We start from the raw sequence: 56207 nt of genomic DNA, 5'->3' as shown, positions 1-56207 counted from the left end.
CCATCAGTCCGACAATGGCGCAAGCGTTGCCGTCGGCTGGCAGAATAAAACCTGGGCGATGGATATTGGCACCACGCCAATGGGCTTTGACGTCGTCGACGTGGTGGGTGGCATCAGCTACAGCAGCGACCTGGGGCCTGTCGGCTATACCGTTAACGCCCATCGCCGCCCAATCTCCAGCTCTCTGCTGGCCTTTGCCGGACAAAAAGATACCAACACCGGCACCACCTGGGGCGGCGTACGTGCCACCGGTGGCGGCGTAAGCGTGAGCTATGACAAAGGAGAAGCGAACGGCGTCTGGTCCAGCCTGAACGCGGAAACGCTGACGGGTAAAAATGTGGAAGATAACTGGCGCGTCCGCTGGATGACGGGTTACTACTACAAGCTCATTAATAAAAACAATGAGCGCCTGACGGTCGGCGTCTCCAATATGCTCTGGCACTACGACAAAGACCTGAGCGGCTATACCCTGGGTCAGGGCGGCTACTACAGCCCGCAGGAGTATGTCTCCTTCGCACTGCCGGTGACCTGGCGTAAACGCACGGAGAACTGGTCCTGGGAGCTGGGTGGCTCGGTGTCCTGGTCTCACTCCAAAACCAAAGACGAGCTGCGCTACCCGATTCAGAATCTGATCCCGACCGATGAGCCAGACCGCTATACCGACCGGGGCGCGATGGAAACCGGCAGCAGCTCCTCAGGCACGGGTTATACCGCGCGGGCCATTATCGAACGCCGCGTCACGTCCAACTGGTTTGTGGGCATGGGCGTGGATATCCAGCAAGCGAAAGACTATACCCCAAGCCATGCGCTCATTTATGTGCGTTACTCTGCTGCAGGCTGGCAGGGCGATATGGACTTACCGCCGCAGCCGCTCATCCCGTACGCGGACTGGTAATCGGATTTTCCTTAATCCATTTGTAAGTCTCTCTTAATAGCGCGGCAATCGGGTATACTCAGGCGCGCCAGGTTTACACCCTGGCGCGCCCTGCGCTTCGAGTTTTGTGGAGAGTCATTTTGCGTGTCAGCCGTTCCTTAACAATCAAACAGATGGCGATGGTCTCCGCCGTCACCATGCTGTTTGTACTGCTCTTCTGCGTAATTTTGCTGTTTCATTCCGTACAGCAGAATCGCTATAACACGGCTTCGCAGTTAGAAAGTATCGCCCGCTCGGTGCGCGGCCCGCTTTCTGCTTCTATCCTTAAAGGGGATATTCCCGAAGCGGAAACCATTTTAAAACGCATTCAGCCTGCCGGCGTCGTTAGCCGCGCCGACGTCGTCTTGCCCAACCAGTTTCAGGCGCTGCGGATGAGCTTTATTCCGGAGCGTCCCGTCCCGATGATGGTGATGCGCCTGTTTGAACTGCCGGTGCAAATTTCGCTGCCCGTTTATTCACTCGAACGCCCTGCCAACCCGCAGCCGCTGGCCTACCTGGTATTACAGGCGGACTCCTACCGCATGTATAAATTCGTCATGAGCTGGGTGGTTACGTTAGTGACCACTTGCTTACTTATGACGCTGATCCTCAGCGTGGCGCTCACCTGGTGCATTAACCGACTGATCGTTCATCCGCTGCGCCGCATCGCCCGCGAGCTGAATATGCTTGCGCCGCAGGATCAGATGGGGCATCAGCTTGCGCTGCCGCGTCTGCATCATGACGATGAGATAGGTATGCTGGTGCGCAGCTACAACCTCAACCAGCAGCGCATCCAGCGTCAGCAGGATGAGCTAAACAGCAGCGCCACGCGCTTTCCGGTGTCGGAGCTTCCCAATAAAGCCTTCCTGATGGCGATGCTGGAGCAGACCGTTGCCCGTCAGCAAACCACGGCGCTGATGGCAATCGCCTGTGAAACCCTGCAGGACACGGCTGGCGTGCTTCAGGAGAGCCAGCGCGAAATGCTGCTGCTGACCCTGGTGGAAAAAGTGAAGTCTGTCCTTGCCCCGCGCATGGTGCTGACCCAGGTCAGCGGTTACGACCTGGTGGTGATTGCCAATGGCGTAAAAGAGCCCTGGCATGCGATCACATTAGGTCAGCAAGTACTCACTGTCATTAATGAGCGGTTGCCCATTCAGGGTATCCAGCTTCGCCCGAGCGCCAGCATCGGTATCGCCATGTACTATGGTGATTTAACGGCGGAACAGCTTTATCGTCGCGCGTTCTCGGCGGCGTTTACCGCCCGGCGCAAAGGGAAAAACCAGATCCAGTTCTTCGACCCGGAGCAGATGGAAAAGGCGCAGCAGCGCCTGACGGAAGAAAGCGACATCCTGACCGCGCTGGATAACCGCCAGTTTGCCCTCTGGCTACAGCCGCAGGTGAATTTGCTGACGGGAGAAGTGAAAAGCGCCGAGGCGCTGCTGCGCGTGCAGCAGCCGGATGGTTCATGGGAGCTGCCGGAAGGGCTGATTGAGCGCATTGAGTCCTGCGGCCTGATGGTTACCGTCGGCTACTGGGTGCTGGAGGAGTCCTGCCGTCAGCTTGCGGCCTGGCAGGAGCGCGGCGTGACGCTGCCGCTGTCGGTCAATTTGTCTGCCCTGCAGCTTATGCACCCGACCATGGTTTCAGAGATGCTGGAGCTGATCCATCGTTACCGCATCAAGCCAGATACGTTAACCCTGGAAGTGACAGAAAGCCGACGCATAGACGATCCCAACGAGGCGGTCGCAATCCTGAAGCCGCTGCGTAATGCCGGCATTCGCATTGCGCTGGACGATTTTGGCATGGGATACGCCGGGCTGCGCCAGCTTCAGCACATGAAAACCCTTCCGGTGGACGTGCTCAAAATTGACAAAGCCTTTGTCGACGGTCTGCCGGACGACAGCAGCATGGTGCAGGCGATTATCCAGATGGCGCGCAGCCTCAACCTCGATATTATTGCCGAAGGGATTGAAACCGAAGCGCAACGCGCCTGGCTGGCAGAGGCGGGCGTGGAGAGCGGACAGGGCTTCCTTTTTGCCCCTGCTGTTCCTTCGGATGTCTTTGAACAACGATACCTTTCCGGCGCTGACAACCACGCAAAAGTGTAATTTTGTTGCTGGCTTGTGCGAGCCAGCTCAAAGTTCTTAACATTTGTGTTTCAAATTTGAACTGAGTTTATTTCTGTCCTGTTATGTGGGTGTTATTTTAAAGCCGCAGGTTAACCATAACCTTACAAAACCTGTGGTTTTTCTTCCCAAGGACACCTTATGAAAACCTCACTCTTCAAAAGTCTTTATTTCCAGGTCCTGACAGCCATCGCCATCGGTATTCTGCTGGGTCACTATTACCCTGAACTGGGCGCGCAAATGAAACCGCTTGGCGACGCGTTCGTTAAGCTCATCAAAATGGTCATCGCTCCGGTGATCTTCTGTACCGTCGTGACGGGTATCGCTGGCATGGAAAGCATGAAGGCGGTAGGTCGTACCGGTGCAGTGGCGCTTCTCTATTTTGAAGTGGTCAGTACCCTTGCGCTGATTATTGGTCTGATCATCGTCAACGTGGTGCAGCCTGGCGCGGGGATGAACGTCGACCCGTCAACGCTGGATGCCAAAGCGGTCGCGGTGTATGCCGAGCAGGCGAAGGATCAGGGCGTGGTGGCCTTCCTGCTGGACGTGATTCCGGGCAGCGTCATTGGCGCGTTCGCCAGCGGAAACATCCTGCAGGTTCTGCTGTTCGCCGTGTTGTTTGGCTTTGCCCTGCACCGTCTGGGTAGCAAAGGCCAGCTTATCTTTAATGTGATCGAAAGCTTCTCGCAGGTCATCTTCGGCATCATCAATATGATCATGCGCCTGGCGCCGATCGGTGCTTTCGGTGCGATGGCCTTCACCATCGGTAAGTATGGCGTCGGTACGCTGGTGCAGCTGGGTCAGCTGATTATCTGCTTCTATATCACCTGTATCCTTTTCGTGGTCGTGGTGCTGGGGTCCATCGCCCGCGCGACAGGTTTCAACATCTTCAAATTCATCCGTTACATCCGCGAAGAGCTGCTGATTGTTCTGGGGACCTCCTCTTCAGAATCGGCGCTGCCGCGCATGCTCGACAAGATGGAAAAGCTGGGATGCCGTAAATCGGTGGTCGGGCTGGTGATCCCGACGGGCTACTCCTTCAACCTGGACGGCACCTCGATATACCTGACGATGGCGGCCGTGTTTATCGCTCAGGCGACCAACAGCCATATGGATATTTTCCATCAGATTACCCTGCTGGTGGTGCTCCTGCTCTCCTCTAAAGGGGCAGCAGGCGTGACGGGCAGCGGCTTTATCGTGCTGGCTGCCACTATTTCCGCCGTGGGTCACCTGCCGGTGGCGGGTCTGGCGTTGATTCTGGGTATTGACCGCTTCATGTCAGAGGCGCGTGCGTTAACCAACCTGGTGGGTAACGGCGTGGCAACGGTGGTGGTGGCGAAATGGGTGAAAGAGCTGGATCACAAAAAGCTCGACGATACTCTGAATAACCGTTCAACTGACAGCAAAAATCCTGGCTTATCCTCTTAATCTTGTCACAAATGCCCGTATTCCCTTGTCGGGATGCGGGCTCCTGCGCATAATAACTGTTCGTACCTGTCATAATTCGACAAGATTTTTTTTGGGTATATTTCACTTCGGACCGTGACGTTTTGCCGAACGCGCGGTCTAATCGACGTGTTTTCATCGTCATCTTTAAGAGTGAAGCGCGTCGCGAAACACTCTTTTTTAACCAGGAATGTTGATCAGGGGTTCACATGCAGGGCACAAAAATTCGACTCTTAACCGGCGGTTTGCTGATGATGGCAGCAGCCAGTTATGTGCAGGCAGATGCGCTCCAGCCAGACCCGGCCTGGCAACAAGGGACATTAGCGAACGGTTTTCAGTGGCAGGTGTTAGCCACTCCGCAACGTCCCAGCGATCGTATTGAAATCCGTCTGTCAATTAATACCGGTTCCCTCTCGGAAAGCACTCAGCAAACCGGTTTTAGCCATTTCATTCCCCGGCTGGCGCTCACGCAGAGCGGCAGCCTGCAAGCGGTTCAGGTGCGTTCGCTTTGGCAGCAGGCCATCGATCCGAAACGCCCGCTCCCCCCGGCCGTTCTCTCGTATGACTACACCATGTTTAACCTGAGCCTGCCAAACAACCGTAACGACCTGCTTAAAGAAGCGCTTACGTATCTCTCCGATGCCTCTGGCAATCTGGCGATTACGCCGGACACCGTCAACTATGCGCTGAGCAACAGCGACATGGTGGCGACCTGGCCTGGGGATACCAAAGAGGGCTGGTGGCGTTACCGCCTGAAGGGCTCAACGTTACTGGGACACGATCCGGCCGAACCGCTGAAACAGCCGGTGGACGCCGAACAGGTAAAATCGTTCTACCAGAAGTGGTACACCCCGGACGCGATGACGCTGATCGTGGTGGGCAACGTGGACAGCCGCGCGGTGGTGGAGCAGATCAACAAAGCGTTTGGTGATTTGAAAGGCAAGCGTGAAACTCCAGCCCCTGTTCCGACGCTTTCTCCGCTGCGTGCAGAGCCTGTCAGCATTATGACGGACGCCGTGCGTCAGGATCGCCTCTCCATCATGTGGGATAACGCCTGGCAGCCAATCCGCGAGTCCGCGGCGATGTTGCGCTACTGGCGTGCCGATCTGGCGCGTGAAGCGCTGTTCTGGCACGTTCAGCAGACGCTGAGCAAGAACAACGTGAAGAATATTGGTCTTGGCTTTGACTGCCGCGTGCTGTTCCAGCGTGCGCAATGCGCCATCAACGTTGAATCGCCGGGCGATAAGCTGAATGCCAATCTGGGTGTGGTCGCAAAAGAGCTGGCAAAAGTGCGTAAAGAGGGGCTTTCCGAAGAGGAATTCAACGCGCTCGTGGCGCAGAAAAAACTCGAGCTGCAGAAGCTGTTTGCGACCTACGCTCGCGCCGATACCGACATTCTGATCAGCCAGCGTATTCGCTCTTTGCAGAATCAGGTGGTCGACATTGCGCCGGAACAGTACCAGAAGCTTCGTCAGGACTTCCTGAACGGTCTGACCGTCGACATGCTCAATCAGGACCTCCGTCAGCAGCTGTCGCAGGAGATGGCGTTGATACTCCTGCAGCCGAAGGGCGAGCCGGAATATGACATGAAGGAACTGCAGAAGACCTGGGATTCCATTATGGCTACCGCGCCGCAGCCGGCGCAGGCCGCCACGGCTGATGATTTACATCCGGACGCGACGGATATTCCGCAGGGGCAGTAATGCCTGAACATTCCCTCTCCCTGTGGGAGAGGGTTAGGGTGAGGGCATCAGCCCGCACCCTACTTAAACAGGCATCGCCTCACGCGGAATAATCGCCCCGCGATACTGAATCACCGTGCTGGCCGTCAGGTGCCCACGCTGTGCCGCCGCTTCCGGCGTTCCACCCGTCAGACGTATCGCCAGATAGCCCGCGCTGAATGAATCGCCTGCCGCCGTGGTATCAATCACTTTCTCTTTGGCAAGCTTCACCGCCGGAACGTCAACCAGCGATTCACCCGCCACCGCGACCAGGCACGACTCTGCACCGCGCTTAATCACCACTTCGCTCACGCCTGCCGCCTGCGTGCGTGCAATCACGTCCTCTACAGGTTTCTCACCCCACAGGGCGTCTTCATCGTCGAGCGTCAGGAAGGCGATGTCGGTGCACTGCAGCATCTGTTGATAGACCTGCTGCGTCTCTTCGCGGCTGGCCCACAGGCGCGGGCGGTAGTTGTTATCGAAAATAACCTTCCCGCCGTTTGCACGGCATTCGCGCAGCAGCGAGAGCAGCTTTTCTCGGCTGGCGGGGCTTAAAATCGCCAGGCTAATGCCGCTCAGATAGAGGTAGTCAAATGTCGCCAGCTCTTCGCAGATGGCTGCGGCCGCGTCGCTCTCCAGCCAGAATTTGGCCGCGGCTTCGTTACGCCAGTAATAAAACGTGCGTTCGCCTGTACTGTCGGTTTCGATGTAATAAAGCCCCGGGAGGCGGTTTTCCATGCGCTGAATCAGCGACGTTTCAACATGTTCACTCTGCCAGGCCTCCAGCATTTGCTGGCTGAAGCTGTCCGTACCCAGGGCGGTAACGTAGTTCACGGTAAGCGCGTCAGGCGCGACCTGACGGGCAATATAAACGGACGTGTTTAACGTATCGCCACCAAATCCGCGGCTGACTTCCGCGCCTTTTTGTGACAGCTCAATCATGCATTCGCCAATCACGGCAATTTTTTTGGACATAGTCGTGAACCTGAACAGAAGAATTATCAGCAGTGTGCGCTGAGTGAATTAACCGGTCAACTATATTAAAACAACGTTCCATTATTTTATTTGAGCCAGCGCGTGTTCCCGCGCATTTCTGTCATCTTAATTTCATTTTCCCGGTGAATTGAACATAAAGTTCTCAATTGTCGCGCCGATAATCCTGTGACGAGTCCAGAAAGGCTATCCCAACAACAGGACATCTGAAATGAAGTCAGAGCAGGTTATCCAGCGGCTGAGCACTACGCCTGAGGCAAGTATTGAGAACTTGCAGGAGCATCGCTACTGGCTGCAATGTGAGCGTGCGTACACCTATCAGCCGATCTACCGAACAGATGGTCGACTGATGGCAATTGAGATTTTGACCGTCGTTACGCACCCCTCAAACCCTACTCAGCGCATCGCGCCGGATCGCTATTTTGCCGAAGTTGCCGTTCGCCAGCGCCTGGACGTGCTGGAAGAGCAGCTTCGCATGCTGGCGACGAAGCAGTCTTTTTTCGAACGGCACGATATCCTCGCCTCGGTTAACGTCGATGGCCCAACCCTGCTGGCGCTGCGCCAGAACGCGAAATTGCAGGAGCTGATCGCCACTCTGCCGTGGATGCGTTTTGAGCTGGTGGAGCATGTCCGCCTGCCGCAGGATTCCTCGTTTGCTTCGATAAGCGAATACGGCCCGCTGTGGCTGGATGACTTTGGCACCGGCATGGCGAACTTCTCCGCCCTGAGTGAAGTGCGCTACGACTACATTAAAGTGGCCCGCGATCTGTTCATTATGCTGCGTCAGACCCAGGAAGGGCGGAATCTGTTTACGCTGTTATTACAGCTGATGAATCGCTATTGCCAGGGCGTGATTGTTGAAGGTGTGGAAACACTGGAAGAGTGGCGTGATGTGCAAAACTCTCCCGCAGCGGCGGCGCAAGGCTATTATCTCTCTCGCCCGGTACCCATGGATCGCCTCGATAGCGTTATAACGACCCTCTGATAAGCCCGCTTCCCTTTGTCTGGACTATAGTTTTACAGAACAGGTCATCAGGAAAGGGGATAAAAATGACGAGAACAACCAGGGTAATCTCCTGGACAGCAGGGATTTTCTTGTTGTTGATCGTGGTCGTCGCCATCATTATTGCGACGTTTGACTGGAACCGTCTCAAGCCGACCATCAACCAGAAAGTCTCAACCGAACTGAACCGCCCCTTCGCCATACGCGGTGATTTAGGGGTGGTGTGGGAGCGTCAGAAAGAGGAGCCAGGCTGGCGAAGCTGGATCCCCTGGCCACACGTCCATGCCGACGACATCATCCTCGGCAACCCGCCGGATATCCCGGACGTCACAATGATCCACCTGCCGCGCGTTGAAGCCACGCTGGCTCCGCTGGCGCTCCTCACCAAAACGGTCTATCTGCCGTGGATCAAACTTCAGCAGCCCGATGCGCGCCTGATCCGACTCTCAGAAAAAAACAACAACTGGACGTTTAACCTTGCCAGCGACAGCGAAAAAGATCCGAATGCCCAGCCTTCTTCCTGGTCATTCCGTCTCGACAATATTCTTTTCGATCGCGGACGGATCGCCATCGACGATAAGGTCAGCAAGGCGGATGTGGAGATCCTTGTCGATCCGCTGGGCAAACCGCTGCCGTTTAGCGAGGTCACGGGCACGAAAGCAAAAGGCGACGCGGCAAGCGTAGGTGATTATGTCTTCGGCCTGACGGCAAAAGGGCGCTACAACGATCAGCCTCTCAGCGGTAAAGGGAAAATAGGCGGCATGCTGGCGCTGCGGAGCGAAGGCACGCCGTTCCCGGTGCAGGCGGACTTCCGTTCCGGTAACACCCGCGTGGCGTTCGTGGGCACGGTCAACGATCCGATGAATATGGGTGGCGTCGACCTTCAGCTCAAATTTGCCGGTGATTCGCTGGGCGAGCTGTATGAACTGACCGGCGTACTGCTGCCGGATACCCCACCGTTCGAAACGGACGGGCATCTGGTCGCCAAAATCGACACCGAAAAATCGTCCGTTTTTGACTACCGGGATTTCAACGGCCGGATCGGCGACAGCGACATCCACGGCACGCTAACCTACACCACCGGAAAACCGCGCCCGAAACTGGAAGGGGACGTTGAGTCCCGTCAGCTGCGTCTGGCCGACTTAGGCCCGCTGATAGGTATCGACTCCGGTAAAGGCACGAAGTCAAAAGAGGTGAAGAAAGATCCTCAGCCTGCCGGGAAAGTGCTGCCTCATGAGCGCTTTGAGACGGATAAATGGAACGTGATGGATGCGGATGTGCGCTTCAAAGGCGGAAAAATTGAACATGGCAGTACGCTGCCGATCAGCAATCTTTCGACCCATATCCTCCTTAAAAACGCCGACCTGCGCCTGCAGCCGCTGAAGTTCGGCATGGCGGGCGGGACGATCTCCTCGAACATTCACCTGGAAGGCGATAAGAAGCCGATGCAGGGACGGGCGGAGATCCAGGCACGTCGATTGAAGCTGAAAGAGCTGATGCCGAACGTAGAGCTGATGCAGAAAACCCTCGGTGAAATGAACGGTGATGCCGACATTCGCGGCGTGGGGAACTCTGTGGCGGCGCTGCTGGGCAGCGGTAATGGTAACCTGAAGCTGTTGATGAACGACGGGCTGGTGAGCCGCAACCTTATGGAGATCCTGGGGCTGAACGTGGGTAATTTCGTTATCGGGCAGATCTTCGGTGATGACGAGGTGCGGGTGAACTGCGCGGCGGCCAATCTGGATCTGGTTAACGGCGTGGCGCGCCCGCAGATTTTTGCCTTTGACACGGAAAACGCGGTGATTAACGTGACCGGTACCGCGAGCATGGCCTCGGAGCAGCTTGATCTGACGATTGACCCGGAAAGTAAGGGGATCCGTATCATCACCCTGCGCTCGCCGCTTTACGTGCGCGGGACCTTCAAAAATCCGCAGGCGGGCGTGAAGCCCGGACCGTTGATTGCGCGTGGCGCAGTAGCTGCGGCGCTTGCGACGCTGGTCACCCCAGCCGCAGCGCTGCTGGCATTGATTTCGCCGTCAGAAGGCGAAGCGAATCAGTGCCGGAATATTTTGTCGCAGATGAAGAAGTAAGGTGCGGCCTGTTTCGCCGGGTGGCGCTGCGCTTACCTGGCCTACGGGACTTCCTCCCTCTCCCTGTGGGAGAGGGCCGGGGTGAGGGCATCAGGCCGCAGTGAATTACAGAGCCTGGTGCTTTGTCTCATGCGTCATCAGCAGCGCAATCAGCGTCAGCGCCGCCATGGCCGCCAGATAGACACCCACGTAGAACAGACCATAGTTCGCCTGCAGCCAGGTTGCGATATACGGCGCAACGGATGCGCCCAGAATTGAGGCAACGTTGTAGGAGAACGACGCGCCCGTATAACGCACTTCCGTCGGGAACAGCTCCGGCAGCAGCGCGCCCATCGGGCCGAAGGTCAGCCCCATCAGGCTCAAGCCAATCAGCAGATAGGCCATCACCAGCGCCGGGCTTCCTGAACCCAGCAGCGGCGGGAAGACGAAAAGGGCAAACAGAATGATCAGCGTGGTGATCACAATCATGCTTGAGCGGCGACCAAACTTATCCGCCAGCAGGCCCGCAATCGGCACCATCACACCGAAGCCGATCACCGCCATCATCAGCATCCACAGCACTTCGTTACGCGGCAGACCCAGCCCCACCGGCGCGGCAGCGGTGCTGTACGTCATGGAGTAGACGGTCATGATGTAGAACAGCGTATAGGTTGCCAGCATGATAAACGTGCCCAGCACGGTCACGCGGACGTGTTTGGTCAGCAGCGTTCCCAGCGGTACTTTTACCTGTTTTTTCGCTGCCGCGACTTTGGCAAAGACCGGCGTTTCGTGCAGGGAGACGCGCACATACAGACCAATCAGCACCAGTACGGCAGAGAAGACAAACGGAATACGCCAGCCCCAGCTCATGAACTGCTCATCCGTCAGCAGCCAGGAGAGCAACAGGAACGTCCCGTTGGCAAAGAAGAAGCCAATCGGTGCGCCAAGCTGCGGGAATGAGCCATACAGCGCGCGCTTGCGCGCCGGAGCGTTCTCGGTGGCCAGCAGCGCCGCGCCGCCCCATTCACCGCCCAGGCCCAGACCCTGACCAAAACGCGCCAGCGCCAGCAGGACCGGCGCCAGAATGCCGATGGTTTCATAGGTCGGCAGCAGACCGATGGCCACGGTGGAGATGCCCATCGTCAGCAGCGAGGCCACCAGGGTGACTTTGCGGCCAATGCGATCGCCAAAGTGTCCAAACAGCGCAGAGCCAATCGGACGCGCAACAAACGCGATGGCAAAGGTCGCCAGAGACTGCAGCGTGGCCGCCGTCGGATCGCCCTGCGGGAAGAAAATATGCGGGAAGACGATGACCGCGGCGGTGGCATAAATATAAAAGTCGAAGAACTCAATGGCGGTGCCAATCAGCGATGCGACGACAACTTTATTGCGCGAGTTTACCGGAACGTTTTCCGTTCCCGAGTCGAGTGTGGTGGCTGTTGCTTGCATAATATTTTCTTATTTTTGTCGAACGAAAGGCCATATTACGCACAGCAAAAGCGACATTTCAATCTGTAACAAAGCCGCGCGCTGGTGATAAAAGCAACAAAAAGCGGATAATTTTCAGGCCAGCCAAAACACGTCTATGAAATGCTTCACAGATTTTAAATATCAGTCAATTAAACTGGTTTTCAGTTAAATAAAAGTTACGGACTGGATTTATATGCTGAAATGATGAATCGGGCTGAAATTTCAGCCCGAGAGCGGGGTTACCGGTGCGTTTTGCCCGGCATCCGCGGGTCGTCTTTGTACTCGGCGGTGGCAATCCACGCCGCGCAGAACAGGGTTAAACGCGCGAAGAAGTAGAAGAACGCCATCAGCCCCAGCACCGAGCCAAAGGCCGCGCCGGAAGGGGATTTAACCAGTGACGGTAATGTGTAAGTCATCACGATTTTGATGACTTCAAAGCCGATCGCCGCAATCAATGTGCCGCGGATCAGCGCCTTCTTGCGCGGACGATGGCGGGGCAAGCGCCAGAAGATCCAGAAGAACAGCAGGTAGTTGGCGAAGATGGAAATGGCCAGACCAATGCCGCGCCAGGCGGGCTTCAGCCATTCGATGTAATCAAGGTAAAGCGCGGAGATGATCATCTGCTGCGCCGAGCCCGCCACGGAGGTAATGGAAAGCGTCACGATGAGCGCGACAAGCAGGCCAATCAGCGAAACAAAATCGCGGAGATACTTAACCAAAATTTTCTCCTGGTCCTGCGGCTTACGCTCCCAGACATCGCGCGACTGGGCGCGAATGGCCTCGCGCAGGTTGCCCATCCAGTTAACGCCGGAGTAAAGGGCAATCAGCAAACCGACGATGCCGACGGTGGTACGCTGCTGAACGGCGGTATTGATAGTGCTTTTGAGCGTGCTGGCCAGGGTCGGGTCACTGACGTTATTCAGGATCTTATTGAAGATATCCTGCAGCAGCGTCGGGTGCGACGCGAGCACAAAACCTGCCGCCGCAAACGACACCATCAGGATCGGGATCATCGACAGGAAGGAAAAATAGGTGATGGCGGCACCAAACTGGTTTCCCATACGGTCATTAAAGCGCTCGGTCGCGCGTATCAGATGCGCAACCATGGGAAACTGCTGAATTCTCGCGGCAAGGCCGGTGACGGTCCCCAGCGCTTTGCTGGCGGTGCCTGGCGAGGTGGCCTCTTCAGGCCCGGTTTCCATCTTTTTGACGGGCTCATACTCTAAATGTTGGGTGGGTCGTTGCGGATTGTTTTCCGGCGTCACGCGCATTTTCCTTTTCGTTGAGCTGGATGTGTTTTTGAATTATAGCTTGCGACTAGTCCACGTAAGCTTTTGTGAGTTCGGTCAGCCACTCCATGAACAGATGGACCCGTCGGGAGAGGTTGCGGCGGTGGGGATAAATCAGGGAGACGGGCATCGGTTCGGCCCGGTATTGCGGGAGGATCTCAATCAGTTTCTTCGCGCGCAGCAAATCGCGCACCCCAACCCGCGGAACCTGAATAATGCCCAGCCCGGCGAGGCAGGCAGCCTGGTAAGTTTCCGTGCTGTTGACGGTTAACACCCCGCCCGTTTTTATCCACTGCGTCGCACTGCCGTTATAAAACTCAAAGCCCTGCGGGCGGGTTCCCAGCATCGCGGCGTAGTGGATGACGGCGTGCGAGCCTAAATCGTCCAGCGTTTCCGGGTAGCCGAATCGCGCCAGATAATCCGGGCTGGCGCAGTTAATCACCGACAGCTTGCCCAGCGGACGGGCAATCAGCCCTGAATCCTTCAGCGCGCCGACGCGGACGACGCAATCAAACCCTTCACGGATCACATCCACCAGGCGATCGCTGCTGCTGAGTTCCAGTTCAATGCCCGGATAGTGCTGCAGAAAAGCAGGCAGTTTGGGGATGACTAAATTTCGAGCAACGCCGACGGGCATATCCACGCGCAGACGGCCGCTGATGCTGGAGGGATCGTGCTGAAACATGCCGTCGAGTTCATCAAGGTTTGCCAGCAGATCTTTTGCCCGCTCGTAATAGACCATGCCGTCCTGCGTCAGGCTGACGCGGCGCGTGGTGCGGTGCAATAGCTGGGTGCCAAGCCGGTTTTCCAGAGCCTGAATCTGTCGTGAAACGCTGCCTTTCGGCAGGGTTAATGTTTCGGCCGCGCGGGAAAAACTCTCCAGTTCCGCGACGCGGACGAATAGCTGCATTGCGTGAATTTTATCCATAGAGGAAGCTCATTGTTGTTGCTGATGAAACAGTGAAGCGCTTTAACCTATCTTTATTGATTTTCTATCACCTAATAAGCTCTTTCTCAATCTCCTTAACAGCCAAAACGAGGTATATGATGAGTGAACGTATCGCATTAGTGACGGGTGGTAGCCGCGGTCTGGGTAAAAACGCTGCGTTAAAGCTGGCGGCAGACGGCACGGGAATCGTCCTGACATACAACCGTAGCCAGCAGGAAGCGCTGGACGTTGTGCATGAAATTCAGCAAAAAGGCGTCAACGCAGCGGCATTACAGCTTAACGTCGGGGATATCACGGGTTTTGATACTTTTGCCCGACAGCTTCAGGAAATCCTTAGGACCGTCTGGCAGCGTGAAACCTTTGACTATTTATTGAACAATGCCGGAACGGGTTTATATGCGCCCTATACCGACACGACGGAAGCGCAGTTTGATGAGGCGCTGAACATTCATTTCAAAGGGCCTTTCTTCCTGACCCAGCGCCTGCTGCCGCTGCTTAACGACGGGGGCCGGATCCTCAACGTCTCCAGCGGGCTGGCCCGTTTTACCCAACCGGGCTCAGGGACCTACGCGGCCATGAAGGGGGCGATGGAAGTGCTGACGCGCTATCAGGCGAAGGAGCTGGGCGCGCGCGGGATCGCCGTCAATATCATTGCGCCGGGCGCGATTGAAACCGACTTTGGTGGCGGACGCGTGCGCGACAACGCAGAGCTGAATCAGCTGCTGGCCTCGCAGACGGCGCTGGGGCGGGTGGGGCTGCCGGACGATATTGGCGATGCCGTTGCGGCACTGCTGAGCGATAAGCTGGGCTGGATGAATGCGCAACGTATTGAAGTGTCAGGCGGTATGTTCCTGTGATGCACGCGCGTAAGGGGAAGGAATCTCTTAAGGAAATCCTTAACATGAATGTGTCTAAATACGGGCAGATATAAAGAACTCGGGGGGATTTGTAACGTCCCCATTCGTTGAGTTTTTTCTTAAATCACCCCTCTGTAGAATCCCCCTTCGCTATTCTCAGAGGGAGAAAAACGATGCGAGTAATCATGTTTGACAGGCAGTCACTCTTTATTCACGGAGCGATACACAGTCTTCAGGCGCTAATTCCGGAAATAGATATGACAGGGACCTGTCAGGCAGACGATTTATGGGCGCAGGTTTCCGCTGCACCGTCAGCTATCGTCATGATTGACGGGAATTTAATTGATGATGAGGGGAGCGCTTTGCTGGAAGAGATGATGCAACGCTTTCCGGCGATACGCGTGATTCTGGTTCTGGCGAAAAAAGAGGCCAGATGGGTTGAGCAGTTACGGCAGCGAAACATCATGGCCATCATTCCCCGAAATGCCCACCCCGAGCGGTTTTCCGCCGTGCTGGATTCGGTGTCCAGAGGGATGGTCTGTTTTCCCGGAGAGTGGGTCAGACAGCCGTCGTCTCAGGCCTTATCATCCCTGAGCGAGCGCCAGCGCGACGTGCTGAAATTGCTGGCGGCGGGGGAGTCAAATAAAGAGATTGGACGCAATCTCAACATCAGCGCGGCCACGGTAAAAGCGCACCTTGAGGCGCTTTTCCGGCGGCTGGAGGTGAAAAACAGAACGCAGGCTGCCCTGTTCTATACCCGTGCAACGGCCTGAAAAATCGCGTTTGGGAGCGAAGGCATCTCGCCGAAGCTGAATATCATCATAACCAGCGCATCATGCTGCTGTTGGGTTAATGGGCGTGTCACGCTTTCCCGCAGCAGCGCCTCACACCGCTGAATATCGTCATGCAGCAAATCTTCTGCCTCGGCAGGCGTGATGGGACCGTGAAAATGCGCCCGATCGCGGAGCACGTGGCCATAGCCGATAACCCATAATCCGTTTTCGTCACGATATTTTTCCAGAGAAAGACCCTGATATTTTTTTATTAACGCAATGGCGGCAGAAGATATTTTCAGCGCATGACCTTTCATATTCGTTTCCTCTTAATAGCGACACTGTAGAGGAAACGACGTTCGAGAAATATCCGCCAAATGGCTGTTGATCAGGAATTATTATTCAGGTATTCCTGCTGTAATAAACCAAATAACCAGTCATTTTGCCAGCGACCCGCGAGGTAATAACTCTCGCGTAATTCACCTTCCAGGCGAAAGCGCGCTTTTTCCAGCAGGCGTCTTGAAGCAGTATTCCCCGCGGTGACGGTAGCGGTGAGTCGACGTATACCGCCCTGATGAAAAGCGTAATCGCAAAGCGCGTTCAGGGATTCAAAGCCGTAACCTTTCCCCTGCGCCTCGGGGGCGAAAAGGAAGCCCACTTCGGCACAGTCCTCCTCCCGATGAATATACCCGGTAACGCCCAGCGGGGCCTGGGAGGCGGCGTCACGTACGACGAGACAAAGCCAGTGCGCGCTGCCCGGTGCCCAGGGCGTCAGGCGCGAATCAAACGCCTCGCGGATGGCTGCGACGGGGCGGTCCTCCGCCACAAAGCGCATGACGTCGGGATGCTGCTGGAGCGCCAGAAAAAAGGGCCAGTCTTTTTCCTGCAGGGGCGAGCAGGTAAGGCGAGGGGTAATTAAAACCGGCATTCAGATTCTCCTGAAACATTTTAAATGATTTTAGGGTTGTCACTTTATTTCAACAGAAAGTCAGGTATGGTTAACCGCGTATAAATAAAAAGAAAAAGGGCCGTCTCGTGCCCATTCCGGATGTCTTCGTTGTCGCTTAAGGAAAACAATGACTCTCAGCACATCACACCATATTCGCGAACAGTTCGAACACTGTCTGGCGGTCATTCGCCATGCGTCGGTGGAAATTTTGCTTCTTCTGAATGTACATGCTTCTGAGGGCAAAGATCCACGCTGGTTCCTGGAACAACTCGACAGCGCGCGATTAGCTCTGGGCGGCTGGGGAGCCGTTGCGAAAAAACTCAACCTGAATGATGCCGAGATGTCGGAATTTACCCTCCAGCTGCGCCTGCTGCAGCAGCGCGTTCCGCAGTATGAAAGCGGACAGGATGTGAGTGAAAACCAGCTTATTGCGGCGATGCGGTTTGTGACCGCGCTGGAACATCTTCGCCTGCAACAGCCGCTGTTGACCTACAGCACGGACCTGGCGCCGGGAAGCGAACTGCAGCAGCAGCAGGCGCAAAAGCAGGTACGCGCGATTGAGCTGATGATTAAAGGGCTCATCCAGCAGGCCTGGCCCGATCAGGTGCGGCTGAACAATCATCTGAAGACCCTGTTTAACGCCGATCGCGTACGGCGCTGGCTGAAGCTTGGCGAGATCAACGATGTTCTGAGCGGCATGATGTTCAGCGAACTGGCGCAGATGCTGGTGGATAAAAAAGAGTTCAGCCGCTATTACGCTTCGCTGTTCAGCGACCCGTCCATGCTGACGCTGCTGGTTGAACCGCGCAAAACGCTGCAAACCTTCCTCGACGACATTCGGCAAATCCGCAACAGCATCACCGTTCAGAAAACGCTAAGCTCGGCGCAAACTCAGCTGCTGGATAACTATTACGCGCAGATCGCGCGGCCCGTTCAACGCGCGTTTGAAGAGGGGAGAACGCGCGTCAATCCGGCCGGATTTATGGCGGTAGATGCCAGCGAACTGCATACCTTCTGGGAAAAGGCGCAGAAAATGGATCGGGTCACCGGTGGGGATCTGTTTGAAGTCCGTGACACCATTGAAAAGCCGACCCAGCGCGCGCCGCGCAGCCCCGAACAACGCGAGCAGCTTATTTCCGGTGCGCTATGGGGGGCGGTTGGCGTCATGGTGATTGCCATCGTGGCGGGGGGATTCTGGCTGGTGACCAGCAGCAAACCGCAGCCTGCGACCGCCAGCGCGGCTGAAGCAGCCCCTCCGCAGGAAATGCGCGAGACGCCTTCCTCGCGCGAAACGCTCACGCGCATGGGGGTGACCTGGGACGAGAACAATTTCCGCTCGGCCATTAACCGCAACGATACCCGCGTGACCCTGCTATTTTTGCAGGGCGGCATGGACTGGAAGCTCTCCTGGACCGAAGAGGCGATGTCGGCAGGCTATGACGACGTGCTGGAGCTGATGTTACGCTACCGTCAGAACATGGTGGAAGAGAAGCCGTGCCGTCGCTTCATCAGCACGCTCAGCCACGCCATGTCGAACGGCGAGTCTCTGACCTCGGTACGTAAAGAGTATCTCAAAGCGTTCTGCACCGTGCCTGCCGTGGTGAAACGCCAGCAGCACGATCTCGACATGGCCACACGCCGCGCGCAGTCGCAGCCGGATGCCGCTTCGAAAAAATGGCAGTCCATTCAGACTGCCATTTATGAGGTGATTCGCTGATCTCTTCTCCCTCTCCCTGTGGGAGAGGGCCGGGGTGAGGGCACCAGACCGCACCCCACTTAAGGCTCCCCATACAACCCAATCAGCCGCCTCACCACGCCGTTCGTCCAGCCGAAACCATCCTGCAGCGGATACTCACCCCCGCCACCTTCTCGCGGGGTACTGCTGGCGATGTGGTACTTCTCAATCAGCTTATGATGCGTCTGATAAAAATGGTTCACCGTATGCAGCCAGCTCCAGGCGATCTCATCGCCCAGCGAGTCGTTGCCGTACTGCTTGAACCCCTGAATCGCCATCCACTGCAGCGGCGCCCAGCCGTTGGGTTTATCCCACTGCTCGCCGGTTTCGTACTCGGTCGCCAGAATCCCGCCGGGGGTCAGCAGCCGCGCTTTGACCGCATCAGACAGGCGCTCGGCCTGCTCGTGCGTCGCCATGCCCACGTACAGCGGCACAATGCTGGCTGCCGAGAACAGCGCCTGTTCCTCGCGCCGCCAGTCGTAATCGCGGTAACAGCCGCTCTCCTCGTCCCACAGATAGCGGTTCACCGCCGCGCGGCGATCGTTGGCTTTCTGGCGGAACGCCTCTGCCGTTTCTTTATCCCCTTTCGACGCCGAGATGTTGGCGATAGCGCTTTCCAGCTTGAACAGGAAGGCGTTCAGATCGATGGGGATAAACTGCGTCGTGCGGATGCTGGCGAGCCGCGACGGATCGCGCAGCCAGCGGGACGAATAATCCCAGCCGGACGCTGCCCCCGCGCGCAGATCGCGATACACCTCATTGGGCGGACGACCCGAGTGGCGTGCCGTTTCCACGTCCTCAATCCACGATTCGTCGCGCGGGGTATCACGGTCGTCCCAGTAGCGGTTGAGCAGTGAACCGTCCGGCATGCGCACGGCGCTGCGGTAAGCCTGGTTAAGCAGCAGCGACTCCGCGCCGTCCATCCAGAAGGCGTACTCCATTTTGAGGTGGTCCAGATAGCGTTTCGCACCGCGAACGCCGTCCTCCTCGAACAGCTCCACCATCAGGGCAAAGACCGGCGGCTGCGAGCGGCTGAGATAATAGGTGCGGTTGCCGTTGGGGATATGGCCGTAGCGTTCAATCAGCCAGGCGAAGTTGTCCGCCATACATTTGAGCAGATCGTTACGGCCACTCTCCGCCAGCCCCAGCATGGAGAAATAGGAATCCCAGTAGTAGGTCTCGCTGAATCGCCCGCCGGGGACGATATAGGCCTGCGGCAGCGCCAGCAGAGAAGACCAGGGAATATGATCCTGCGGCTCGCGCGTCAGCACCGGCCACAGGTTATCAATGTGCTCTTTCAGGGAAAGGCCCGGGTCGGAGACATATTCTGTGCCGTACGTTTCCGGCATCCAGAAGTGGTTCTCCACAAACTGGCGCAGGTCGAAATCCCGGTGGCGCCTGACCTTGCGGTAGCGGATCAGGATATCCAGCGGATCCATCTTCGGCGCGCAGTCGGGGAAGGTTTTACTGTCCGCAAACAGCCGCGACGACTGCACGTGCTCGAACAGTTCAAGATAGCGGTCTGCGGGCGTCAACGCATCGGAGGCGGGTAGCCCCTCGATCATTTCGGGTTCCGGCTCCGCCTCAATCATTTCATCCAGTTTCAACTCGCAGGGATCGGTCTCGTAGCGCAGCTCTTCTGCAATCTCGAACTCGATGTTCTCGGTAGCCTGTAGTTTCTGGTTGAACATGGTGATAGGGACCTCCGGTTGTGTGTTCAAAAGACAGGTTTATCCGGGCGTCTTATAAGCGTAGACATTCGCTTCGGTAGTTGGGGAGGGATATGTGCGGTAGATCACTATTTTCGGAGCATTCGTTTTGCAACGATTTATGAATGTTAAAAAAAATGCCCCTCCGGGGAGGGGCATCAGGATTAACGCATGGTCACAAACTCTTCCGCGGCCGTCGGGTGGATTGCCACCGTGTTGTCGAAGTCTTTCTTGGTTGCGCCCATCTTCAGCGCCACGGCGAAGCCCTGCAGGATCTCGTCCATGCCGAAGCCGATGCCGTGGATACCGACAATCTTCTCGTCCGGGCCCACGCAGACCAGCTTCATGCGGCACGGCTGACGGTGCGAGGTCACGGCAGTATACATCGCGGTAAACGCCGATTTATACACTTTCACCTGGTCGTCGCCATACTGCTCGCGCGCCTGCGGCTCGGTTAAGCCGACGGTGCCGATTGGCGGGTGGCTGAAGACTACGGTTGGGATAAGGTTGTAATCCAGATGCTCGTCCGGCTTGTTGTTGAACAGGCGCTCAGAGAGACGACGACCTGCCGCAACGGCCACCGGCGTCAGCTCAACCGCTCCGGTATTATCGCCGACCGCATAAATGCCCGGTACGCTGGTGTTCTGGAATTTATCGACGACGATATAGCCTTTTTCGTCGGTTTTCACGCCGGTCACGCCGAGGTTGAAGTTGTCGTTCGCCGGTTCACGGCCAATCGCCCAGATAAGGCAATCGACGGTCTGGCTGCGGCCATCTTCCAGCTCAAGCGTCAGGCTGCCGTCCGCATTTTTCACTACCGCTTTTGGCTCGGCGTTGGTGTGCAGGGTCGGGCCTTCGGCGTTCATCACTTCAACCAGCGTGTCGACGATCAGCGGGTCAAAGCTGCGCAGCGGCGCGTGTTTACGCACGAACAGGTGCGCCTCAGCGCCCAGGCCGTTAATCACGCCGGCCAGTTCAACCGCGATGTAACCCGCGCCAACAACGGCAACGCGCTTAGGCAGGGCAGGCAGCTCGAAGAAACCGTCGGAGTCGATGCCGTATTCCACGCCCGGAATGTTCGGGTGGCTCGGACGGCCGCCGGTGGCGATCAGGATGCGATCGGCGGTGATCGTCTCGCCGTTCACTTCGATCGTTTTCGCGTCCACAAAGCGGGCGAAGCCGTGAATGACGTCAACGTTATTTTTACCCAGCACGTTGTCGTACGAGGTGTGAATACGGTCGATGTAGGCGGTACGGCTGGCGATCAGCTTGTCCCAGTCGAAGTGGTTGATGGTGGTGTCAAAGCCGTAGTCCGGGCCATACATATGGATAGCTTCACGGATCTGCGCCGCATGCCACATCACTTTCTTCGGTACACAACCCACGTTCACGCAGGTGCCGCCCAGCGCTTTGGCTTCAATCAGCGCGCACTTCTGGCCGTACATGGCCGCACGGTTGATGGAGGCGATGCCGCCGCTGCCGCCGCCGATTGCGATGTAGTCATAATGCTTAGTCATAGCTTTTGTCCTTAATCGTGAATTGCCGCGATTGTATACCTGAAATCAATAGTTTCCACCGATGGCTGCGATTACTCCGGCACGATCCAACTGACGGTGGCGTGGCCTGTACCCGCTGGCACCAGCGTTTTATGCAGCCACGGCAGCACGTTGTTCATCTGCGCTTCTAGCTTCCACGGCGGGTTGATCACAATCATCCCGGAGGCGGTCATGCCGCGCTGATCGCTGTCCGGACGTACCGCCAGCTCAATCTGCAGGATTTTGCGGATGCCGGTCGCTTCCAGGTCTTTGATCATGCGTTTGATTTGCGCGCGCAGCACCACCGGGTACCACAGGGCGTATGTCCCGGTGGCGAAGCGTTTGTAGCCTTCGTGGATACCGGTCACCACCGCCTGATAGTCGGTTTTGATTTCGTACGGCGGGTCGATCAGCACCAGGCCGCGACGGGAAACCGGCGGCAGCTTCGCTTTCAGCTGCTGGTAACCGTCGGATTTTTCCACGCGGGCGCGGCTGTCTTTCTGGAATTCAGAACGCAGCAGCGGGAAGTCGCTCGGATGCAGCTCGGTCAGCTGGAGGCTGTCCTGCTCGCGCAGCAGCTGGCGTGCAATCAGCGGCGAGCCCGGGTAGTAGCGCAGCTGGCCGTTGCGGTTGAAGTGATTCACCACGCCGATGTACGGCTCCAGCTCGGCAGGCAGATCGTCCTGCTGCCAGATGCGGGCAATCCCTTCCAGATATTCACCGGTACGCTCGGCATGCTCGCCGCTCAGTTGATAACGGCCCGCGCCCGCGTGCGTGTCCAGATAGAGAAACGGCTTCTCTTTCTCTTTGAGCGATTCGATGATCAGGCTCTGAACGGTGTGTTTAAGGACGTCGGCGTGGTTGCCTGCGTGGAAGCTGTGGCGATAACTGAGCATGGGTAATGATATTCCGCTGAAGTGACGATTTGCCACAGTTTACAGCAGAACGGCGCAGATTACCCGTAGGCCCGGCAAGCGCAGCGCCACCGGGCTCTTTTCCGCCACGTCTGGCATTGAAATCCTCTACACTTAACCCCATTCTAGATCCCATATGCACAGCGCCGGATGCGCGCTTCATTCATCTATTTCAACAGGACAGCGTTTATGACCAATCCATTACTGACGCCTTTTTCGTTGCCGCCGTTTTCTAAAATCCTCCCTGAGCATGTGGTTCCAGCCGTTACGCAATCGCTGGACAACTGCCGCGCGGCGGTAGAAAGCGTGGTAGCGCAGGGCGCGCCGTACACCTGGGAAAATCTGTGTCAGCCGCTGGCCGAAGTGGACGACGTGCTGGGGCGTATCTTCTCCCCGGTGAGCCACCTGAACTCGGTAAAAAACAGCCCGGAACTGCGCGAAGCCTACGAGCAGACCCTGCCGCTGCTCTCTGAGTACAGCACCTGGGTCGGCCAGCACGAAGGGCTCTACAAAGCCTACCGCGACCTGCGCGACGGCGACCACTATGCCGAACTGAACACGGCGCAGAAAAAATCGGTCGATAACGCCCTGCGTGATTTTGAGCTGTCCGGGATTGGCCTGCCAAAAGAGAAGCAGACCCGCTACGGTGAAATTGCCGCGCGCCTGTCCGAGCTGGGCAACCAGTACAGCAACAACGTGCTCGACGCCACCATGGGCTGGACGAAGCTGATTACCGACGAAGCGGAGCTGGCGGGTATGCCGGAAAGCGCGCTGGCGGCGGCAAAAGCCCAGGCCGAGGCGAAAGAGCAGGACGGTTTCCTGTTAACGCTGGATATCCCGAGCTATCTGCCGGTGATGACCTACTGCGACAACCAGGCCCTGCGCGAAGAGATGTACCGCGCGTACAGCACCCGCGCCTCCGATCAGGGGCCGAATGCCGGTAAGTGGGACAATAGCCCGGTCATGGCGGAAATCCTCGCCCTGCGTCACGAGCTGGCACAGCTGCTGGGCTTCGAAAACTACGCCGATAAATCCCTCGCCACCAAAATGGCGGAGAACCCGCAGCAGGTACTCGACTTCCTGACCGATCTGGCGAAACGCGCCCGTCCTCAGGGTGAGAAAGAGCTGGCCCAGCTGCGCGCCTTCGCGAAAGCGGAGTTCGGTGTGGACGAGCTGCAGCCGTGGGACATCGCCTGGTACAGCGAAAAACAGAAGCAGCACCTCTACAGCATCAGCGACGAGCAGCTGCGCCCGTACTTCCCGGAAAACAAAGCCGTTAACGGCCTGTTCGAGGTGGTCAAACGCATCTATGGCATCACCGCCAAAGAGCGTACCGATATCGACGTCTGGCACCCGGACGTGCGCTTCTTCGAGCTGTATGACGAGAAAAACGAACTGCGCGGCAGCTTCTACCTCGATCTCTACGCGCGTGAGAACAAGCGCGGCGGGGCGTGGATGGACGACTGCGTGGGCCAGATGCGTAAAGCCGACGGTTCTCTGCAGAAGCCGGTCGCCTACCTGACCTGTAACTTTAACCGTCCGGTGAACGGCAAACCGGCGCTCTTCACCCACGATGAAGTAATCACCCTGTTCCACGAGTTCGGTCACGGTCTGCACCACATGCTGACCCGCATCGAAACCGCAGGCGTGGCGGGCATCAGCGGCGTGCCGTGGGATGCGGTCGAGCTGCCAAGCCAGTTTATGGAAAACTGGTGCTGGGAGCCGGACGCGCTGGCGTTTATCTCCGGCCACTATGAGACCGGCGAACCGCTGCCGAAAGAGCTGCTGGATAAAATGCTGGCGGCGAAAAACTACCAGGCGGCGATGTTCATCCTGCGTCAGCTGGAGTTCGGCCTGTTCGACTTCCGTCTGCACGCGGAGTTTAATCCGGAGCAGGGTGCGAAAATCCTTGAAACCCTGGGCGAGATTAAAAAGCAGGTTGCCGTTATTCCTGGACCAACCTGGGGCCGCTTCCCGCATGCCTTCAGCCATATCTTCGCTGGCGGCTACGCGGCGGGTTACTACAGCTACCTGTGGGCCGACGTGCTGGCGGCAGATGCCTTTTCTCGCTTCGAAGAAGAGGGGATCTTCAACCGCGAAACCGGCCAGTCGTTCCTTGATAACATCCTGACCCGCGGCGGGTCTGAAGAGCCAATGGTGCTGTTCAAACGCTTCCGCGGCCGCGAGCCGCAGCTGGATGCGATGCTTGAGCATTACGGGATCAAAGGCTGATTGTTACGTGAAGATCTGCTTAGTGGATGAAACAGGCGCCGGAGACGGCGCCTTATCTGTTCTGGCGGCCCGCTGGGGGCTGGAGCACGATGAAGAAAACCTGATGGCGCTGGTGATGACTACCGCGCACCTTGAATTACGCAAGCGCGACGAACCGAAGCTCGGCGGGATTTTTGTCGATTTTGTCGGCGGCGCGATGGCGCACCGGCGCAAGTTCGGGGGCGGTCGCGGCGAGGCGGTGGCTAAAGCGGTCGGCATCAAAGGGAGCTATCTTCCGGACGTGGTCGATGCCACGGCGGGGTTAGGGCGTGATGCCTTTGTGCTGGCGTCTGTCGGCTGTCACGTGCGGATGCTGGAGCGTAATCCGGTGGTCGCTGCGCTGCTCGACGATGGGCTAGCGCGGGGCTATGCGGACCCGGAAATCGGCCCGTGGCTGCAGGAACGACTACAGCTGATCCACGCCTCCAGCCTGACGGCATTGACGGATATCACCCCGCGTCCGCAGGTGGTCTATCTCGACCCCATGTTCCCGCATAAGCAGAAAAGCGCGCTGGTGAAGAAAGAGATGCGGGTGTTTCAGTCGCTGGTGGGGCCGGATTTGGATGCCGATGGCCTGCTGGAGCCGGCTCGTCAGCTTGCAACGAAGCGGGTGGTGGTAAAGCGCCCTGACTACGCGCCGCCGCTGGCGGACGTTGCGACCACTAACGCGGTGACCACCAAAGGACACCGGTTTGATATTTATCCGGGTACGCCGGAATAAAAAAAGCCGGGTGGCGGCTTCGCCTTACCCGGCCTACGTCCTCGATCTATTCCCTCTCCCAGTGGGAGAGGGTTAGGGTGAGGGGAATTTAACGCACTTACTCGTCTTCTTCGTCACGCAGTGGAACAATCAGCATATCCACGTGAACGGTGTTAATCAGCTGGCGCGCTGAAGACATCAGCTTGCTCCAGAAGTCCTGATGGTGACCGCAAACCACCAGGTCCATGTCGTATTTCTTGATCGCATCAACCAGTACCTGACCCAGGTCGCCGCTGCCGCTCAGGGTTTCGGTAATCGGATAGCCCGCGTTGGTGGACAGTTCGCTCAGGGCGTGGTGAGTCTCTTCAGAGATGCGTTTCTGCATATCGCCAAGATTCACGTCGATCAGACCGGTGTAGAGGTCGGAGTAATTCACGTCAACGTGAATCAGCGAAACTTTCGCGTTGTAGGGGCGTGCCATGGATACCGCTTTATCAACCAGCACTTTGCTCTCCGGGGAGAGGTCTACCGCGATGAGAATGTGTTTGTAAGCCATAGTGTTACTCCTTCCTTAAGTTATCGATGACTAAATGGGAAAGCCGTCGTCTGATGCTTTCATTACGGCCCAGTTAAACATATTTTTCAAGCTTTGGTGTTGATAACGATTAACCTTGTGGCAAAAAAATTAACGGATCTCCTACACTATTAAATGAGCCGTTCGGATATTAAAACGCGAACCGGATCGACTTTTGGTCATTCTTTCACTGAACTGTCTGTCAGGGCATTGGGGTGCGGTAGCTCAGGAGCCTTGCTTCGTGGGCGGACGCCGGGGAGGATGTATGATTAGCACCGTCGCATTGTTTTGGGCGTTATGCGTGGTTTGCATAGTGAATATGGCGCGCTACTTCTCATCGTTACGTGCGCTGTTAGTGGTACTTCGTGGTTGCGATCCGTTGCTTTATCAGTATGTGGACGGTGGAGGGTTCTTCACCTCGCATGGACAGCCCAGCAAGCAGATGCGTCTGGTGGGATACATCTACTACCAGCGCTACCGCGATCATCACGATGAAGAGTTTATTCGTCGCTGCGAGCGCCTGCGTCGTCAGTTCATTTTGACCAGCGCCCTGTGCGGGCTGGTCGTAGTCAGTATGATTGCATTGATGATTTGGCACTGAGCACCACAGCAGGCGGGGTCAGCCCCGCCTTCTTTCCTCTGGCTCAGGGCTTAACCGTGAACCGGAGATCGGAAATATCGCTCTCAATCGAAATAACCTTCCCGCTATAGGTGATCTTAACTTCTCCGTTTGTATCAATGCTGGCCGCGGTAATCGTACCTGTACCTTCAATGACAGGATGCTTCATGGCCAATTGATGGGTAATGTCGGTATCTTTTCCTGCTATCTCCCCCGAAAGATAGTAACGGTAGATTGTGGGTACGGTTGCGCCACCCTGGTTGTTAACGGTCATATAGAGCCAGACGCTATCCGATAATTTATAAACGCGCTGAAGTTCATCGTTGTTTCGCTGATTAGGCTGATGGTTTAGCCAAACAAATCCAATGACCAGAATCAGAAGCGAAAGCGTCACAAGGGAGTGAATCCATTTAGTAGCCGTTTTGAAAGGCATACTCTATTCCTTCTCTGATATTGCGTTGGTCCGTTGGATCGTCCCCGTAAGGCGGTTTTTCGTGCCATTTTCCCCATTCAGGTTTTGAAGTGCCAGCACGGCCTTGAGCCCAGCCTGCGCCCATAAGAAGGATGTTTGCAGGAATGCCCGCTGCAGTTCCGGCGGCTCCGAAATTGAAGTTACCAAATGCGGCAAAGTATGGATCGAATTTTTTGTAATCCCAGGGACCACCATTTCGGACTTTTTGATAGAACCAATAATACGTTGAGGGTGTGGCCATATTACGCGACATGCCGTGAAGGCGTGCTTCACGCATATTGTTCGCTATAACCATTGAGCCTGGTCCTGAAATAGGGACAGAAGCCATACATTCTCCTTTGCCTGGTTACTCTTCTGACCGCCATCATAATGTTATCTTCGCAATTGGGTTGAGCAAAAAATGTTCAGAAAATCCTAATGTTATAAACTGTTCGATTACAAATAACAGCCATAAAAAAAGCGGGTCAGTTTCCTGACCCGCTTTTTGTCGCCTTTAACCGATTAAATCAGCTTCAGCGAAATCCAGTACAAACCGCCAGACAGCAGGATAGAGGCCGGAAGGGTGAACACCCAGGCCATCAGAATGTTGGTTACGGTTTTGCGCTGCAGGCCGCCACCGTCAACAATCATGGTACCTGCCACGGACGAAGAGAGTACGTGGGTGGTGGATACCGGCATACCGGTGTAGCTCGCCAGACCGATAGAAACCGCCGCCGTCATCTGCGCGGACATACCCTGCGCATAGGTCATGCCTTTCTTACCGATCTTCTCGCCGATGGTGGTCGCCACACGACGCCAGCCAATCATCGTACCGATACCGAGCGCCAGCGCGACGGCCATGATGATCCAGATTGGCGCGTACTCGATGGTGTTGAGCATATCGCCTTTCAGTTTCTTCAGGAGACGCTGGTCGTCAGCATTCACGTCAGGCAGCTTCGCCACTTTATCCGTCACATCAGAGATGCAAAGCATAATGCGACGCAGCTGACCACGCTGCTCAACGGTCAGTTTGTCATAGCTTTCGATATTGCCCAGCATGCCTTTCGCACGTTCCAGCGCGTTAATCGCGTTTGCCGGATGGCAGTGGAACTGGCCAGGCGCAGTTGCGGCACCGGCTTCCGGAGAAGGGATAATCTGGTCAACGCCGGTCGCCTTCTTCAGCAGATCGGGATGCTGCTGGAAGTAGGTTTCGACGTTGTTGACCGCATCGCGAGTACGGGTGATTTCGTAGCCGGAAGCATTCATGTTAACCACGAATCCCGCCGGTGCGACGCCAATCAGTACCAGCATCACCAGACCAATGCCTTTCTGACCATCGTTCGCGCCGTGTGAGAAAGCCACGCCGATAGCGGAAATGATCAGGGCAATACGCGTCCAGAATGGCGGCTTTTTCTTGCCGTCTTTCTTTTCACGCTCTGCCGGCGTCAGGTGAATACGGGAGCGTTTTTTGGTATTGCTCCAGTAACGACGCAGGATGAAGATCAGCCCGCCAGCCACCACCAGACCCACGATAGGGGAGACGATGAGTGAGGCGAAGATCCCCAGTACTTTCGGGATATTTAACGCATCAACAACCGATGTACCGGTCATGAGGGCGTTCGTTAACCCGATACCGATAATCGCGCCGATGAGTGTGTGAGAACTGGATGCAGGTAGGCCGAAATACCAGGTACCGAGGTTCCAGATAATTGCAGCAAGCAGCATTGAGAACACCATAGCAAGGCCATGGCCAGAACTAACGTTAAGCAGCAGATCCGTTGGCAGCATATGCACAATGGCATACGCAACGCTCAGTCCGCCCAGGAGGACACCAAAAAAGTTAAATACCGCCGCCATAACAACCGCAAGCTGCGATCGCATTGCGCGAGTGTAGATAACCGTCGCTACTGCGTTTGCAGTGTCGTGGAAGCCGTTGATCGCTTCGTAAAACAGTACAAAAACCAGAGCAAGCAATAATAAAAGCCCGGTATGTAAATCCAGGCCGGCAAACAAATGTAGCATAGGACGTTACGCCATTTTGAGGACATGAACGCGGCGCATTATCCAGGACAAATGCACGGCGGGCAAAGTGAAATATAGACTTTTTTTGACATACCACCTGATTTGAGAAAAGTGCCTGAAAGGTTATTCTTTAAATTTCAAGGGAATGGCTTTGTAATATCTTTTTACGCTGGTGTGACCACAGAGGAAACTTTACAATCCGCGGCAGTTAACAAAGAGGGTTTTGACGTGGAAAGGTTTGATGCCGTGGTAATTGGCGCCGGTGCGGCGGGTATGTTTTGTGCGGCAATGGCCGGACAGGCGGGTCGTCGCGTGCTGCTGCTGGATAACGGTAAAAAGCCAGGCCGTAAGATCCTGATGTCCGGCGGCGGGCGCTGTAACTTCACTAATCTGTATGTTGAACCCGCGGCCTATTTGAGCCAAAACCGTCATTTTTGTAAATCTGCGCTGGCGCGTTACACCCAGTGGGATTTTATCGACCTGGTGGGTAAGCACGGCATCGCGTGGCATGAAAAGACGCTGGGACAGCTGTTCTGCGACGACTCCGCGCAGCAGATTGTCGATATGCTGGTGGCCGAGTGCGAGAAGGGCGGCGTCGTCATGCGCCTGCGCACGGAGGTGCTGGAAGTCGCCCGAGACGACCAGGGCTACACGCTGCAGCTCAACGGTGAAACCGTCAGCGCAGACAGCCTGGTGATCGCCAGCGGCGGCCTGTCCATGCCGGGGCTGGGCGCTTCCCCGTTTGGCTATAAGATTGCCGAACAGTTTGGTCTGAAAGTCTTGCCCACGCGCGCCGGGCTGGTGCCGTTCACGCTGCATAAACCGCTTCTCGAACAGCTTCAGACGCTGTCTGGTGTGTCCGTTCCCTCGGTCATTACCGCCGAAGACGGCACCGTGTTCCGCGAAAATCTGCTCTTTACCCATCGCGGTCTCTCCGGCCCTGCGGTACTGCAAATTTCCAGCTACTGGCAGCCGGGGGAGTTCGTCACGGTTAACCTGCTCCCGGACTGCGATCCCGACGCGTTCCTTAACGAGCAGCGTACCGCGCACCCGAATCAAAGCCTAAAAAACACGCTGGCAATGCAGCTGCCAAAACGTCTGGTGGAATGTTTGCAGGTGCTGGGGCAGATCCCCGACGTGTCGCTCAAGCAGCTTAACAGCCGCGAGCAGGAGATGCTGGTTGAGACGCTGACAGCCTGGCGCGTTCAGCCAAACGGCACCGAAGGCTACCGCACGGCGGAAGTGACGCTGGGCGGGGTCGACACGAATGAGCTCTCGTCCCGCACCATGGAAGCGCGCAACGTGCCGGGGCTCTATTTTATTGGCGAAGTGATGGACGTCACCGGCTGGCTCGGCGGGTACAACTTCCAGTGGGCATGGGCAAGTGCCTGGGCGTGCGCACAGGCGCTGGCAGAGAAATAATCACGCAACGCAATTATTGCACCAACTTTTCCTCTCCCTTCAACTAAGCTTCGACCAGGTGCCCCGCCGCGTTCGCGGGGCCTTATTCCTTTTGGTCGAGCACGCTTCATGCAGCTACTCAGTATTATTGTTTTGCTTACCCTCACCGTGGTGATCCATTCGCTGTGGATGTTTGGCGTTTTAAAATTCATTACGTTAGAAGTCGATTCTGCGGTACGTATTGTGTTACGCAACGTCGGTATCGTCATCTCCATGATCTTCGCCCATCTTCTTGAAGCCGGACTGTTTGCTGCGTTTTATTCTGCCATCGACGCGTTTAATGACTGGAACACCAGCTTCTACTTTTCGCTGGTGAGCTACGCGACGGTAGGATACGGCGACGTCACGCTACCCCAGCACTGGCGGCTCATCGGCGGTGTGGAAGGGCTGGTGGGCGCGTTGATGGTGGGCTGGTCCGTGGCGGTTCTGGTGGCGGTGCTGCAGCGTTTGCGCGGCATGAGCGCCTAAACGGCAGATGCACGAACCCCGTCGGGTAAGGTAAAGTACCCCTCCTTGCGCGGCCAGAAGGCTGCGATTTTGAGGGCGAAGAGGCTGATTAACGGCCCGCCCTTTTCTGTTCCTGGTTTACGCCAGTTTGCATGGTGTTGTGTTTTGTCTGCCAAAAGGGTTTTGTATGTCTGCTGCTCATCTCGGTTTCCCGACGGAAACCGTTGTTGTCTTTGTGGTGATGGCCGTTGGGGCGATGTTTATCGACCTCTTTATGCACCGTCACGATAAACCTGTCTCGCTGAAAAGCGCGGCGATGTGGTCCATTTTCTGGGTCATGATGGCGATGGCCTTCGCCGGATTCCTGTATGTTCACCACGGCGCCGAGATGGCGAGCCTGTTCCTCACCGGCTATGCGCTGGAAGAGGTGCTCTCCGTCGACAACCTGTTTGTGATGATGGCGATCTTCGCCTGGTTCGGCGTGCCGGATAAGTACCGTCACCGCGTGCTTTACTGGGGCGTGCTGGGGGCGATTGTCTTCCGCGGCATCTTTGTGGCGATTGGGACAAGCCTGTTAAGCCTGGGGCCGTACGTTGAGGTGATTTTCGCGCTGGTCGTCGGCTGGACGGCGGTGATGATGCTCAGGCGCAATGAAGAGAGCGACGAAGTGGAAGATTACTCGGGTCATCTCGCCTATCGCCTGGTGAAGCGCTTTTATCCGGTCTGGCCGAAAATCAGCAGCAACGCCTTTATTCTGACGCAGAAAGAGGTGGATGCGGAGCTGGAGAAGCCGGAAAACCAGGACGTGATGGTTGGTCGCGTGAAGAAGGCAAAGCGCTATGCGACGCCGCTGCTGCTTTGCGTGGCCGTCGTCGAGCTTTCTGACGTGATGTTCGCGTTTGACTCCGTGCCGGCCATTATTGCCGTGAGCCGCGAACCGCTGATTATCTACAGCGCCATGATGTTCGCCATTCTCGGCCTGCGTACGCTTTACTTCGTGCTGGAGGCGCTGAAGCAGTATCTGGTGCACCTCGAGAAAGCCGTGGTGCTGCTGCTATTCTTCGTGGCGTTCAAGCTGGGGTTAAATGCCACCGACCACTTCTGGCACCACGGCTACAGCATTGGCGCGACGGCCAGCCTGTTTGTGGTATTAGGCGTGCTGGCGCTGGGGATTATTGCGAGCGTGATGTTCCCGGGGAAACGTACTGCCTGATGCATCGCTTTTCTCCCTCTCCCTGTGGGAGAGGGCCGGGGTGAGGGCACCAGACCGCACCTAACCCTTAATCGGTGAATTCCGGCGCTTGCGCGGGTGATGGAAGTGCCGCCAGTGCGGATCCTGCGCCGCCGCCAGCAGCTCGTGGTCGCCGCGGGTGTCTCCCCAGGCGCGCAGGTGATAGGCGTTCAGATCGCCATACACTTTTTCCAGCCTTGCCACCTTCTGGGCGCAGCGGCAGTTATTGCCCGTGATGCGCCCCGTCAGCTTGCCGTCTTTCACTTCCAGCTGCGTGCCAATCAGCTTAATGCCGAGCTTATCCGCCCACGGCTGGAGCACCAGCGCCGGGGACGCGGAACAGATGGTTACCTCCGCACCGGAATTTACCTCTGCCGCCACCGCCAGAACCCCTTCGGGACGCATCAGCTTGTTCCAGTATTTTTCGCAAAAGGCTTCCGCCTGCTGGCGCAGCCAGTGTTCATCCACGCCCGTCAGGAACGTTTTAATCAGCACTTCCTTCAGCTCATCGCGCGTCAGCTTGCGACGCACGCAGTGGAGCGTGGGCAGCGCCATACGCACCAGGCGGCCCGCGAAGTAACGTTTACCGAAGGCAAAACGCAGGAAAGGAATAAAGCTGTCGTGGTGCGTTAATGTCCCGTCAAAGTCAAAGACAGAGAGCACGCTGGATTTTGCCACCGTCTCGTCGGCAATCATATTGGTCATAAATACGTCTTAGCTGAAATACACATTCTGCGGATCAGTTTACCTGCTTTACCTCGACAGTCCTTATATCACCACCATTTTTTTCTCGAACTTGCGATCTCAAAGTGAGTCCATTTTTGGCCTCGATAAGGATTGGTGAAAAAACGAACTGTCTATATTATCGCCACATCGCAAGATATTTCGGGGAACCATTGGGCCCCACAGGTAAGGAAAAACTCACTCACTATTTCTTTCTTGATATGACACTTAGATCGCTTATTTCAATCCTCACGTTAAGTTTTGCATCGTTTTCTGCAATGAGTTTTCAACTTCCAGCGTCGATGTTATCGATGAACAGCGAGCTGGCACTATCACCGGCGAAATCTGCGCTGGTGCATCAGGAGACAGGCCCGCTGCGCTCGCGCATTCTCGATCAATACCAGAAGTGGAAAGGCACCCAGTACCAGTGGGGCGGAACCACGCATCGCGGGGTGGATTGCTCCGCGCTCGTGCAGCACCTGTTCACCGATGCGGCGCATCTTAATTTGCCGCGCACGACGAGTGAACAGATCCATCGCGGCGTGCAGGTCGCGCAATTTCGTCTGCAGGCGGGGGATTTGGTCTTCTTCCAGACCGGCCCCAACCGCAAGCACGTCGGCGTTTATATTGGCAATAGCCAGTTTATTCATGCCTCAAGCAGCCAGGGGGTAACGGTCTCAACCCTGACTGATGATTACTGGCAGGCGCACTACATTACCGCCCGGCGGATCGCAGGCAGTGCGGCCTAGCGTCAGATGATGTCATCCACGACGCCGCCGTCGACGCGAAGCGCCGCGCCCGAGGTGGCGGAGGCCTGTGGCGAACAGACATAAATCACCATATTGGCCACCTCTTCAACCGTGGCCGCGCGCTGGATAACCGAGCTGGGGCGGTTGGCCATCACAAACTCTTTCGCCAGCTGCTCCAGCGACTTGCCGGTTTTTTCGATTTCATCTTTCATCATCTCTGCGAAACCGTCTGACATCGTCGGGCCAGGCAGTACGCTGTTGACCGTCACGCCGCTTCCCGCCACGAACTTCGCCAGACCGCGCGCCAGCGAGAGCTGCGCCGTTTTGGTCACGCCGTAGTGGATCATATCCGCCGGGATATTGCAGGCCGACTCGGATGAGATAAACACCACGCGTCCCCAGCCTTTCTGCACCATACCCGGCAGCAGGGCGCGGGACAGACGCACGCCGGACATCACGTTGGTCTGCCAGTAGCGCTCCCAGGTCTCATCGTCGGTGGCATAGAAATCCTGCGGACCGTAAATCCCGGCGTTGTTGACCAGGATATCGACGTTATTCGCCACCTTCAGGAGCGATTCGACCCCTTCCGCCGTGCTGAGATCGGCAATCGCGGCGCGCACCTGCACGCCCGGCACCACCTGCTGTAGCTGCTGAATGCCTTTATTCACCGATTCCGTGCTGCGGCCATTGACGATCACTTCCGCACCGCTTTCTGCCAGACCTCTGGCAATGGCGAACCCGATCCCGCCGGTTGAGGCGGTCACCAGCGCCACTTTCCCCGCAAAGTCGATTTTCATCATCTGCTCCTTATCGTTTAAACGTTCGGACCTTAAAGCGTAGCAGGTGAGGATGACGGCTCCTGGCTAAAAAGGCGCAACAGCGTCTCAACCTGCTCATCAAGCGGGGCGAGGGAGCGCTTTACAATCAGGTGAAGCGGCGTTGCTCTGCGCGCACCGTGGCTCAGCGGCAGACGTTTCAGTACGCCTTGATCCAGCTGGGTCTGGATGCGTTCCTCTGGCAGCCAGCCGTAGCCGACCTGAGAGACGACGGCCTCAATGGCGGCATCGATGGTGGAGAAGGTCCACGACTCACCGGCAGCACGCGCGGCGGGCTGGCTGTCCGCAATCTGGATAAGCGGCCACGGGCGCAGCATCTCATCATTTAGCGGCGCGTCGAGGTGAAAGAGGGGATGCTGGTGATGGGCCACGGCAACAAAGTCGATATTCATCAGCCATTCGCCGAGCCCGGTAATGTCCTGGCGGCGGGTTAAGATCATCACATCGGCTTCGTCGTTAATGGCGTCGGCGCGGGTATTTTCCAGCACCTCGGTGAGACGGACCTGGGTTTGCGGATACTGCTGCTGGAACTGACGTAGAATGGCGAACAGGCGGCGGCGCGGGAAAATGGAGTCCACCACCAGATCCAACCGCGTGCGCATCCCGTTGCGAAGGGTCGCTGCGCGCGTCTCAACGTACGAAAACGCTTTCAGCAGCGGTTTAACCTGGTTGAGAAGCACTTCTCCGGCCGGGGTTAACACCGCCCGTCGCCCCTCCGGGACCAGCAGCGCCACGCCCAGCCGATCCTGCAGCAGCGACAGGTTATAGCTCACCGAGGACTGGCTGCGGTGGGTTTCTTCCGCGGCTTTGGCAAAGCTGCCCGCTTCCACGACTCGTTCCAGTAAAGACCATTGTTCCAGCGTCGTCTTGTGCATAATTTATCTAAAATTTGGATGAATTTGATTAAAACATAGCGTTATTCATTCATTTTTTGAAGGGGTACGATCGTCTCATCAAAACAAAGGAGACATCTTATGAACACCTTCGACAAACATGACTTAAGCGGCTTCGTTGGCAAACACCTTGTTTATACTTACGATAACGGCTGGAACTACGAGATTTATGTAAAAAATGAGACCACGCTTGATTACCGTATTCACAGCGGTCTCGTGGCCAACCGTTGGGTGAAAGATCAGCAGGCTTACATCGTGCGGGTAGGGGAAAGCATCTATAAAATTTCCTGGACCGAGCCAACCGGTACCGACGTCAGCCTGATCGTGAACCTGGGTGACAAACTGTTCCACGGCACTATCTTCTTCCCACGCTGGGTCATGAACAATCCGGAAAAAACTGTCTGCTTCCAGAACGACCATATTCCGCTGATGAATCGCTATCGCGATGCGGGCCCGGCGTATCCAACGGAAGTGATTGATGAATTTGCCACGATCACCTTTGTGCGCAACTGCGGTGCCAATAATGAAAGCGTTATCGCCTGCGCGGCCAGTGAATTGCCGAATGATTTTCCTGCTAATCTTAACTAAGCGCGACAGTTGAATGCGCGACAATTGATATTAATAGAAAGTTCCCGGAGGATGACGGAATTCCCCCCAAACCTCCGGGATTTTTATTTTGGTTGAGTATTCATTTACTTTTCTTATAATTTTAATGTAAACGAAATGAAATAGTAGAGTAATCGCTGTGAGTCCACCCACAAAAAACAAAAAAAATAGTTAGAATCACTATCTTGCTGTTGTAAAACGATTTTCTATTCTCTTCTATGTGCTGTTTCCCTTCTGCTTCTCGCCTGTCTTAATTTTTTCCTAAGAAAACGACGCTACTTTTGCTTCAGTTGATGGTTTGTTGACATAACGGGTATAGCGACTTAATTTTATTTGGTCTTTATTTAATAACCATCTTGCATGATCCCATTGAGCTGCCCATTACGACAGCGCAGTAAAAGATGACGCCTTTAATACAGCAAGGAAATTAATAATGAGTGATTTTCTGCCTTTTTCGCGACCGTCGATGGGCGCTGAGGAAATTGCGGCGCTTCAGGACGTTTTGATGTCGGGCTGGATCACCACGGGGCCTAAGAATCAGGAACTTGAAGAGGCATTCTGTCAACTTACCGGGAATCAGCATGCGATTGCCGTCTGTTCAGCCACCGCGGGTATGCACGTCACGCTGATGGCGCTGGATATTGGCCCGGGCGATGAAGTCATTACCCCCTCCCAGACCTGGGTGTCCACGCTGAATATGATCGTGTTGCTGGGTGCCACGCCTGTCATGATCGATGTGGACAAAGATACATTAATGGTGACGCCAAAAGCCGTTGAAGCCGCCATTACCCCACGTACCAAAGCCATTATTCCCGTTCATTATGCCGGTGCGCCGTGTGAAATCGACGCTATTCATGCCATCGGCGAACGTCACGGTATTCCGGTTATTGAAGATGCGGCCCATGCCGCCGGAACGTACTACAAGAACCGTCATGTGGGCTGGAAAGGGACGGCGATTTTTTCCTTCCACGCCATTAAAAATATGACCTGCGCGGAAGGGGGCTTAGTCGTCACGGATAATGCCCAGCTGGCGCAGCGGATCCGCAGTCTGAAATTCCATGGCCTGGGCGTAGATGCCTATGACCGCCAGACGCACGGTCGTGCGCCGCAGGCGGAAGTGATCGCGCCGGGCTATAAATACAACCTGGCAGACATCAACGCCGCGCTGGCGCTGGTGCAGTTAGGCAAGCTGAAAGAGGCCAACAGACGCCGCCAGGAAATCGCCGAACGCTACCTGCGGGAGCTTGCCGATACGCCGTTCCAGCCGCTCACCATTCCGTCATGGCCGCACGTGCACGCCTGGCACCTGTTTATTATTCGCGTTGATGAAGCGCGCTGTGGAATTTCCCGCGACAACCTGATGGCGGCGCTGAAAGAGAAAGGCATCGGTACCGGCCTCCACTTCCGCGCGGCGCACACCCAAAAATACTACCGCGAGCGTTTTCCTGATGTATCGCTCCCGAATTCTGAATGGAATAGCGCGCGTATTTGTTCCCTCCCTCTTTTCCCGGATATGACTCATGACGACACAACCCGTGTCATTACCGCACTCCATCAGCTTGCAGGACATTGATATGTTCAGTGCACCGCCTGTACAAAAAGTTTCCGTGGTCATCCCGGTTTATAACGAGCAGGAGAGCCTGCCCGAACTGATCCGCCGTACAACGGCCGCCTGCGACACGATGGGCAAGGCTTACGAAATTCTGCTGGTGGATGACGGCAGTAGCGATAATTCCGCGCTGATGCTGACCGAGGCCGCGCAGGCTGAAGGCAGCCACATTGTGGCCGTGCTGCTCAACCGCAACTACGGCCAACACTCGGCGATTATGGCGGGGTTTAGCCACGTCACGGGCGATCTGATCATCACCCTGGACGCTGACCTGCAAAACCCGCCGGAAGAGATCCCGCGCCTGGTCGCCAAAGCCGATGAAGGCTATGACGTGGTTGGCACCGTTCGCCAGAACCGTCAGGACAGCCTGTTCCGCAAGCTGGCCTCACGCACGATTAACCGACTGATTCAGCGCACGACCGGCAAAGCGATGGGCGATTACGGCTGCATGCTGCGCGCCTACCGCCGCCATATTGTCGACGCCATGCTGCATTGCCATGAGCGCAGCACCTTTATTCCGATCCTCGCCAACACCTTTGCCCGTAAGGCAACGGAAATTCCGGTTCTGCACGCCGAGCGCGAGCACGGGGAATCGAAGTATAGCTTTATGCGTCTCATCAACCTGATGTATGACCTCATCACCTGCCTGACCACTACACCGCTGCGTCTGCTGAGCGTTTTCGGCAGCATTATCGCCGTGGCCGGGTTTGCGCTGTCCGTCCTGCTGGTGGTACTGCGACTGGTCTTTGGCCCGCAGTGGGCGGCGGAAGGGGTCTTCATGCTCTTTGCCGTGCTGTTTATGTTCATCGGCGCCCAGTTTGTCGGGATGGGCCTCCTCGGTGAATACATTGGCCGAATTTATAACGATGTTCGCGCGCGTCCGCGCTACTTTATTCAACGTGTTGTCCGTCAGGAACACAAAGCATCTCAAGAGGAAATTCACCCATGAAAGCTGTTGTATTTGCCTATCACGATATGGGGTGCACGGGCACGCTGGCCCTGCTGGAAGCGGGCTATGACATTGCTGCAATCTTTACCCATCCGGACACGGCCGGAGAGAATAACTTTTTCGGCTCTGTGGCGCGTATCGCCGCCGAGCGTGGGATCCCGGTTTACGCGCCGGACGACGTAAACCACCCGCTGTGGGTGGATCGCATCCGCGCGCTCGCGCCTGACGTGATTTTCTCGTTCTACTATCGCAACCTGCTCTCCGACGAGATCTTGGGTCTGGCCGCAAAAGGCGCCTTTAATCTTCACGGCTCTCTGCTGCCTGCCTACCGTGGCCGCGCCCCGCTGAACTGGGCGCTGGTGAACGGTGAAACGGAAACGGGCGTGACGCTGCACCGCATGGTGCGCCGTGCGGATGCGGGCGCTATCGTGGCACAGCAGAAGGTCGCTATTGATGCGGACGAAACGGCGCTGCAGCTGCATCAAAAGCTGAATGCGACGGCGCAAACGCTGCTGCGTGATGCCCTTCCCGCCATCCTCAGCGGCACCTTCAGCGAGACCGCGCAGGATGAGAGCAAGGCAAGCATCTTTGGCCGCCGCGCGCCGGAAGATGGTCGTCTGGACTGGAACAAGCCCGCTCGCCAGCTGCACAACCTGGTGCGCGCCGTGACCGACCCGTGGCCGGGCGCATACAGCTTTGCTGGCGTAAGCAAATTTATCGTCTGGAAATCCCGCGTGCGTGACGACATCCCTGCCGCCAAACCGGGCACCGTCGTCTCTGTCTCTCCGCTGATTGTGAGCTGCGGCGAGCAGGCGCTGGAGATCGTCACCGGACAAACCGACAACGGCCTGTACGTTCAGGGCACGCAACTGGCGCAGTCTCTGGGTCTGGTGGCCGGGGCGCTGATCACTAGCGCGCCGGTTGTTGCCATCAAACGCCGTACCCGCGTGCTGATCCTCGGCGTGAACGGTTTTATCGGTAACCACCTGACTGAACGTCTGCTCAAAGACGATAACTATGAAATCTACGGTCTGGATATTGGCTCAGATGCGATCAGTCGTTTCCTCGGCAACCCGCGTTTCCACTTCGTGGAAGGGGACATCAGCATCCATTCCGAGTGGATCGAATACCATATTAAAAAATGCGACGTGGTGCTGCCGCTGGTCGCCATTGCCACCCCGATTGAGTACACCCGTAACCCGCTTCGCGTGTTCGAGCTGGACTTCGAAGAGAACCTGAAGATCATCCGTGACTGCGTGAAATACGACAAGCGCATCATCTTCCCGTCCACGTCCGAAGTGTACGGCATGTGTACCGATAAGAACTTCGATGAGGACACCTCCAACCTGGTGGTCGGGCCGATCAACAAACAGCGCTGGATTTACTCCGTCTCCAAACAGCTGCTGGACCGCGTGATTTGGGCCTACGGTGAGAAAGAGGGCCTGCGCTTTACCCTGTTCCGTCCGTTCAACTGGATGGGCCCGCGTCTGGATAACCTGAACGCGGCGCGTATCGGCAGCTCCCGTGCGATCACCCAGCTGATCCTGAACCTGGTGGAAGGCTCGCCAATCAAGCTTATCGAAGGCGGGAAACAGAAACGCTGCTTTACCGATATCAGCGACGGTATCGAAGCGCTGTTCCGCATCATCGAAAACAAAGATAACCGCTGCAACGGTGAAATCATCAACATCGGTAACCCGGACAACGAAGCGAGCATTCGCGAGCTGGCAGAGATGCTGCTGGCCAGCTTTGAACGCCATCCGCTGCGCGATAAATTCCCACCGTTTGCCGGTTTCCGCGAAGTGGAAAGCAGCAGCTACTACGGCAAAGGGTATCAGGACGTTGAGCACCGTAAGCCAAGCATCCGCAACGCGAAGCGCTGCCTGAACTGGACGCCGACGGTGAAGATGGAGCTGACCATTGATGAGACGCTCGATTTCTTCCTGCGCACCGTGGAGCTGTCGGAACAGGACTCATGAAAAAAGTCGGTTTACGCATTGATGTCGACACCTTCAGGGGAACGCGTGACGGCGTACCCAAACTGCTGGAACTGCTGAGCAAGCACGGTGTGCGTTCCAGCATTTTCTTCAGCGTGGGGCCTGACAACATGGGACGCCATTTATGGCGTCTGGTTAAACCGGCATTTCTGTTCAAAATGCTGCGCTCGCGCGCAGCATCCCTCTACGGCTGGGATATTTTGCTGGCCGGCACCGCCTGGCCCGGCAGACGCATCGGCGCGGGTAATGAAGCCGTTATCCGTGAGGCGGCGCAGCATCATGAGATCGGTCTGCACGCCTGGGATCACCATGCCTGGCAAGCCTGGGCTGGCGTCTGGGATATCCCGCGCCTGTCCCGTGAGGTCGAGCGTGGAATGCTGGAGCTGGAGGCGATTACCGGCCAGCCCGTGCGCTGCTCCGCCGTGGCGGGATGGCGTGCGGATCAGCGCGTCGTGAAAGCCAAAGAAGCCTTCGCGTTTCGCTACAACAGCGATTGCCGCGGAACCGGGCCCTTTTTGCCGCTGTTAGGCGAAAATCGCTACGGTACCGTGCAAATTCCGGTCACGCTTCCCACCTGGGATGAAGTGGTCGGGCGCGAGGTGAAGGCTGATGAGTTCAATCGCTACATTCTGGATCGCATCCATCGTGACGCCGGTACGCCGGTGTATACCATCCATGCCGAAGTGGAAGGGATTGCGTATCAGCATGATTTCGATGAACTGCTGACGATGGCCGCTCAGGAGGGCATTGAATTCTGCCCGTTGAGCGAGCTGCTGCCGGACGACCTCAGCACCCTGCCCGTGGGTAAAGTCGTACGCAATGAAATGGCTGGCCGGGAAGGCTGGCTTGGCTATCAACAAACCGTGAGTCCGGTCCCATGAAAACAGCCCGTTATGGCTTAGCGCTTCTCGCACTGTTTATCGTTTACTACCTCATTCCGGTCGATGTCCGTCTGCTTTGGCAGCCTGATGAAACGCGCTATGCGGAAATCAGTCGCGAAATGCTGGCATCCGGAGACTGGGTTGTCCCGCATTTTATGGGGCTGCGTTATTTTGAAAAACCGATTGCTGGCTACTGGATCAACAGTATCGGGCAGTTGTTGTTCGGGCACACGAACCTTGCCGTGCGCGCCGGGTCCATATTCTCCACCGGGGTAGCGGCGCTGCTGGTCATCTGGATGGCCTGGCGTCTCTGGCGAGATAAGCGGACAGCCATTTTCGCCGGTCTTATCTTCCTGACCCTGTTCCTGGTGTATGGCATCGGCACGTATGCGGTGCTGGATCCTATCATCACCCTGTGGCTGGTGGCGGCGATGTGCAGCTTCTGGCTGGCGTCACAGGCCCAAACCGTTGCCGGAAAAGCGGGTGGCTATGTGCTGCTTGGGCTGGCCTGCGGGATGGGGGTGATGACCAAAGGCTTCCTGGCGCTGGCGGTACCGGTGATTGGCGTGCTGCCGTGGGTAATTGCCCAGAAGCGCTGGAAAGAGGTGCTGATTTTTGGCTGGCTCGCGATCCTGAGCTGCGTGCTGATTGTTCTGCCGTGGGCGCTGGCCATTGCGCAGCGTGAGCCTGATTTCTGGCGTTACTTCTTCTGGGTTGAGCATATTCAGCGTTTTGCCCAGAGCGACGCGCAGCACAAAGCCCCGTTCTGGTACTACATACCGTTCCTGATTGCGGGCAGCCTGCCGTGGCTTGCGCTTTTGCCCGGCGCGTTTCGTCTCGGCTGGAATGACAGACAAAACGCGGGTGGCGGGTTCTATCTGCTGGGTTGGGTGGTGATGCCGCTGCTGTTCTTCAGCATCGCCAAAGGCAAGCTGCCGACCTATATCCTGCCGTGCTTTGCCCCGCTGGCTATCCTGATGGCGCGCTATGCCTGCCTCGCGGCGGAGAAAGGCGCCAAAGCGTTACGCATTAACGGCGGGATTAACCTGGCGTTTGGCGTTATCGGCGTGGTGGCGGCGCTGGTGGTCTCGCCGTGGGGACTGTCGAAGCATCCGGTCTGGACGTCGGTTGAACTGTATAAAGTCTTCTGTGCGGTGGTGGCGTTCCTTATCTGGGCGGCGGTAGGCTGGTTTACGCTCAGGCAGAGTCAGCAGCGCTGGTGGCTGGCGGCACTGTGCCCCGCAGGGCTGGCGCTGCTGATTGGTTTTGCCATTCCAAACATGGTGGTGGATTCCAAACAGCCGCAGTCGCTGGTGGATACCGTGCGCGAGCCGCTGCAGGAGAGTCGGTTCATCCTTGCCGATAACGTTGGGATCGCGTCCGGTATTGCCTGGGAGCTGAAGCGTAATGACATCACGCTCTTTGGTCAGACGGGCGAGCTGCGCTACGGGCTGGATTATCCGGACGTGAAAGATCGTTTTGTCAGTAAAGATGATTTTGCACAATGGCTGGCGGAGCATCGTCAGCAGGGCCGCGTGTCGCTGGTGCTCCTGCTGTCGAAACACGACGACATTACGCAGTCTAACCTGCCGAAACCGGACAGCCTGTATATCCAGGGCCGTCTGGCCTACCTGCAGTATCTGCCGAAGTGATGACCTGGATCTGGCTGATACTGGCAAGCTTGCTCAGCTGCGCGGGGCAGCTGTGTCAGAAACAAGCCACCCGTCCGGCGAAAGCCGGGCGGCGTGGGGCGCATATCGCGCTGTGGCTGGGTCTGGCACTGCTGGCGCTGGGGAGTGGCATGCTGGTCTGGCTGGTAGTCCTGCAACGCCTGCCCGTCGGCATTGCCTACCCCATGCTGAGCCTCAATTTTGTCTGGGTGACGCTGGCGGCGAAGGCATTCTGGCGTGAGAACGTCGCGCCGCATCACTGGCTGGGGGTGGGGTTCATCATCATTGGGATTATTGTCCTGGGAGGGAGCCTGTGAAAGGAGCGTTCTGGGCATTATGCAGCGTGCTGTTAGTCAGCGCGGCGCAGCTGTTGCTGCGCGAGGCCATGCAGGCATTGCCACCGGTCAGTGAGATCCTGGTGTTTGTTTCCGCGCTGTGGCACTTCTCGTCCGGCACCGGTGCGCTGATGCTGGGGTTGATGGGGTACGTGGCCTCGATGGGCTGCTGGTATCTGGCGCTGCACCGTATGGCGCTCAGCAAAGCCTATGCCCTGCTGAGCCTCAGCTATATTCTGGTATGGGGCGCCGCGATCCTGCTGCCGGGCTGGGAGGAGCGTTTCTCCTGGCACGGGCTGGTGGGCGTCGGGTTTATTATTCTGGGTGTGTTAGTGATTTTTCTGCCCCGAACGTCCCAACGTGAATAATCGACTCGTTGGTCAGGGTATAAGGGGTCGATGTGCAGACGGCAAGGCTCAGCGAGCCGACCTGTAGCTGACTGACCGCGTGCGTCTGCGCGGTGCTGTCGATGCTGACAATCTGCCAGGCGCTGCCGCCACGCTGTTTCACAATCGCTTCTTTCCGCGTCCAGATACGCCAGAACGCGGAAAGCCGTTCCTCGGGCGCTTCACGCTCCAGCTCATCATGCTCGGTCATGCTGAATACCGCATTAGCCAGCGCCTGCCAGTTTTTCCTCGGGCGAATCACTTCGATATCACAGCCGACTTCGCCTTCATCGCTCATCAGCAGGGCGATATCGTCACCGCTGTGGCTCAGGTTGAACCACAGCGGATCCCCCTTCGCAAAGGCCGGTTTGCCCTGCTCGCCGTAAATGATGTCGGGAAGCGGGCGAGGGGATAGCGTTCTGGCGAGCAGCGTCCTCCCGGCCAGCCAGGAGGCCTGTCGGGCGCCCTGAGGTGCCCTGTCTGCGAGCGTTGACGCCAGCGGGTCCGCGCAAAGAGTGGAGATTTTTCCCAGTACAAACTGGTACATAGTTACGCCCAGCGTTTAATGATAATCGAGGTGTTGATGCCGCCAAACGCGAAGTTATTGCTCTGCAGATACTCGCAGTCAATCTGACGGGCTTCTCCCATAATATAATCTAAAGTACCGCATTGCTCATCCGGCTGCGTTAAATTGAGCGTCGGGGCAAACCAGCCTTCACGCATCATCTGCAAACTCATCCACGCTTCCAGCGCGCCGCAGGCCCCTAACGTATGGCCAAAATAGCTCTTCAGCGAGGAAACCGGCACGTTGTCACCATAGATAGCGGCGGTGGCCAGACTTTCGGCGATATCACCGCGATCGGTGGCGGTACCGTGCGCGGAGATATACCCCATATCCAGGGCGCTTAATCCCGCCATGGCCAGCGACTGCTCCATGCAAATCTGCATGGTTTCACGCTGAGGCTGGGTGATATGGGCCGCGTCACAGTTAGTGGCAAAGCCCACGATTTCGCCGTAGATCGTGGCCCCGCGCGCTTTGGCATGCTCCAGCTCTTCGAGTATCAGAGTACCCGCACCTTCTCCAATCACCAGACCATCGCGCTGCGTATCAAATGGCGACGGGGTGTGTTTAGGCGCGTCATTGCGCTGGCTGGTGGCGAACAGCGTATCAAATACCGCCGCTTCAGATGGACACAGCTCCTCAGCGCCCCCGGCAACCATGACGGTCTGATAGCCGTGGCGGATCGCCTCCCAGGCGTAGCCAATCGCCTGGCTGCCGGAGGTACAGGCGCTCGACGTCGGGATAACGCGGCCGCGTAACCCAAAGAACAGGCCGGTATTCACCGCGGTCGTGTGCGGCATCATCTGGACGTAGGTTGTCCCGGTGATGTTATTGGTGTGCTTTTCGGTGAGCATGGTCGCGAATTCGCTGACCGGTCCGGTACTGCCCGTGGATGAGCCATAGGCGATACCCGTTTGCCCGTTGGTGAGCACCGCTTCGCCAATCAGTCCCGCCTGCTCCAGCGCCAGCTCGGTGGCGCGGGTCGACATCAACGATACCCGGCCCATGGCGCGAATACGCTTGCGGGTATAGTGTTCCGGCAGCGTGAAATCGTCGATCGGCGCGCCCAGCAGGGTGTGCAGGCCATCATACACCTGCCATTCCGGCATTTTACGCACCGCGTTTTCATACGCCAGCAGCCTGCTGGAAACGGATTGCCAGTTTTCGCCAAAGGCGGTCACGCCGCCCATGCCCGTAATCACCACGCGACGCGTCATAGCATTCCTCCGTTAATGGAAATGACCTGGCGGGTGACGTACCCCGCAATATCTGACATCAGATAGCTTGCCAGCCCGGCGACTTCCTCAGCCTGGCCCATACGTTTCATTGGAATGATGGACATCGCCTCTTTCAGCGCGGCCTCTTCCATCTCAATCATGCCGGTATCAATCAGCCCCGGGGCAATACAGTTCACGGTGATTTTGCGTTTTGCCAGCTCGATCGCCAGCGCTTTGGTGGCGCCGATAATGCCCGCTTTCGCCGCGCTGTAGTTCACCTGCCCGCGGTTTCCCATCACGCCGGAGACGGACGATAAGGTGATAATGCGCCCCCCTTTACGGGTGCCAATCATCGGCATAACGCAGGGGTGAATGACGTTATAAAAACTGTCGAGGTTGGTGTGGATAACGCTGTCCCAGTCGTCTTCACTCAGTGCCGGAAAGGCGCCGTCGCGGGCGATCCCGGCGTTACTGACCACGCCATACCACGCGCCATGGGCTTCAATTTCCTGCTCCAGCACCTCGCGGCACTGTTCGCGGTTGCCCACATCAAAGGCGAGTAAACGACCGTTGCCACCCGCCTGCGTGATGGCGTCCAGCGTCTCCTGCGCGCCTGCGGCATCACGATGGTAATGCACGCCTACGGTAAACCCGTCGGCGGCAAGCTGGCGGGCGATGGCGCGCCCTATGCCTTTGCTGGCCCCTGTGACCAGTACGGAACGACTCATGCGTTAGATCCCTGATTAAAAAGCGATGTTAATTCTTCTGCGCTCGGCTGGAAGGTGTTGACCCGGCCCGTGGCCAGCGTCTCTTCATCTGCGGAAATCGCGCATTCAAAACTGCCGAAGCGTTCGTCCTGCATCAGCAGTTTTACGGTGATTTCCAGCGTCAGCCCCTGCGTAAAACGCCCGCTGGCGCAGATCAGCTCGCGCGCGCCGAGCACCATGCCCAGCGCGATGTGATCCTGCCCCTGCTGCTGGCGATGCCAGCCCGACCAGACGCCGACGGTCTGCGCCATCAGCTCGAGCGCGTACCAGCCCGGCAGGTCGCCATCGGCATTCAGAAACGGTGCCAGGACGCTGTGCCTGTTGACCGCGACGCGGCAAACCGCCGTGTCGTCCGTGACGCACTCAACGGACTCCAGCAGCATCATTGGCGCATCGTGCGGCAAATAGTCGACGGGTGATAGGTAGCTCATGACGCTCTCCCCAGCAGAATGCTGGCGTTATTGCCGCCAAACGCGAACGAGTTAGACAAAATGACCGGCTTTTTCAGGGCGGCGCGCTGGTGCAGCAGGCCGCACGGCGCCAGCGTGTCGTCCGGTGCGTAGCGGGCAAAGTCCTGTGGCGGCAAGGGCAGATCGCGCGTCAGGATCAGCCAGCTCAGGGCCGCTTCGGTAATGCCGGCAGCGCCCAGCGTATGGCCGGTAAGGTGTTTGGTGGAGCTGCAGGGCACGCTTTCCCCGAAGAGATCGTGAACGACCTGCGATTCAATCTGATCGTTGAGCGGCGTGGCCGTGCCGTGCAGGTTGATGTAGCCGATATCTTGCGGCTGCATGCCCGCTTCGTTAAGCGCCTGAGCGATAGCCCTTATCGCCCCTTCGCCCTGGGGATGCGGAGCGGAAATATGGTAAGCATCGCTGGATTCGCCCGTCCCGAGCAGCGCCACGTCGGCGGGCTCACGGCTCAGCACCATCAGCGCGGCGGCTTCACCAATGGTGATCCCCCGACGGTCGCGGCCGAACGGCTCGCAGAGCGTAGGGGAGAAGGATTCAAGGCTGTTAAAACCGTTGACGGGCATTCGGCTCAGGGTATCGGCCCCGCCGACAATGGCGATATCCACCAGCCCGGCTTCGATCAGGCGCTTGCCGCCAATCATCGCCCGCGCGCTGGAAGAGCAGGCCGTCGAGATCGTATAGGCCGGGCCTTCGAGCTGAAGCCAGTTGGCGAGAAAGCGGGACGGATCGCCAAGCTCCTGCTGCGGATACTGCCAGGGCGTGCTGGTCTCGCCGTCGGTCATGCGCCTAACGTGCTCATCGCCTTCATCCAGCCCGGAGGTGCTGGTTCCCAGCACCACGGCCACGCGGTCGCGACCGACGCGGGCGATGGCCTCGTCGACGGTCGACTGAATCTGTGCCAGCGCGGCCAGCAGCAGCTGGTTGTTGCGGGTGCGGTGTGCGGAGAAGGTGTCCGGGATGGTCGGCAGCTCGCCTTCCACGCCGCCCAGTACGGCTTCGGGTGAACCCTGCAGCCAGCCGGTCCGGGCGTGCATCCCCGGCGCCACGCCAGCCGTCAGGTTCGCGGCAATCTCGTCAGGCGAGTTGCCCAGCGCGTTGACCATGCCAACGGCGGAAATATAAATCATCTCAGTCACCCAGATATTGAATGGTGATGTGGTATTTGAACACGTGCTGCTCGATGCTGATCGGCTCGCGCTTGCCTTTGCGCTGCAGGTAGACAATCTCCGTCACCAGCTTGCCGCTGGCGTTGCGTAGCTCGCGTCGATCGCCATTGTCCGTTAACGTCCAGCCCTTCGGCAACTGCGGCTGCCAGGCGCTAATCGGCCAGTGGCTGAGCATCACGTCGGCCAGCACCTGGCTGGCGGGCGGCAGCTGCGGCACGACGATCGACTGCTCGGTATGAATACCGGTCTCATCGTACGTCGCCAGGAACAGGCGAATGCCCACGGAAGAGAGCCCGGCCAGCGTCACCTTATGCGCATCCGCGTTGAGCATCACCAGCAGAGACTGCGTTTGTCCGTTAAAGCTGCCGGTCAGCAGCTGTTGGGAGCTGACCGCCGGGCTAATGCCGGGTGGCGGAAGCGTAACTTTAGTTCCCGGCTGGAGCCAGGCCTGGGGACGCGTCTCTTTGGTATCGGTCGAATGGCTGCAGCCTGCCAGCAGCAGCGCCGCGGCCAGCGCGGCGGCGCGGTAAAAAGCGTTCATTTACGTTTTCTCTCTTTCTTATCCGGCATCGCCAGCGGAGCCAGCAGGAAGGCGGTAAAAATACCGCTCACCAGCACGATACCAAAGCTGCTGATGGCCTGGGTGGCGCTGAAGACGAGCATGCCCAGCGTGAGCAGCGTGGTCATCATGGCCAGCGTAATCGCCAGCATTGAGGTCAGCGGCGTACCGCGCGGGTTGCTGAAAAACAGCGTGTAGTTAATGCCAATGCCGAGCACCAGAACCAGCGCCAGCAGTGAAAACAGGTTCACCGGGTGGCCCGTTGCGGCCAGGACCGCCAGCCCGCAGCTCAGCGACAGCACGGACGGCACCAGGCTTATCAGCCCTTTACGCCAGCCGAGGCGCAGCATCGCCCCGCAGGCAATCACCGCCAGCGCGGCAAACAGTAGCCCCGTCAGCAGCGTGCGATAGAGGGCAAACAGGCTGTCAAAGCTGGCTTTGCGATCGACCCAGACGACGCCTTCATGGCGCGCGGCCAGTTCACCGAGGTACGCGCTATTTTCCGCGCCGTCCACCGGCACCAGCACGCCGCTTTCCCCGTCGGGCAGGGTCAGCCAGAGCAGACGCCAGCCTTCGCTGGCCGGGCTTTTAAGCCACGCGTCCACGCTGACCGGCATGGCGTCGAGATTCGGGGATACGGCGTTAAGCCCGGCGCTTTTCAGCACGTTCGTTACCGCAGGGGCAGCGTCGCGCAGCAGCGTAAGATCGCTTTTCTGGCGGGCCAGCGAGTTCAGCGGCAGGGTACGCCAGCGGGCAATCTCTCCCGCTTTTTGCGCCTTTGCCAGCGCCGGGGTAAAGGCTTCCAGCCGCTCCAGCGTTTGCTGAGGCGAGGCGCCATGGACCACAAACCATTTCTGATCGACGCTCTGTCCGGTCAGGGCTGTAATGGCCTTCTCCTGCGCCAGAATATCCTTCGGCAGGGACTGCAGCTGGGCGATGTCGTCGTCCACCCTCAGGGTGCTCATCCCCACGGCGGAGAGCAGCGCCAGCGCGACGGGCAAACCAACGGACAATTTTTTATTGCGTCGCCAGGCGGCCAGCCAGCGCAGCATCAGGACCATCAGCGGGACCGGGCGCACCGGTAAACCCCGGCACAGCCACGGATGCCAGAAAATCACCGTCAGGCAGGAGGCGCTCAGCCCCACGGCGGCGAACACCGCCATCTGGCGGATCCCGGGGAAGGGGGCCAGCATCATTATCAGGTAGGCGGCGACGGTCGTCAGCAGCGCCAGCAGCAGCGCATTGCGCACTTTCGCCAGGCTTTGCCAGGGGGAATGCTCCGCGCCGTGCACCATCCGTTCGGTCAGGTAGTAGAGCGTATAGTCGGCTGAAATACCGATGATGCTCATGCTCATCACCAGCGTCATCAGGTGCAGTTCGCCAAAGAGCAGCAGCGTCACCACCGTGCCCGCCAGCGCGCCGATGGCAATCGAGAGCACGCTCAGCAGCAGCGGGCGCAGAGAGCGGAACACCGCCACGATGAGCAGGAACACGCCAAGCAGGGTGGCGATGCCCAGCGTCGAGACGTCGCGTTTGGCCTGCTGGCTGGCGTAATCGCTGTAGAACACGGTCCCGCGCGAAAGCAGCTGTGCCTGAGGGTAACGGGCTTTTAGCGTCTCCTGCAGCGCATTAAGCGTTGTCACCAGCCGGTGGGTCTGCTGCATATCAAATGACGATCCTGCCAGCTCGCCGTGAAGCAGATACCAGTAGTTTCCCGCCTCATCTTTTGTGACCAGCCAGCCGTCCATCAGCCGCAGCTTCTGGCTATTTTGTGCCAGCGCGAGCTGGGAGCCGCGCATCAGCATCAGGGGATCGTTTTGCAGCTCTTTGCCGCTGACGCCGGAAAAGGCCGAATAGAGCTGAGATAAAATCCACTGCGCCTGTGCTTCTCCGCCGTTTTGCAGGCGGGCGCGGGTGGCGGGATCGATCAGGCCGTTGCGGTGCTGCCAGAAGAATTCTCCCCAGGCCTTTTGCCCGGCGGCGTCCATCGGGCCTTTGACCTCGCTGAGCGCGTCGCTGCTTTGCAGCAGCGCCAGCCACTGCTGCGCCACGCGCGGATCCGGCTCTTTGCCGGGGCTGACCAGCCAGACCAGCTGGCGGTCGAGACGCTGCATAAATCCATCGTTGAGCGCTGGCGGGATCGCCCCCAGCGTCTGTTTCGGCAGCATGGCCAGCACGCTGCTGTTCAGACGCGCGCCGGGCAGCAGCGACAGCAGCACGCCCAGCAGAATCAGGCATAGCGTGGCCCACAGCAGCGCCGGGCGCAGGGATTTACGGTGCGGCAAAGCGTTGGCGTTCGTCATCGGTCAGGCTGGCGGGCGTCAGTTGGTGGCGTGAAAGGGCGATATCGGTACGGTCGCCCTGTTTGTCGTTGAGACGAATCGTCTCCAGATAGGTCGCACCGCCCAGATCGAGGGTGGCGAAAATCTTGTCCAGCGGCGTCGTTTTTGGCGTAAGCACCAGCGACCAGCGGCCCGCGCCCAGGTCTTTAAAATCGATGCGGAAGTTCTCTTCAAGCACCTTGCGGTCAGCCTGGAACAGGGCCCGCAGAAGATGGTTGAACTGGAACATCTGCGGATTATTGTCGGCAGTGATGGTCTGCGGCGGCTGGCCGTTAATTGCCTGAACCATCCGCTTGTCATCGAGCAGGAGCGTCATCGGAAACGGCGCTTTTTGATCCCACAGCAGGCCGCTGTCGCGGGCGATCAGCATCTCGCCCTGCGAGCGCAGCGGCTGCGGCATATCTTTTATCGTGCGAACCTGTTCGAAGTGCGCGCGCACGACAGGCTGCTCGGTGAAGCGCTGCTGCAGTTCATCCAGCGTCACGGCGCTGACCAGCGGGCTGACGATCAGCGCCAGCAAAGGCAACCATTTCATGGCGTCACTCCCATTCGTTCAAACAGTATTGCCGGGCTCACAAAGCACATTTCGCGGGTAGCTTCTTCTACCGCTACCTGGATGGTGTAACCGGTCGTGGTGCGTTTGCCGGTCTGCGCATCGAAAATTTGATAGGCGATGCGCAGACGGTTTTCATACTCTTCAACGTGCGCGCGGACGCGAATACGCTGCTCAAAGGTCACCGCATCGCGGTATTTCACCCGGGTATCGACGACGGGCCAGACGTAGCCGGAGGCCTTCATCTGGCGATAGCCATAGTCAAACTGATTGAGCAGCGCCTCGCGGGCGATCTCAAAGTAGCGAAAATAGTTACCGTGCCAGACCACGCCCATCATATCGACGTCGTGGAACGGAACGGTGATCTCGACTTCAGTCGTAAAGCGGGGATCGGTCAGCACCCTTTACTCCTTCTCTCTGGACTCTGGCAGATGCCAGAAATCGAAAAAATTAAACCAGTCGAGCGGCGACATGAGGGCGTAATGCTCCAGCCGCTGCGCGTAGCGATCGACGGTATCCTGCAGTGCCTGCTGGCGTTCACCGCGCGGCAGGCGCAGCGGGTCGGCAAACGGTTCGCAGTGCAGGGTGAGCTTCCCCTGCTGGTGCAGGGCAAAAATCAGCACCACCGGGCAGCGCAGGATAGAGGCCAGGATAAACGGCCCCTGTGGGAACGGCGCAGGCTGGCCCATGAACGGACTCCAGATCACGCGCCACTCGCCGCCACGCTGCGGATTCACCGCGATGCGATCGCCCACAATGGCGACCCACTCTCCGCGCTCAAGCTTCTCTTTGATGGCAATCGCGGTGTCCGGGCCGATGTCGGTAACCGACATCAAGTTCACGCTGGCCTGGGGCGCCATTTCGCTCATAATTTGCTTAAAGCGCTGGGCGTTTTCGCTGAAGACCAGGGCGTTGATGATTTTGCTGTCTTCGAGCTGAGCCAGCGCCCGGCAGGCTTCTACGTCGCCAAGGTGCGAGGCGAGCAGGAGCTTGCCCTGCGGCGCCGCGATATCTAGCGCTTCGCTCGCGCCGGGGGCAAAGACCACGTCGCGATCAAACTTCAGCTCACCGCGCCAGCTGGCGACTTTATCCAGCATCGCATTGCCGAAGCGCATAAAATGGAAAAAGCTGTTGAGCCGTGAGGGAACAGGCATGTTCCGCTGACGCAGTTCTTGCTTCACTCTCTTAATCCACTGCCGCGAGGCCTGCCGCGCCGGACGCGCGATAAGCCAGTACACCCCGATCGTTGGCCACAGCAGCACGGTAAAGGCCCGTCGCCCCAGCAGTTCCCAGACGCGCAGCATCAGTCGCATCCCCCACAGCCCCTTGACCTCGTCCTGCTGCGCCCAGTGCTGGCGGCGTCGACGGAAAAGCAGGCCGGGCATGCGGGGCAGCATGCCGAAGAACAGCCGGGTATGCATCAGGGAGATCCGCACGTTATCTTTTAACGCGTCGAAGTGGGACAACCCGTCCTGCGGATAGGTGACGCGGGTGGGCAGAAAGACGCTGGTGTTGCCCTGCCAGTAGAGACGGACCATCACTTCGGTGTCAAAGTCCATGCGTTTACCGAGCGGCTCACGCGCTGCCAGCCGCAGCGTGGGCGCAACCGGGTAGACCCTAAAGCCGCACATGCTGTCTTTAAGCTGCAGGGATAAGGTCTCAATCCACACCCAGACGTGGGTTACCCAGCGCCCGTAGAGTCGCGAGCGTGGAATGGAATCATCGTAAATGGGCTGGCCGGAAATCAGCGCGTCCGGGTGGCGCTCCGCCAGCGCCAGCAGTTTGGGAATATCTTCGATGGCGTGTTGACCGTCCGCGTCCACCTGCACGGCGTGGGTATAGCCCGCGCGCGCGCACGCCTCCAGCCCCCTGATGACCGCGGCACCTTTCCCGGCGTTTTGCGCCAGACGGATCAGCGTCATCTGCGGCTGCTCCGCCGCCAGGCGTTCGAGCTCCTGACGGGTGATCGCTTCGCTGCCGTCATCCACCACCAGGCACGGCAGGCCGAACGGTGCGAGACGCGACAGCACGCTGGCAATCATGGCGCCGTGGTTGTAGCACGGGATCAGCACGCAGGGGCGAAAGATCACTGACATAGACGGATTTTTCCGCTGCTGGCGGTATGGCGTTCCGCCCCGGCGTGACGCTGGTAGCTGAAGGTCAGCATCTGACGTTCGGCATGCCACTCAAGCACCAGCGTCACCGTGGTTTCCGGCAGCAGAGGCGCCTGGAACTTCACGTTTTGAATGCTGTGAAAGCGGTAGCCCGGTGCCAGTAAGGTCGTGGCGTAGTGCATCACCCAGTCAAGCTGCGCAACCCCGGGCAGCAGCGGCTGTACGGCAAAATGGCCCTGAAACCAGAACAGCGCCGCGTCGAGATGCAAAATGATTTCCAGCTTCTCCGGCTGTGTCTGGTGGCGCTCAATTTCATGAATTTTCATGAAATAACTCCTCTAACTGCGCATAGACACGCTTGTTCATACTGTTTACCGGCATTTCATCGACAATGCGCCAGTAGCGCGGAACGGCGACCGGCTCAAGCCACGGCAGCAGGGCGCGACGCCAGGCAAATTCCTGCGCTTTTTTATCCTGCATATATCCACGCTGACGAACCGCTTCGTCCAGGACCAGCAGCGCGCCAATCCCCTGACGGCCTCCGCGCGTGACCGGCAGTACAGCCGCTTCGCAAATGCCGTCGAGCTCCAGCAGGCGACGTTCGATCTCGTTAAGCGAGATGCGCTTTTCTTCAATTTTGACCACCCGCCCGCGACGACCGGCGATGCTGAACAGCCCCTCGCTGTCGAAGTGGAGGATATCGTCCAGCTGGAGCCCTTCTTCCTCATGGATCAGTGGCGACGTGACGCGACAGGCTTCATCTTCCTGATGGAAGATAACGCCGGGGAACGCGAGCCACGGCACGTTATCCTGCTGGCGATGGCGCCAGGCGAGGATCCCGGTTTCGGTACTGCCATAAATTTCGTCCGGCCAGATGTTAAGCCAACCCGCGGTGGTGGATACGTCACACCAGGGCAGCATTCCGCCTGCTGAAATCAGCATCCTGACGGGCGGCGCGGCCAGCTCGGTATCCAGGCGCTTCAGGAACGCCGGGCTGCTGATGAACAGGTAATGCCTGTCATGAGGAAGAGCGGCCAGCTGCTCTGCGTAGTAGAGCATCGCGGCATGCAGCGGCAGGCCCAGCGCCATCGGCAATACGATGCGGAAAGTCAGGCCGTACAGATGTTGCGGTACGACCGAGGCGACAACGCTACAGCTGGCCAGACGCTCGCCGAAGCGGTCAGCCAGCAGACGGGCTTCACGATCCAGACTGACGATGTGCTTAATCACCCGGCGCGGGGTACCCGTGGAGCCGGAGGTGAACAGCTCAACGAAGCGGCTTTCGTCAATTTCCGGCAGGGGCGTCCAGCGGCTAGCCGTCTGATGGCTGGAGGCCACCACGATCAGCTGCCCATGGAAGCCGAGAGTCCGATCGCTCAGAACGCCGCTAAACAACGCCTGCTGTTCTTCAAGCTGCGAGACGCGGCTATGGCCGGGAATGACCGGCGTTTTACCGGCGTGCAGCGAGGCCAGCAGCGCAACAATAAACAGGTAGCTGTTTTCAAAGCACAGCGCCCAGCGCTCGCCATCCTGCTGACGCAGGGTGGCGACCAGTAAGGTCACGTCGTGGCGCAGCTGGCCCAGCGTCCAGGTACGATCGTCAAGCCAGGCTACGGGCGTGTCGTCAGGGCGCGGCGCGTTTAGCCACTGGCCCAGCGGAAGGGGGTTAGTCATTGTGCATCTCTTTTTTTATCACCCGCTGGCGCACCAGCCACTCTGTCGCCATCAGCGTCCCCATCAGGATGTAGGCCACCATACCGTTCCACAGCGTCCACAGACGCATGTCGCCGTGGAGGACGGTGAACAGCGCCATCGCGCCGTTACCGATGAAAAAGCCGCACCAGACGAGGGTCACCTTGCGGGTATAGCGCACGCCCTCCGGGGGCAAATTTGGCTCGCGCAGGCGCGCCAGCCGTTCGACAAGCGGCATCGCGGTCCACAGCGAACCCCCGAACACGGCCAGCATCACCAGGTTGACGACCACCGGGTAGAGCAGCAGCCACTGGTGGGTTTTCAGCAGGTAGCTGGCCGCGCAGAGCGCGATACCCGCCAGCGCCACGCACTGCACCACATACCGCATCGGGCCAGCGTTCCGCTGCGCCTGACGCAGCCGCAGCAGCAATACCAGCGCCATCACCGGTAACAGCCACTGCAGGCTGTTGTGCGTCAGCCCAAATCCAATCAGGAAGGGCCACGCCAGCAGCATCAGCCCCGTCAGCAGTGGGATGACCGGGAACGTCCGTCCACCACGCACGGTGTCTTACTCTTCGCGCAGAAGCTGTTCGACGGCGTCAACCACATCCTGAACGGTACGAACCGATTTAAAGGTTTCCGGCTTGATTTTCTTGCCCGTTTTTTTCTGCAGATGAACAATCATGTCCACCGCATCAATGCTGTCCAGCTCCAGGTCTTCGTAAAGACGGGCTTCGGGCGAAATATCCTGCGGGTCGATTTCAAAAAGCTTGGTCAGAAGACCACGGACTTCCTGATAAATGGTTTCTTGTTCGGTCATCGTGATCACATCTCAGGCGCGTTGAGCGTTAATAAAGGACGCCAGCGTGGCGACGGAAAAGAAGTGCTGGCGCATCTCTTCGCT

55 protein-coding genes (2 of these 55 cut by a window edge) are annotated in these 56207 nt (G+C 57.7%); 24 read left to right on the top strand and 31 right to left on the bottom strand.

Annotated features, from left to right (window positions below; genetic code table 11):
* The 4 genes from bcsC to AC2TE5_RS21720 all read left to right on the top strand — a co-directional run.
* Positions 1–895, top strand: the 3' portion of a protein-coding gene (gene bcsC, locus AC2TE5_RS21735; RefSeq protein WP_484612353.1) for a cellulose synthase complex outer membrane protein BcsC. Its footprint begins 2588 nt before the window's first position; the window shows 895 of its 3483 coding nt (coding positions 2589–3483); the start codon falls outside the window, past its left edge; its stop codon occupies positions 893–895.
* A 119-nt stretch (positions 896–1014) separates the two neighbouring features.
* Positions 1015–3021 (top strand): biofilm formation regulator HmsP, encoded by a 2007-nt coding sequence (hmsP, locus tag AC2TE5_RS21730; protein ID WP_484612352.1) that lies wholly within the window; start codon positions 1015–1017, stop codon positions 3019–3021.
* 159 nt (positions 3022–3180) lie between these two features.
* Positions 3181–4467: a dicarboxylate/amino acid:cation symporter gene (locus AC2TE5_RS21725; RefSeq protein WP_023333768.1), complete on the top strand. Its 1287-nt coding sequence runs from the start codon at positions 3181–3183 to the stop codon at positions 4465–4467.
* A gap of 227 nt (positions 4468–4694) precedes the next feature.
* Positions 4695–6188 (top strand): M16 family metallopeptidase, encoded by a 1494-nt coding sequence (locus tag AC2TE5_RS21720; RefSeq protein ID WP_213329070.1) that lies wholly within the window; start codon positions 4695–4697, stop codon positions 6186–6188.
* Positions 6189–6251: 63 nt separating this feature from the next.
* Here AC2TE5_RS21720 and kdgK read toward each other — a convergent pair whose 3' ends face one another.
* The gene (gene kdgK / locus AC2TE5_RS21715) at positions 6252–7181 is read right to left on the bottom strand and encodes a 2-dehydro-3-deoxygluconokinase (RefSeq protein WP_213329071.1); all 930 of its coding nucleotides are present in this window, start codon (positions 7179–7181) and stop codon (positions 6252–6254) included.
* Positions 7182–7410: 229 nt separating this feature from the next.
* Between kdgK and pdeH the strand changes: the two genes are divergently transcribed.
* Together pdeH and AC2TE5_RS21705 are read left to right on the top strand one after the other, a co-directional pair.
* Positions 7411–8184 carry a cyclic-guanylate-specific phosphodiesterase gene (gene pdeH / locus AC2TE5_RS21710; RefSeq protein ID WP_484612351.1) on the top strand — a complete coding sequence of 258 codons (774 nt, stop codon included), beginning with the start codon at positions 7411–7413 and terminating at the stop codon, positions 8182–8184.
* Between the two features lie 65 nt (positions 8185–8249).
* Positions 8250–10292, top strand: coding sequence for an AsmA family protein (locus AC2TE5_RS21705; RefSeq protein WP_484612350.1), 2043 nt, complete (start codon positions 8250–8252; stop codon positions 10290–10292).
* A gap of 105 nt (positions 10293–10397) precedes the next feature.
* On the opposite strand, the gene AC2TE5_RS21700 is transcribed toward AC2TE5_RS21705, so the two are convergent.
* The 3 genes from AC2TE5_RS21700 to AC2TE5_RS21690 form a co-directional block, all read right to left on the bottom strand.
* Positions 10398–11720: an MFS transporter gene (locus AC2TE5_RS21700; RefSeq protein ID WP_484612349.1), complete on the bottom strand. Its 1323-nt coding sequence runs from the start codon at positions 11718–11720 to the stop codon at positions 10398–10400.
* Positions 11721–11980: 260 nt separating this feature from the next.
* Positions 11981–13006 (bottom strand): inner membrane protein YhjD, encoded by a 1026-nt coding sequence (yhjD, locus tag AC2TE5_RS21695; RefSeq protein ID WP_484612348.1) that lies wholly within the window; start codon positions 13004–13006, stop codon positions 11981–11983.
* Positions 13007–13058: 52 nt separating this feature from the next.
* Positions 13059–13958 carry a LysR family transcriptional regulator gene (locus AC2TE5_RS21690; protein ID WP_213329074.1) on the bottom strand — a complete coding sequence of 300 codons (900 nt, stop codon included), beginning with the start codon at positions 13956–13958 and terminating at the stop codon, positions 13059–13061.
* Positions 13959–14077: 119 nt separating this feature from the next.
* Here AC2TE5_RS21690 and AC2TE5_RS21685 point away from each other — a divergent pair, with 119 nt between their 5' ends.
* Together AC2TE5_RS21685 and AC2TE5_RS21680 are read left to right on the top strand one after the other, a co-directional pair.
* On the top strand, positions 14078–14836 hold the full coding sequence (locus AC2TE5_RS21685; protein ID WP_484613372.1) for an SDR family NAD(P)-dependent oxidoreductase: 759 nt from the start codon (positions 14078–14080) through the stop codon (positions 14834–14836).
* A 173-nt stretch (positions 14837–15009) separates the two neighbouring features.
* The gene (locus tag AC2TE5_RS21680) at positions 15010–15609 is read left to right on the top strand and encodes a helix-turn-helix transcriptional regulator (RefSeq protein ID WP_484612347.1); all 600 of its coding nucleotides are present in this window, start codon (positions 15010–15012) and stop codon (positions 15607–15609) included.
* Here the strand turns inward: AC2TE5_RS21680 and AC2TE5_RS21675 are convergent.
* Entirely contained in the window at positions 15588–15926 is a 339-nt protein-coding gene (locus tag AC2TE5_RS21675) for a lysozyme (RefSeq protein ID WP_213329076.1), read from the bottom strand. The two genes, AC2TE5_RS21680 and AC2TE5_RS21675, sit on opposite strands and share 22 nt — an antisense overlap.
* 71 nt (positions 15927–15997) lie before the next feature.
* Positions 15998–16537, bottom strand: coding sequence for a GNAT family N-acetyltransferase (locus AC2TE5_RS21670; protein WP_484612346.1), 540 nt, complete (start codon positions 16535–16537; stop codon positions 15998–16000).
* Positions 16538–16685: 148 nt separating this feature from the next.
* Between AC2TE5_RS21670 and AC2TE5_RS21665 the strand changes: the two genes are divergently transcribed.
* Positions 16686–18275: an STY4199 family HEPN domain-containing protein gene (locus AC2TE5_RS21665; protein WP_484612345.1), complete on the top strand. Its 1590-nt coding sequence runs from the start codon at positions 16686–16688 to the stop codon at positions 18273–18275.
* 59 nt (positions 18276–18334) lie between these two features.
* Here AC2TE5_RS21665 and AC2TE5_RS21660 read toward each other — a convergent pair whose 3' ends face one another.
* The 3 genes from AC2TE5_RS21660 to AC2TE5_RS21650 all read right to left on the bottom strand — a co-directional run bounded on the left by AC2TE5_RS21660 (position 18335) and on the right by AC2TE5_RS21650 (position 22433).
* Positions 18335–19984 (bottom strand): alpha,alpha-trehalase, encoded by a 1650-nt coding sequence (locus AC2TE5_RS21660; protein WP_159515086.1) that lies wholly within the window; start codon positions 19982–19984, stop codon positions 18335–18337.
* Between the two features lie 182 nt (positions 19985–20166).
* On the bottom strand, positions 20167–21519 hold the full coding sequence (gene gorA, locus AC2TE5_RS21655; protein ID WP_484612344.1) for a glutathione-disulfide reductase: 1353 nt from the start codon (positions 21517–21519) through the stop codon (positions 20167–20169).
* A 71-nt stretch (positions 21520–21590) separates the two neighbouring features.
* Positions 21591–22433, bottom strand: a complete 843-nt coding sequence (locus AC2TE5_RS21650) for a 23S rRNA (adenine(2030)-N(6))-methyltransferase RlmJ (RefSeq protein ID WP_023333753.1) — start codon at positions 22431–22433, stop codon at positions 21591–21593.
* Between the two features lie 207 nt (positions 22434–22640).
* On the opposite strand from AC2TE5_RS21650, the gene prlC reads away from it, so the two are divergent.
* Both prlC and rsmJ read left to right on the top strand, forming a co-directional pair.
* Entirely contained in the window at positions 22641–24683 is a 2043-nt protein-coding gene (gene prlC, locus AC2TE5_RS21645; protein ID WP_484612343.1) for an oligopeptidase A, read from the top strand.
* Positions 24684–24690: 7 nt separating this feature from the next.
* Entirely contained in the window at positions 24691–25443 is a 753-nt protein-coding gene (gene rsmJ, locus AC2TE5_RS21640) for a 16S rRNA (guanine(1516)-N(2))-methyltransferase RsmJ (RefSeq protein ID WP_213329081.1), read from the top strand.
* Between the two features lie 97 nt (positions 25444–25540).
* Here the strand turns inward: rsmJ and uspA are convergent, their stop codons facing one another.
* Positions 25541–25978, bottom strand: coding sequence for a universal stress protein UspA (uspA, locus tag AC2TE5_RS21635; protein ID WP_003861223.1), 438 nt, complete (start codon positions 25976–25978; stop codon positions 25541–25543).
* Positions 25979–26261: 283 nt separating this feature from the next.
* On the opposite strand from uspA, the gene uspB reads away from it, so the two are divergent.
* The gene (gene uspB / locus AC2TE5_RS21630; RefSeq protein WP_003861224.1) at positions 26262–26597 is read left to right on the top strand and encodes a universal stress protein UspB; all 336 of its coding nucleotides are present in this window, start codon (positions 26262–26264) and stop codon (positions 26595–26597) included.
* Positions 26598–26640: 43 nt separating this feature from the next.
* Here the strand turns inward: uspB and AC2TE5_RS21625 are convergent, their stop codons facing one another.
* The 3 genes from AC2TE5_RS21625 to pitA form a co-directional block, all read right to left on the bottom strand.
* Positions 26641–27048 (bottom strand): hypothetical protein, encoded by a 408-nt coding sequence (locus tag AC2TE5_RS21625; protein WP_484612342.1) that lies wholly within the window; start codon positions 27046–27048, stop codon positions 26641–26643.
* The gene (locus tag AC2TE5_RS21620; protein ID WP_484612341.1) at positions 27026–27415 is read right to left on the bottom strand and encodes a polymorphic toxin type 44 domain-containing protein; all 390 of its coding nucleotides are present in this window, start codon (positions 27413–27415) and stop codon (positions 27026–27028) included. The genes AC2TE5_RS21625 and AC2TE5_RS21620 overlap by 23 nt, the downstream gene beginning before the upstream one ends.
* A 173-nt stretch (positions 27416–27588) precedes the next feature.
* Positions 27589–29088: an inorganic phosphate transporter PitA gene (gene pitA / locus AC2TE5_RS21615; RefSeq protein WP_484612340.1), complete on the bottom strand. Its 1500-nt coding sequence runs from the start codon at positions 29086–29088 to the stop codon at positions 27589–27591.
* Between the two features lie 228 nt (positions 29089–29316).
* Here pitA and AC2TE5_RS21610 point away from each other — a divergent pair, with 228 nt between their 5' ends.
* The 3 genes from AC2TE5_RS21610 to AC2TE5_RS21600 all read left to right on the top strand — a co-directional run bounded on the left by AC2TE5_RS21610 (position 29317) and on the right by AC2TE5_RS21600 (position 32209).
* Entirely contained in the window at positions 29317–30510 is a 1194-nt protein-coding gene (locus AC2TE5_RS21610; RefSeq protein WP_484612339.1) for a BaiN/RdsA family NAD(P)/FAD-dependent oxidoreductase, read from the top strand.
* Between the two features lie 108 nt (positions 30511–30618).
* On the top strand, positions 30619–31017 hold the full coding sequence (locus AC2TE5_RS21605) for a potassium channel family protein (RefSeq protein ID WP_213329084.1): 399 nt from the start codon (positions 30619–30621) through the stop codon (positions 31015–31017).
* A 166-nt stretch (positions 31018–31183) separates the two neighbouring features.
* A complete protein-coding gene (locus AC2TE5_RS21600) occupies positions 31184–32209 on the top strand; it encodes a TerC/Alx family metal homeostasis membrane protein (RefSeq protein WP_023333744.1) in 1026 nt (341 codons plus the stop codon).
* Between the two features lie 60 nt (positions 32210–32269).
* Here AC2TE5_RS21600 and AC2TE5_RS21595 read toward each other — a convergent pair whose 3' ends face one another.
* A complete protein-coding gene (locus AC2TE5_RS21595) occupies positions 32270–32932 on the bottom strand; it encodes an HAD family hydrolase (RefSeq protein ID WP_014885577.1) in 663 nt (220 codons plus the stop codon).
* A 296-nt stretch (positions 32933–33228) separates the two neighbouring features.
* On the opposite strand from AC2TE5_RS21595, the gene AC2TE5_RS21590 reads away from it, so the two are divergent.
* Entirely contained in the window at positions 33229–33699 is a 471-nt protein-coding gene (locus tag AC2TE5_RS21590; RefSeq protein ID WP_484612338.1) for an NlpC/P60 family protein, read from the top strand.
* A 2-nt stretch (positions 33700–33701) separates the two neighbouring features.
* Here the strand turns inward: AC2TE5_RS21590 and AC2TE5_RS21585 are convergent, their stop codons facing one another.
* Positions 33702–34496, bottom strand: a complete 795-nt coding sequence (locus AC2TE5_RS21585) for an SDR family NAD(P)-dependent oxidoreductase (RefSeq protein ID WP_047646797.1) — start codon at positions 34494–34496, stop codon at positions 33702–33704.
* Positions 34497–34528: 32 nt separating this feature from the next.
* The gene (locus tag AC2TE5_RS21580) at positions 34529–35410 is read right to left on the bottom strand and encodes a LysR family transcriptional regulator (protein WP_484612337.1); all 882 of its coding nucleotides are present in this window, start codon (positions 35408–35410) and stop codon (positions 34529–34531) included.
* Between the two features lie 99 nt (positions 35411–35509).
* Here AC2TE5_RS21580 and AC2TE5_RS21575 point away from each other — a divergent pair, with 99 nt between their 5' ends.
* From AC2TE5_RS21575 to arnF, 8 genes are all read left to right on the top strand, one after another.
* Positions 35510–36016, top strand: coding sequence for a phenolic acid decarboxylase (locus AC2TE5_RS21575; protein ID WP_484612336.1), 507 nt, complete (start codon positions 35510–35512; stop codon positions 36014–36016).
* A gap of 451 nt (positions 36017–36467) precedes the next feature.
* Entirely contained in the window at positions 36468–37607 is a 1140-nt protein-coding gene (gene arnB / locus AC2TE5_RS21570) for a UDP-4-amino-4-deoxy-L-arabinose aminotransferase (protein WP_484612335.1), read from the top strand.
* Between the two features lies 1 nt (position 37608).
* Entirely contained in the window at positions 37609–38592 is a 984-nt protein-coding gene (gene arnC / locus AC2TE5_RS21565; protein ID WP_023333737.1) for an undecaprenyl-phosphate 4-deoxy-4-formamido-L-arabinose transferase, read from the top strand.
* The gene (arnA, locus tag AC2TE5_RS21560) at positions 38589–40571 is read left to right on the top strand and encodes a bifunctional UDP-4-amino-4-deoxy-L-arabinose formyltransferase/UDP-glucuronic acid oxidase ArnA (protein ID WP_484612334.1); all 1983 of its coding nucleotides are present in this window, start codon (positions 38589–38591) and stop codon (positions 40569–40571) included. The genes arnC and arnA overlap by 4 nt, the downstream gene beginning before the upstream one ends.
* Positions 40568–41470 (top strand): 4-deoxy-4-formamido-L-arabinose-phosphoundecaprenol deformylase, encoded by a 903-nt coding sequence (gene arnD, locus AC2TE5_RS21555; protein ID WP_484612333.1) that lies wholly within the window; start codon positions 40568–40570, stop codon positions 41468–41470. Before arnA ends, arnD begins: the two co-directional genes overlap by 4 nt.
* Entirely contained in the window at positions 41467–43122 is a 1656-nt protein-coding gene (arnT, locus tag AC2TE5_RS21550; RefSeq protein WP_484612332.1) for a lipid IV(A) 4-amino-4-deoxy-L-arabinosyltransferase, read from the top strand. The genes arnD and arnT overlap by 4 nt, the downstream gene beginning before the upstream one ends.
* Complete coding sequence (arnE, locus tag AC2TE5_RS21545) at positions 43122–43457, top strand: 4-amino-4-deoxy-L-arabinose-phosphoundecaprenol flippase subunit ArnE (RefSeq protein ID WP_047345702.1); 336 nt, start codon at positions 43122–43124, stop codon at positions 43455–43457. Before arnT ends, arnE begins: the two co-directional genes overlap by 1 nt.
* Positions 43454–43843 carry a 4-amino-4-deoxy-L-arabinose-phosphoundecaprenol flippase subunit ArnF gene (gene arnF, locus AC2TE5_RS21540; RefSeq protein WP_479424111.1) on the top strand — a complete coding sequence of 130 codons (390 nt, stop codon included), beginning with the start codon at positions 43454–43456 and terminating at the stop codon, positions 43841–43843. Before arnE ends, arnF begins: the two co-directional genes overlap by 4 nt.
* Here arnF and acpT read toward each other — a convergent pair.
* The 15 genes in view from acpT to AC2TE5_RS21465 are tightly spaced (at most 12 nt apart) and all read right to left on the bottom strand, a layout consistent with a single transcriptional unit that may run on beyond the window.
* The gene (acpT, locus tag AC2TE5_RS21535) at positions 43791–44408 is read right to left on the bottom strand and encodes a 4'-phosphopantetheinyl transferase AcpT (RefSeq protein WP_484612331.1); all 618 of its coding nucleotides are present in this window, start codon (positions 44406–44408) and stop codon (positions 43791–43793) included. The two genes, arnF and acpT, sit on opposite strands and share 53 nt — an antisense overlap.
* 2 nt (positions 44409–44410) lie before the next feature.
* On the bottom strand, positions 44411–45640 hold the full coding sequence (locus AC2TE5_RS21530) for a beta-ketoacyl-ACP synthase (RefSeq protein ID WP_484612330.1): 1230 nt from the start codon (positions 45638–45640) through the stop codon (positions 44411–44413).
* Entirely contained in the window at positions 45637–46368 is a 732-nt protein-coding gene (locus AC2TE5_RS21525) for a 3-ketoacyl-ACP reductase FabG2 (RefSeq protein ID WP_121426150.1), read from the bottom strand. Before AC2TE5_RS21525 ends, AC2TE5_RS21530 begins: the two co-directional genes overlap by 4 nt.
* The gene (locus AC2TE5_RS21520; RefSeq protein WP_484612329.1) at positions 46365–46838 is read right to left on the bottom strand and encodes a hotdog family protein; all 474 of its coding nucleotides are present in this window, start codon (positions 46836–46838) and stop codon (positions 46365–46367) included. Before AC2TE5_RS21520 ends, AC2TE5_RS21525 begins: the two co-directional genes overlap by 4 nt.
* Positions 46835–48004, bottom strand: coding sequence for a beta-ketoacyl-[acyl-carrier-protein] synthase family protein (locus tag AC2TE5_RS21515; RefSeq protein ID WP_213329093.1), 1170 nt, complete (start codon positions 48002–48004; stop codon positions 46835–46837). Before AC2TE5_RS21515 ends, AC2TE5_RS21520 begins: the two co-directional genes overlap by 4 nt.
* 1 nt (position 48005) lies before the next feature.
* The gene (locus AC2TE5_RS21510; RefSeq protein ID WP_193941785.1) at positions 48006–48584 is read right to left on the bottom strand and encodes a DUF3261 domain-containing protein; all 579 of its coding nucleotides are present in this window, start codon (positions 48582–48584) and stop codon (positions 48006–48008) included.
* Entirely contained in the window at positions 48581–50905 is a 2325-nt protein-coding gene (locus tag AC2TE5_RS21505; RefSeq protein WP_484612328.1) for an MMPL family transporter, read from the bottom strand. The genes AC2TE5_RS21510 and AC2TE5_RS21505 overlap by 4 nt, the downstream gene beginning before the upstream one ends.
* Positions 50874–51479 (bottom strand): LolA family protein, encoded by a 606-nt coding sequence (locus AC2TE5_RS21500; protein ID WP_008503088.1) that lies wholly within the window; start codon positions 51477–51479, stop codon positions 50874–50876. Before AC2TE5_RS21500 ends, AC2TE5_RS21505 begins: the two co-directional genes overlap by 32 nt.
* Entirely contained in the window at positions 51476–51898 is a 423-nt protein-coding gene (locus tag AC2TE5_RS21495) for an acyl-CoA thioesterase (protein WP_023309526.1), read from the bottom strand. Before AC2TE5_RS21495 ends, AC2TE5_RS21500 begins: the two co-directional genes overlap by 4 nt.
* 3 nt (positions 51899–51901) lie before the next feature.
* Complete coding sequence (locus AC2TE5_RS21490) at positions 51902–53593, bottom strand: glycosyltransferase family 2 protein (protein ID WP_484612327.1); 1692 nt, start codon at positions 53591–53593, stop codon at positions 51902–51904.
* Positions 53584–53937 (bottom strand): ApeI family dehydratase, encoded by a 354-nt coding sequence (locus AC2TE5_RS21485; RefSeq protein WP_033146841.1) that lies wholly within the window; start codon positions 53935–53937, stop codon positions 53584–53586. The genes AC2TE5_RS21490 and AC2TE5_RS21485 overlap by 10 nt, the downstream gene beginning before the upstream one ends.
* Complete coding sequence (locus AC2TE5_RS21480; protein WP_484612326.1) at positions 53924–55285, bottom strand: class I adenylate-forming enzyme family protein; 1362 nt, start codon at positions 55283–55285, stop codon at positions 53924–53926. The genes AC2TE5_RS21485 and AC2TE5_RS21480 overlap by 14 nt, the downstream gene beginning before the upstream one ends.
* Positions 55278–55865 carry a COG4648 family protein gene (locus AC2TE5_RS21475; RefSeq protein ID WP_121426143.1) on the bottom strand — a complete coding sequence of 196 codons (588 nt, stop codon included), beginning with the start codon at positions 55863–55865 and terminating at the stop codon, positions 55278–55280. The genes AC2TE5_RS21480 and AC2TE5_RS21475 overlap by 8 nt, the downstream gene beginning before the upstream one ends.
* A 6-nt stretch (positions 55866–55871) precedes the next feature.
* The gene (locus AC2TE5_RS21470) at positions 55872–56123 is read right to left on the bottom strand and encodes an acyl carrier protein (RefSeq protein WP_484612325.1); all 252 of its coding nucleotides are present in this window, start codon (positions 56121–56123) and stop codon (positions 55872–55874) included.
* 12 nt (positions 56124–56135) lie between these two features.
* Positions 56136–56207, bottom strand: partial view of a phosphopantetheine-binding protein gene (locus AC2TE5_RS21465; RefSeq protein ID WP_008503081.1) — the 3' portion only. Its footprint extends 186 nt past the window's final position; only the last 72 of its 258 coding nucleotides appear in the window; the start codon falls outside the window, past its right edge; it ends in the stop codon at positions 56136–56138.

It is taken from the genome of Enterobacter sp. N5-15 (assembly GCF_057221635.1).
The sequence above is the reverse complement of the archived record's forward strand: the minus strand, read 5'-3'. Positions and strand labels throughout refer to the sequence as shown.

What these genes read in the sequence shown, in the direction of transcription:
- AC2TE5_RS21680 (WP_484612347.1), top strand. Translation starts at nt 15,010, where the DNA reads ATGCGAGTAATCATGTTTGACAGGCAGTCACTCTTTATTCACGGAGCG.
- AC2TE5_RS21485 (WP_033146841.1), bottom strand. Translation starts at nt 53,937, where the DNA reads ATGAAAATTCATGAAATTGAGCGCCACCAGACACAGCCGGAGAAGCTG.
- AC2TE5_RS21525 (WP_121426150.1), bottom strand. Translation starts at nt 46,368, where the DNA reads ATGAGTCGTTCCGTACTGGTCACAGGGGCCAGCAAAGGCATAGGGCGC.
- AC2TE5_RS21585 (WP_047646797.1), bottom strand. Translation starts at nt 34,496, where the DNA reads ATGAAAATCGACTTTGCGGGGAAAGTGGCGCTGGTGACCGCCTCAACC.
- AC2TE5_RS21580 (WP_484612337.1), bottom strand. Translation starts at nt 35,410, where the DNA reads ATGCACAAGACGACGCTGGAACAATGGTCTTTACTGGAACGAGTCGTG.
- gorA (WP_484612344.1), bottom strand. Translation starts at nt 21,519, where the DNA reads ATGACTAAGCATTATGACTACATCGCAATCGGCGGCGGCAGCGGCGGC.
- arnC (WP_023333737.1), top strand. Translation starts at nt 37,609, where the DNA reads ATGTTCAGTGCACCGCCTGTACAAAAAGTTTCCGTGGTCATCCCGGTT.
- AC2TE5_RS21590 (WP_484612338.1), top strand. Translation starts at nt 33,229, where the DNA reads ATGAGTTTTCAACTTCCAGCGTCGATGTTATCGATGAACAGCGAGCTG.
- AC2TE5_RS21505 (WP_484612328.1), bottom strand. Translation starts at nt 50,905, where the DNA reads ATGACGAACGCCAACGCTTTGCCGCACCGTAAATCCCTGCGCCCGGCG.
- AC2TE5_RS21685 (WP_484613372.1), top strand. Translation starts at nt 14,078, where the DNA reads ATGAGTGAACGTATCGCATTAGTGACGGGTGGTAGCCGCGGTCTGGGT.
- arnA (WP_484612334.1), top strand. Translation starts at nt 38,589, where the DNA reads ATGAAAGCTGTTGTATTTGCCTATCACGATATGGGGTGCACGGGCACG.
- AC2TE5_RS21520 (WP_484612329.1), bottom strand. Translation starts at nt 46,838, where the DNA reads ATGAGCTACCTATCACCCGTCGACTATTTGCCGCACGATGCGCCAATG.
- AC2TE5_RS21620 (WP_484612341.1), bottom strand. Translation starts at nt 27,415, where the DNA reads ATGGCTTCTGTCCCTATTTCAGGACCAGGCTCAATGGTTATAGCGAAC.
- AC2TE5_RS21665 (WP_484612345.1), top strand. Translation starts at nt 16,686, where the DNA reads ATGACTCTCAGCACATCACACCATATTCGCGAACAGTTCGAACACTGT.
- AC2TE5_RS21725 (WP_023333768.1), top strand. Translation starts at nt 3,181, where the DNA reads ATGAAAACCTCACTCTTCAAAAGTCTTTATTTCCAGGTCCTGACAGCC.
- prlC (WP_484612343.1), top strand. Translation starts at nt 22,641, where the DNA reads ATGACCAATCCATTACTGACGCCTTTTTCGTTGCCGCCGTTTTCTAAA.
- AC2TE5_RS21700 (WP_484612349.1), bottom strand. Translation starts at nt 11,720, where the DNA reads ATGCAAGCAACAGCCACCACACTCGACTCGGGAACGGAAAACGTTCCG.
- uspA (WP_003861223.1), bottom strand. Translation starts at nt 25,978, where the DNA reads ATGGCTTACAAACACATTCTCATCGCGGTAGACCTCTCCCCGGAGAGC.
- kdgK (WP_213329071.1), bottom strand. Translation starts at nt 7,181, where the DNA reads ATGTCCAAAAAAATTGCCGTGATTGGCGAATGCATGATTGAGCTGTCA.
- AC2TE5_RS21650 (WP_023333753.1), bottom strand. Translation starts at nt 22,433, where the DNA reads ATGCTCAGTTATCGCCACAGCTTCCACGCAGGCAACCACGCCGACGTC.
- AC2TE5_RS21675 (WP_213329076.1), bottom strand. Translation starts at nt 15,926, where the DNA reads ATGAAAGGTCATGCGCTGAAAATATCTTCTGCCGCCATTGCGTTAATA.
- arnE (WP_047345702.1), top strand. Translation starts at nt 43,122, where the DNA reads ATGACCTGGATCTGGCTGATACTGGCAAGCTTGCTCAGCTGCGCGGGG.
- AC2TE5_RS21690 (WP_213329074.1), bottom strand. Translation starts at nt 13,958, where the DNA reads ATGGATAAAATTCACGCAATGCAGCTATTCGTCCGCGTCGCGGAACTG.
- AC2TE5_RS21480 (WP_484612326.1), bottom strand. Translation starts at nt 55,285, where the DNA reads ATGACTAACCCCCTTCCGCTGGGCCAGTGGCTAAACGCGCCGCGCCCT.
- arnT (WP_484612332.1), top strand. Translation starts at nt 41,467, where the DNA reads ATGAAAACAGCCCGTTATGGCTTAGCGCTTCTCGCACTGTTTATCGTT.
- pdeH (WP_484612351.1), top strand. Translation starts at nt 7,411, where the DNA reads ATGAAGTCAGAGCAGGTTATCCAGCGGCTGAGCACTACGCCTGAGGCA.
- AC2TE5_RS21670 (WP_484612346.1), bottom strand. Translation starts at nt 16,537, where the DNA reads ATGCCGGTTTTAATTACCCCTCGCCTTACCTGCTCGCCCCTGCAGGAA.
- arnB (WP_484612335.1), top strand. Translation starts at nt 36,468, where the DNA reads ATGAGTGATTTTCTGCCTTTTTCGCGACCGTCGATGGGCGCTGAGGAA.
- uspB (WP_003861224.1), top strand. Translation starts at nt 26,262, where the DNA reads ATGATTAGCACCGTCGCATTGTTTTGGGCGTTATGCGTGGTTTGCATA.
- acpT (WP_484612331.1), bottom strand. Translation starts at nt 44,408, where the DNA reads ATGTACCAGTTTGTACTGGGAAAAATCTCCACTCTTTGCGCGGACCCG.
- AC2TE5_RS21600 (WP_023333744.1), top strand. Translation starts at nt 31,184, where the DNA reads ATGTCTGCTGCTCATCTCGGTTTCCCGACGGAAACCGTTGTTGTCTTT.
- AC2TE5_RS21500 (WP_008503088.1), bottom strand. Translation starts at nt 51,479, where the DNA reads ATGAAATGGTTGCCTTTGCTGGCGCTGATCGTCAGCCCGCTGGTCAGC.
- AC2TE5_RS21530 (WP_484612330.1), bottom strand. Translation starts at nt 45,640, where the DNA reads ATGACGCGTCGCGTGGTGATTACGGGCATGGGCGGCGTGACCGCCTTT.
- arnD (WP_484612333.1), top strand. Translation starts at nt 40,568, where the DNA reads ATGAAAAAAGTCGGTTTACGCATTGATGTCGACACCTTCAGGGGAACG.
- AC2TE5_RS21595 (WP_014885577.1), bottom strand. Translation starts at nt 32,932, where the DNA reads ATGACCAATATGATTGCCGACGAGACGGTGGCAAAATCCAGCGTGCTC.
- AC2TE5_RS21575 (WP_484612336.1), top strand. Translation starts at nt 35,510, where the DNA reads ATGAACACCTTCGACAAACATGACTTAAGCGGCTTCGTTGGCAAACAC.
- AC2TE5_RS21605 (WP_213329084.1), top strand. Translation starts at nt 30,619, where the DNA reads ATGCAGCTACTCAGTATTATTGTTTTGCTTACCCTCACCGTGGTGATC.
- AC2TE5_RS21660 (WP_159515086.1), bottom strand. Translation starts at nt 19,984, where the DNA reads ATGTTCAACCAGAAACTACAGGCTACCGAGAACATCGAGTTCGAGATT.
- AC2TE5_RS21515 (WP_213329093.1), bottom strand. Translation starts at nt 48,004, where the DNA reads ATGATTTATATTTCCGCCGTTGGCATGGTCAACGCGCTGGGCAACTCG.
- AC2TE5_RS21470 (WP_484612325.1), bottom strand. Translation starts at nt 56,123, where the DNA reads ATGACCGAACAAGAAACCATTTATCAGGAAGTCCGTGGTCTTCTGACC.
- AC2TE5_RS21490 (WP_484612327.1), bottom strand. Translation starts at nt 53,593, where the DNA reads ATGTCAGTGATCTTTCGCCCCTGCGTGCTGATCCCGTGCTACAACCAC.
- AC2TE5_RS21510 (WP_193941785.1), bottom strand. Translation starts at nt 48,584, where the DNA reads ATGAACGCTTTTTACCGCGCCGCCGCGCTGGCCGCGGCGCTGCTGCTG.
- pitA (WP_484612340.1), bottom strand. Translation starts at nt 29,088, where the DNA reads ATGCTACATTTGTTTGCCGGCCTGGATTTACATACCGGGCTTTTATTA.
- AC2TE5_RS21705 (WP_484612350.1), top strand. Translation starts at nt 8,250, where the DNA reads ATGACGAGAACAACCAGGGTAATCTCCTGGACAGCAGGGATTTTCTTG.
- AC2TE5_RS21625 (WP_484612342.1), bottom strand. Translation starts at nt 27,048, where the DNA reads ATGCCTTTCAAAACGGCTACTAAATGGATTCACTCCCTTGTGACGCTT.
- AC2TE5_RS21720 (WP_213329070.1), top strand. Translation starts at nt 4,695, where the DNA reads ATGCAGGGCACAAAAATTCGACTCTTAACCGGCGGTTTGCTGATGATG.